Below are 53,895 nucleotides of genomic sequence, written 5' to 3'. Positions count from 1 at the left end.
ACCCCGAGCGCGGTCACCCCGGCGAGCAGCAGCCCGGCGTCCTGCGGGTGGAAACCCGCGTCCCGGAACATCTGGGCCAACCAGCCCATGATCGAGTACCCGCTCAGCGACTGCGCGCCGAAGTAGACCGCCATCGCCCAGCCCAGCCGGGTGCGTCCGGGTCGCACCACCCGCCGGGAGGTTCCGTCGCGCCGCACGGTGGTGCGGCTGCGCAGCGCCGCCGGCAGCCACGGGAGTACGGCCAGCGCCGCCAACCCGGCCCAGACCCCCAGCCCGGCCCGCCAACTACCGAAGGCGTGGGCCACCGGCACCGCAGCGGCGGCGGCCACCGTCGTGCCCACCGTCAGCGCCATCGTGTACGCCCCGGTGACCAGCCCGGTGCGGTGCGGGAAGTGCTGCTTGACCAGCATCGGCAGGAGGATGTTCGCCACCGCGATCCCGGCCAGCGCGAGCGCGCTGGTGATCAGGAAAACCAGGGCGGAACCGGTGAGTGCCCGGAGCACCTGCCCGACGGTGAGCGCGATCATCGCCGCCACCAGCAGCCTGGCCGGGGAGAACCGGCGGACCAGCCACGGGGTGGCCGCGCCGAGCGCGGCGAAGGCGATGGTGGGCAGGGTGGTGACGAAGCCGGCCATCGTCCCGGAGAGGGCCAGTCCGACGCGTACCTCGTCGAGCAGTGCGCCCAGGCTGGTGACGGCGGCGCGCAGGTTGAGCGCGACCAGCAGCATCCCGGCCAGCACCAGCCATCCGGCGTTGGCGCGGGAGGTGGCCGGAGCCGCGCCACCGGCCGGGTCAACCGCACCTGGCGACCCCGGGCCGGTCACCGCCTCCGCCGCACCGGCCGAGACGGCGACCGGGTTCGTGGGGACGGCGGGGACGCCAGGGGGTGACGGGGGCATGACCTCGAACCTACAATCATGGGATGAATTCCGGCGAGAGGTTGTAACCAGTGACACCCGCAGCCGATTCCATCTCCGTACCGCCCCGTGGCCGACGGGTCCGGGAGACGATCACCCAGCTCCGGCAGCGGATCATGGCCGGAGAGTGGCCGGTGGGTGGTCGGATCCCGACCGAGCCGCAACTGGTCGAGGCACTCGGCGTGGGACGCAACACGGTTCGCGAAGCGGTCCGGGCTCTCGCCCACGCCGGGGTGCTCGAATGCCGTCAGGGCTCCGGCACCTACGTGCTCTCCACCGACGAACTCGCCCCGGTGGTGGCCCGTCGACTCACCGACGACCGGATGACCGAGGTGATCGAGGTGCGCCGCGCCTTCGAGGTGGAGGCGGCGCGGCTCGCCGCGCGACGGCGTACCCCCGAGGATCTGGCCGCCCTCGACGACGCGCTCGCCGCCCGCGAGGCGGCCTGGCGCGGCGGCCGGGTCGACGAGTTCGTGGCGGCCGACGCCGCCCTGCACACCGCGGTGGTCGCGGCGGCGCACAACGCCATGCTCGCCGAGTTGTACGCCTCGGTCAGCACCGCCATGCGCAGCACCCTGACGCAGGCCATGGGCGACGCGCTGACCCCGGAACGACACGTCGACCACGCCCGGCTGGTGGCCGCGATCAGGGCCGGCGATCCGGAACTCGCCGCCCGGGAAGCCGGCGCTTTCCTGGAGCACCAGCCCGGGGCATAGGTTGTCCCCGACAAAGACGGGACACCTCGGGAGTGCGGATGCTCAAGGGCTTCAAAGACTTCATCATGCGCGGCAACGTCGTCGACCTCGCGGTCGGTATCGTCATCGGCGCCGCCTTCACCGGCCTGGTCACAACCTTCACCGACTCGTTCCTCCAGCCGATCATCAACCTGATCGGCACCGGCCCGGCCGGCGACGGGGCCCAGTTCAGTCTCGGAAAGGACAACCCCGTCACCTGGGGCGTCTTCCTCAACGCGTTGATCACCTTCCTGCTCACCGCCGCCGCGCTATACTTCCTGGTCGTCTACCCGATGAACAGGCTCGCGGAGCGCCGCAAGCGGGGCGAGGAGCCGCCGCCGGCCGCGCCGAGCGAGGAGGTCAAGCTGCTCACCGAGATCCGGGACGCGCTCGTCGCCGCCGGCCGGACCACCCCGGCCCAGCAGCGCGGGGCACTGGACGACGTCCTCGGCCGTCGGGACGAACCGCCCGCCGCGCGCTGAAACCGGCAACACCCAGGCAGGCTCCGGCGGGAATCCCGCAGGGGCCTGCTCCTATCGAACAGATGTTCGATAGAGTCCCGCCATGGAGCAGCGAAAGCACTGGTGGAACGGGAAATGGGGGCGACTGGCCCGGCGGGACGTCTTCCTCCGAACGGATGCCGACCGATGGTTCGTCGAGCAGCGGGCCGGCGGCGCCGAGGGCGTCTCCCGGTTCTACGAGTACGACACCGTCGACGAGGCCGAAGAGACCATCCGCGCACTGCTCCACGGCACCGACACCTGGCGCGAACTAACCCCCCGCCCCCACTCGCGTTGATCAAGAAGTTTTGGTCAGGAACCGGCGTGGATTCTGACCAAAACTTCTTGATCAACACGGGTCTGCGGGGCGGGAGGGTGGGTTTAGGGGGAGGGGAGGGTGGGAACCGCGCGGGGATGGAGCAGCAGGGCATCGATCAACGGACAACCCTCTCGCAGGTCACCACCGGCATGCGGGTGGTCGACTCGACCGGCCTCGACGTGGGCACCGTGGACCTCGTACAACGCGGCGACCCGAACGCGGTGACCGTGCAGGCGCCGACCACCGACCCCGGCAGCAGCCTCGACGAACTGATCGAATCCGCAGCCGTGCAGGAGCCGGACGTGCCGGCGGACCTGGCGGCCCGACTACTGCGTACCGGCTATCTGAAGGTCTCCACCGACCTGGTGCCCACCGGCGCCGTCTACGTCCTCGCCGACCAGATCTCCGCCGTCACCCCCACCACCGTGGCCCTGGACACCCCCGCCGCCGATCTGCCACCAGCAGACTGACCCCCGCCCGCCGGACTTGTCGACCATGGAGCCAAACCGGGTGTACGCCCAGCTCAACCGGCATGTCGACACACCCGATCAGGGACACCGGCAAACATTCCTCAACCCGACGCAGTAGTGCGTAGAGACGCGGGAAGGGAGTTCTTGGCAAGCTTGACCCATGACGCTGATCCTCCGCTCGGCCATCCTCAACGACATCGGTCTGGTCCGGACCAACAACGAGGACTCCGCTCTTGCCGGCGAGCGCCTCGTCGCGGTGGCCGACGGCATGGGTGGACTGCCCGCTGGTGAGGTGGCCAGTGAGATCGTCATCCGGATCCTCGACGAGCTGGTCCCACCGACCGCACCGGACGCCGCCGCCGAGGCGCTGCGCGCGGTGGTGAGCACCGCCAACCAGCGCATCCACGCCGCGATCGTCACCGACCCCGCCCGCGACGGCATGGGTACCACGCTGACCGCCGCCCTGCTGGCCGGGGACACGCTGGTGGTGGCGCAGGTCGGTGACTCCCGTTGCTACCTGCTCCGGGACGGCCAACTGCGCCAGCTGACCCGGGATGACACCTTCGTGCAGGCACTTGTCGACCAGGGCGCCCTCTCCCCCGAGCAGGCTCGCCACCACCCGCAGCGATCGCTGGTGACCCGGGCGGTGCAGGGCGCGGACGCGCCACCGACGATGGGGGCGGTGACCCTCGTCGCCGGTGACCGGCTGCTGCTGTGCAGCGACGGGCTCTCCGACTACGTGACCGACGACGCCATCGCCGCCACCTTGAGCATGCACGCCGACCGCCACCAGTGCGGCGAGCAGTTGGTGAAGCTGGCCCACCAGGCCGGCGCGCCGGACAACGTCACAGTGGTGATCTCCGACGTCGTCAACGGCTGAGACAGCCCGACACCAGCGACATCCACCGGGGGTCCGCCGGTGGTCAATCCTGCCCGCCGGTCGCCGCGCACGGTCCACGCGCCGCCGCACCAGGTAGTTGCGGGTCCGGCCACCCGCGCACGGTCCACGCGCCACACCAGGTAGTTGCGGGTCCGGCCACCCGCGCACGGTCCGCGCGCCCGCACTAGGTAGTTGCGCCATCTAGATAGCGGCACTAGGGTTCGGCGGGTGGATTACGACCGTCGGGGGCAGTGGCTGCGCGGGGTGCTCGACCTCTGCGTCCTCGCCCTGCTGCGTGACGGCGAGTCCTACGGCTACCAACTCGCCCAGTCACTCGACGCCGCGGGCGTCGGACCGATCCAGGGCGGCACGCTCTACCCGGTGCTGCTGCGGCTGCAACGCACCGGGCTGGTCACCGCGCAGTGGCGGCACGGGGGTTCCGGTCCCGCCCGCAAGTACTACCGCCTCACCGACGACGGGCGAGCGGCGCTGCGCCACGGCGGCAACGCCTGGTTGGCGTTCGTGGCCCCGGTGACCGGCATCGTCACGAAGGGGGTCGACGGGTGAACGCCGACGACTGGCTGCGGACGTTCGCGGCCGAGCTGCACCATCGCCGGGCGGGCCACGACGCCATCCGGCACGTGGTCGCCGAGGCGGCCACCCACCTGCGCGAGGGCGGCGGTGATCCGTGGCTGGTCTTCGGCTCGCCGCAGGCGTACGCCGCCGCCATCGTGGAGAGCATCGGCACCGTGCCCGGCCCGCGTCCCGGCCCCGTCCGGCTGCAAGCCCAGGGCATCACCAAGCGGTACGGCCGACACGTGGTGCTCAACGACGCGTCGCTGACCGTACGCGCCGGGCAGATCGCCGCCGTGATCGGCGCGAACGGCTGCGGCAAGAGCACCTTCCTGCGGATCTGCGCCGGGCTGATCTCCCCGGACGCGGGAAAGGTGACCGTCTCGGGCCCCGGCTGAGTTACTGCCCGCAGCAGGGCGGCACCGCCGACTTCCTGCTGCCCGACGAGCACTTCATGCTGGTGGGTGCCGGTCAGGGCATGTCCCGAGGACCCGCCCGGCAGGCCGGTCGGGCGGCGGCCCGACAGCTCGGCTGGGACGCCGAGAACGCCGCGCTCGCCAGAAACCTCTCCGGGGGTACGCGGCAGAAACTGAACCTGACCATGTCCACCCTGACGCAGTCGGACGTGCTCCTGCTCGACGAGCCGTACCAGGGCTTCGACCAGGGCAGCTACGTCAACCTGTGGGACCAGCTGACCCGGCTGCGCGACGAGGGACGGGCCATCGTCGTGGTGACCCACCTACTCAACCAGCTCGACCGGGTCGATGTCGTGCTCGACCTGACCCCCGTCCACCAGGGAGGCCGATCGTGAACCGGCTGGTCACCGTGGCCGAGATGACGCTGCGGGAGTTGGCGCGCCGTCGGGGCGTACTCCTGCTTCTGCTGTTGATGCCGTTGACCTTCTGGCTGATCCGGCGCGACTCCTACGTCGGGCAGTCCGTACGTGCGCTGCTGCTCGGCATCAGCTGGGCGGTCAGCACGGCGGCCCTCTTCGCCACCAGCGCGGCCCGTGAACTGGAGCCCCGGCTGCGGCTCGCCGGTTACCGGCCGCACCACCTCTACGTCGGTCGGATGCTCGGCCTGTGGGCGCTCGGAGTGGCGATCTCGGTGCCGTTCTTCCTGCTCACCGTCGTGGACGCGAACAACCTGCGGTACGGCGGGATCGCCGTGGCGATGCTCTGCTGCGTGGCGGTGGCCGCGCCGTTCGGCATGTTGATCGGTGCCCTGCTGCCCCGCGAACTGGAGGGCACGCTGCTGCTGCTCACCGTGGTGGCGGTACAGATGCTGCTCGACCCGGCGGACGCGGGAGCGAAGCTGACGCCGTTCTGGTCGAGCCGGGAGATCGCCACCTGGGCGGTGGACCACACCGACGACGGTTACCTGACCCGTGGTTCCGTGCACGGGGTGGTGGTCACCGTGCTGCTGATCGTGACGGTGGCGGCCGTCTTCGCCGTCCGGCTGCGCCAGCGGCGACATCTGCACCACATGCCGCTCACCTGATCCCCAGATGCTAGGGCCCGCCCCTCGTTGACACGGGCCCTAGCATCACGGGGTGCGCCTGAGATCCTTCAATGCCCTGATCGCGTTCGGCGTCGCCATCGCCACCCTCACCGCGTGCGGCCCGTCCGTGCCGAGCGCCGACCCACGCGACGCGCAGGCACCGGTGACCGGCGAGGACACCGCCGCCTCGCCGACCGAACCGGAGCAGGAACCGGGCGCGCAGGCCACCCCGGCGGCGCGGACCGGGCTGGGCAGCCCAAGCCCCAGCGCCACCCCGTCCGGTACGCCCCGGGGGTCCGGTACCGGCAACCCGTCCGGGCGGGTGAGCGTACCGGCGGCGGGGCGGGCGGTCGACACGTCGAAACCGACCCGTACCGTCGGCGACGGCACCGCCGCGAGCTGCACCTCCGCGGCCGTCGTCCGGGCGGTCGCGGCCGGCGGGATCATCACCTTCGACTGCGGCCCCGACCCGGTGACCATCCGGATGACCGCGACCGCAAAGGTACGCAACGCCAACGGTCCACAGGTGGTGCTCGACGGCGGCGGCAAGATCACGCTCAGCGGCCAAGGCAAGCGGCGCATCCTCTACATGAACACCTGCGACCCGTTGCAGGGCTGGACCACCTCGCACTGCGACAACCAGGACCACCCGCGTCTGACCGTGCAGAACCTCACCTTCGCCGACGGCGACGCCACCGGCCAAGGCACCGACGGTGGCGGCGGAGGTGCGATCTTCGTCCGGGGCGGTCGGTTCAAGGTGGTCAACTCACGCTTCGTCGACAACCGCTGCGACCGGAGCGGCCCGGACGTGGGCGGTGCCGCGATCCGGGTCCTCGACCAGCACGACGACCAGCCGGTGTACGTGGTCAACAGCACCTTCACCGGCGGCTCCTGCGCCAACGGCGGCGCGCTGAGCAGCATCGGTGTGTCCTGGGTGGTCCTCAACAGCGTGCTGCGGGACAACGAGGCGATCGGCACGGGCGCGAATCCGGCCCGCTCCGGCACGCCCGGCGGCGGCAGCGGTGGGGCGGTCTACTGCGACGGCAACACGTTCTCCGTACGCATCGCCGGCACGGTCATCGAGGGCAACGACGCCCGGGAGGGCGGCGGGGCGATCTTCTTCGTCAGCAACGACCGCACCGGCACCCTGCGCATCGAGAACTCGACCCTGCGCCGCAACCCCAGCCGTGGCTTCCAGACCCACCCCGGCATCTTCTACCTCGGCGCCGGCACACCAACCTTCACCACCTCCACCATCCGCTGACCCCGATCTTTGTTGATCAAGAAGTTTTCGTCACCCGCAGGGCGGTTTCTCGACCAAAAGCTCTTGGTCAACAGGCCGGGTCAGTGGGGGTTGCCCTGGCCGGTGGGGAAGGTGGGCGCGGTGGACAGGGCTGGGCTGGGTGCTTGGGCCCCGTCGGCCATGCCGCCGAACAGCTCGCGCAACGCGCTGACCGAGTCGACCGTCGGGCTCCAGCCAAGCTCGTTCTCGGCCCGCTCGCTGGACATCAGCGGCGCGTTGAGCGCCAACTCCACCCATCCGGCATCGACCGGTTGCAGCCGCGCCCGCCAGGTGAGCGCCGCCGCGACCCGCAGCACCGGTGCGGCCACCGGCACCGTCCAGCCGTGGAAGTGCCGGGCCACCAGCTCGGGAGTCAGCACCGGGTCCGCGGCGACATTGAACGCGCCGCGCGCATCACCCATGATCGCCCGGGCGTACGCGTCAGCCACGTCGTCGGCGTGCACCACCTGCATCCGTAGTCGCCGGTTGGTCGGCACCAACGGCAGCCGACCGAACCGCAGCAGCCGCACCGGTGCCAGCGGACCGAGGAAGTAGCGGACGATCTCGGTACCGGCCTCCCGCTGGAAGATCAGCCCGGGGCGCATCCGGACCAGCCGTAGCGCCGGATGGCTGCGCTCGATCCCGTCGAGCATCTCCTCCACCGTCGCCTTGTCCCGGCTGTACGACGACTCGGGCACCCCGGTCACCGGCCAGCGCTCACTGACCGGCGCGTCCTTCGGGCCGGGTGCGTAGGCACCGACCGACGAGGCGTACACCAGGGCCGGCACCCGGGCGCGCAGCACCGCGTCGACCACCGCCCGGCTGCCGCCGACATTGGTCCGGCGCAGCACATGCTGGTCGTGGCTAGGCTGGATCTGCCAGGCCAGATGCACCACCACATCGGCACCGGCGAAGACCCCGGAAAGCTCGTCGGTCGCGCCCGCCAAGCCGATGTCGCAGGAGTGCCACCGCACCCCGTCGTACGGCTCACCCGCTCCCCGAGGCGGCAACCGCCGCGCCACCCCGACGATCTCCACGTCACGCTCGCGCCGCATCCGGCGCAGCAGCGCCGAACCCACGTTCCCGCTCGCTCCCACGACCACGATCCGCATGTCCGGCCCGTACCCGGTCAGCCGCTTTCCAAGCGCGCCCGCCGCGCCGTCCTCGGCTCCCGCCGATCAGCGGGCGAGCAGCGCGCCGATCAGGCAGGCGAAAGCGGCGACCGAGCTGGCCGTCCGGACCAGGTTCCACCGCACCCACGGCGTCTCGAACCACCGGCGTACCCCCGCCAGATCATCGATCTCGTCCACGGCCCGGCGGCTTCCAAGGTCCACCCGCACCCCGGCCGGAGCCGCCACCAGCCATCGATGACACCGGCGGAAGCCGCGAGCCCGCTTCCGCCGGTGTCCGGTAACCTGATCGCGCGGGCCGCTAGCTCAATGGCAGAGCTGTGGACTTTTAATCCATAGGTTCAGGGTTCGAGTCCCTGGCGGCCCACTCCTCCGCAGGTCAGCGGCTCTGTGTGGGGTCGCACGAACCGCGATCTCGGCCCGCACAGCAGCGAAGAACAGCATCGGCCACGAGTGAGGCAACAGCGCCCCACCCGAGGTACAGTTTTCTGTACCTGCCCTGGAGGTCGTCATGCGGACCGTGAACTTCACCCAGCTACGCCAGAACCTGGCCGCCGAACTCGACAGCGTCATCAACGACGCCGAGGAAGTGGTGGTGACCCGCTCGGGCCACGAACCGGTGGTCATCGTCCCGCTTGCCGAGTACGAGGCGATGAAGGAGACCGAGTACCTCCTGCGCAACCCGGCCAACGCCGCAGCCCTGCGCCGCTCGATCGCGGAGCTTGAGCAGGGCGACGCGGCCGAGCGGGACCTGATCGACCCGGCCACCGTGCGAGACGTCGCGTGAGGTTGGTCTTCACCGCGACAGCCTGGAATCAGTACCTCAGCCACACCGACCGCAGACTGGTCAAGCGCATCAACGACCTGATCGCGGACGTGATGCGCAACGGATACGAGGGCATCGGCAAGCCGGAACCCCTTCGGGGAGAGCTGTCCGGCTTCTGGTCCCGCCGAATCGACCGCGAACACCGGCTGGTGTATCGAATCACCAAGGACGACGTCGAGATCATCGCCTGCCGATACCACTACGGCGACCGGTAGTCGGACCGGCGCGGAGCCAGCAGCGCCGACGGTCATCGGTCGAGCGCCTAGCCGAGCCGCTCGAGCGCGTCGCGGGTGGCCGCCGAGGACACCACCGTGTAGATCTCCATGGTGATGGCGAACTGCGCGTGCGGCTGATCATGCCGGGCTGGACGTGCGGCGGCTGCGGCGCTGACTGGCCCTGCCACACTCGGCGGCGGGAGCTGCGAGCGGAGTACGACCGCGCGCCGGTGTCGCTGGCCCTCTACCTGGCCGCCCAACTCGTCGACGCCGCCCAGGACCTGGCCCACGTCCCCGCCGGCCACCTGCACCACCGATTCCTCGGCTGGACCCGATGAGCATCATCCGGCCAGGCAACGAGAAGTTCCACTACAGCGATGGCTCCCATAAGTGGATCCCGCCGGACCCGGACTACGACCAGGCAGCCTGGGACGAGCAGGTCCGCCGGACACGGAACCTGATCCGGCCAGCTCGTCGGCAATCCATAGGTTCAGGGTTCGAGTCCCTGGCGGCCCACGTACTTCTCTGACCTGCGGTTCTTGGTACGTGCCGCAGTCGTCATGCGAACCGGTTGGTCGAGGTTCGAGTCTTTCTGGCCAGCAAGTGAGACTGCATGCATAATGAATGCATGGTTGCGCTCCAGATTCGAGACGTGCCGGAAGAGGTGCGAGACGCCCTGGCGGCCCAGGCCAAGGCGCGTGGGCAGTCACTCCAGGCGTACCTGCTGGAGTTGGTGGAGACCCAGGCTCGACGGCTGCGCAACACGGCGGCCCTTGATCGCTTCGCCGGCCGATCGGACGGTGCTCGCTCCCTGCCGGGGGAGAGTGCCGCCGAGTTGGATGACCAGCGGGAGCAGCGCGGACCGTGGGGAACCGCCGCGTGATCGTGGTGGATGCGTCGGTTCTGGCCGATGCCCTGGTCGACGACGGGCCGGTCGGCGACGCGGCGCGGGCGGAACTGACCGGAGATCCGCACTGGGCCGCGCCGAGCCATCTTCTGATCGAGGTCATGTCGGTGATCAGAGGCAAGGTCCTCGGTGGGAAGCTCGGCCTTGCTCGGGCACAGGAGGCGATCGACACCCTGCCTTCGTTGGTCATCGACGAGGTTGGTGTCGCGACACTGCTTGATCGGATGTGGCAGTTGCGGGGCAATGTCACGGCGTACGACGCGGCGTATGTCGCGGCGGCCGAGTTGCTGGCCTGTCCACTCGTGACCGGTGATGGTCGGCTCGCCAAGGCCAACGGCGTCCGCTGCGAGATCCGGCTGCTCGCGGCGTCTTGACGGTAGCCGCCCGAGGAGTATCGGCCTGAGGTCCTTGGGGCGGCGGCCAACCTGAGTGGTAGCGGGTCACCGGCGATCGTGGCGGTGTGGTTCGCATGGTGGCGCCTCCGGCCCACCATTCGCCACTTCTGACCTGCGGGAGCGCAGCCTCCCGTGATCCGAGTTCTGCCACCTGACCGCCCGGATGCTCTGGCGAGGCCTCCACCTGCTCGGCATCTCGCCCCCGAACGGACGTGGCACAGGCACGGAGTGGTTCAGTGTGCCGGCGGCCGGTAGCGGCGAAGCCAGAGCCAGATCGTCCACCCGATGAGATAGCCGAGATATCCGACCAGCAGGATCGGGGCCGCCCCGGACAACCGGTGGTCGGCACTGGTCGATGCCTGGACGGCCAGGACGAGGACGCCGACGAGAAAGAGCATCGTGACCGCTCCGAGGTGGTATATGTCCTCGGCGGAGCGGCGGCGCAGCTCGGCCACGTGCTCCGGTTGTTTCCAGTACGACGGATGCGGGACGTTGAGGAGGTCGATCGGGATCCGACCGACCAGGGCGGCAAGACCGACGAACATCGCCACCAGGCAGAGACCGAGCACCACGGCGACCAGGATCGCCGTGCCGCGTGAGCTGTACGAGTCCGCGCGCAGATCGGTCCCGAAGTGCAGCGCCACCCGCTCCGGCCAGACGAGTGCACCGTAACCGACCGCTGCGGCGTAGCACAGAGTAGCTACTACGAAGCCCTTTCGCTGCATGGCCAGCGAGGCTATCCGACCGTCCGAGAGGGGATCGTCGCCACCTGCTGACCGGAATCGAACCCGTGGCTGGAGCGTGGCCTGACGACTGGCCCGGGCTTGCTACCGCGTGAACGTCTGGCGGTAGGTGTCGGGCGGCACGCCGACCGTACGACGGAAGTGGCGGCGCAGGGTTGTCGCGGTGCCCATGCCGGAGGCGGCGGCGATGGCGTCGATGCTGTCGCTGGTGGTTTCGAGCAGCTCCTGCGCGCGGCGGATCCGCTGGGTCAGCAGCCACTGAAGCGGGGTGGTGCCGGTGATCGCGTGGAAGTACCGGGTCAGGTGGCGTGAGCTCAGGTTCGCCTGGCGGGCCATGTCCTCCACGGTGAGTGGCTGGTCCAGGTGCCGCATGACCCAGGGGATCACGTCGGCCAGGGGATGGTCGTCCTGGGCGGGCACCGGTGTGGTGACGAACTGTGCCTGGCCGCCGGCTCGGTGCGGCGGCACGACCAGGCGGCGGGCGGCGATGTTGGCGATCGCCGAGCCGTGGTCGCGGCGCACCAGGTGCAGGCACAGGTCCATTGCCGCGGCCTTGCCTGCCGAGGTGAGCACGTTGCCGTTGTCGACGTAGAGCACGTCCGGGTCGACGGTGACCCGGGGGTGGCGCGCGGCGAGCTGCTCGGTGTGCGCCCAGTGGGTGGTGGCACGCAGCCCGTCCAGCAGACCGGCGGCGGCGAGTACGAACGCGCCCGTGCACAGGGAGACCACCCGCGCACCGGCCTCGTGAGCGGCGCGTACCGCTTCGACGAGGTCGATCGGCGGGTCCTCGTCGACGTCTGCCAGGGCGGGGACGATCACCGTTTCGGCGTGGGCCAGCTGGTCGAGTCCGTGGTCCGGGTCCAGCCGGAACCTGCCGACGCGCACCGGCCGGGTGCCGCACACGGCCACGTCGTACCAGGGGACTCGCACGGCGTCGGGGGCGGAGGCGAAGACCTCGTAGGCCAGGGCCAGTTCGAAGTGCAGCATGCCGTCGGTGGCGGCGAGGGCGACGGAACGCGGGCGAAGGGCCATGTCGGAAATTGTGCGGGTCGCGTCGTTCCGGACACTGGCAGGGGTACGCCGTACCGAAGAGGATCTTCAGCAACGGGAACACTTCGGCGTGCGGGAGCAGGACATGGTGGCGGTTGGAAGCATCGCGGTCTACGGGGCGTACGGACACACCGGGCGGTTCGTGGTCGCCGAACTCCGGCGGCGCGGGCACGTACCGCTGCTGCTCGGACGCGACCGGGACAAGTTGCGGGCGCTGGCGCGGGACCAGCCGGATCTTGAGACGCGGCAGGCGTCGGTCGACGATCCGGCCTCGCTCGACCGGGCACTGGAGGGCGCCGTCGCGTTGATCAACACCGCCGGACCGTTCGCCTTGACCGCCGGCCCGGTGATCGAGGCCGCGCTGCGCGCCGGCATTCCGTACGTCGACGTGGCGGCCGAGATCGAGGCGAACGTCGACACGTTCGCGCACTTCGCCGCACGCGCCCGCGCCGCCGGCACGGTGGTCGTCCCGGCGATGGCCTTCTACGGCGGTCTCGGCGACCTGCTGGTCACCGCCGCGATGGGCGACTGGACCACTGCGGATGAGGTGCACGTCGCCTACGGGCTGAGCAGTTGGCACCCGACCGAGGGCACGCTCGCCGCGGGCGCCGTCTCGGCGCGGCGGCGCGGTGGCCGCCGGGTCCGTTTCACCGGCGGTCGGTTGCAGTACCACGACGACCCGCTGCCGACCCTGGAGTGGCCCTTCCCTACGCCGCTCGGCCCGCAGCGCGTCATCGGCGAGTTCACCATGGCCGACGTCGTCACCGTCCCCAGCCATTTGGCGGTGCCGGAGGTGCGTACCTACATGGCCGCCAAAGCCGCCTCGGACCTGCTCTCCGCCGATCCCACGGCGCTGACCGGGGTCGACGAGCGCGGCCGCTCCGCGCAGACGTTCGTCGTCGACGTTCTCGTCCGCTCAGGCGACGCGAAACGCCGCGTGACCGCGACCGGCCAGGACATCTACGCCACCAGCGCGCCGCTCGCGGTGGAGGCCGTCGACCGCGTCCTCACCGGACGGACCCGGGCGACCGGTGTCGTCTCCGCCGGTGCGGCCTTCGACGCCCGCGACTTCCTCGACGCCCTGTCCGCGCACCTCACGCTGCACGGACCGGCGGACACCCGCACGGCCTGCCTCTCCGATGACGGTCGGCCAGGGGCGCACGCTGGTTAGAGTGCCCGACGTGGATGAGGACCCTCGGGATATCGCGGCCACGGTCACCGAGTTGCACGATGTGACGAGGGTCCACGAACTCGCCGAGCGGCGTCTCGGTGCCGGCGATGCGCGCTTCGTCGCGGATCTCGGCATCGCGTTGTGGCGAAGGTACGCAGGGCAAGCCGTCTCACCGTGGCAGTACCGCAGCGTCTTCGATTCGGTGCTGCGGCTGTTGACGCTCACGCCGGGTGTCGTCGACCAGGCGGCCCGGTTGGTTTCCGTCGTGCAGGACCGCCACACGACCCGCTACGCCGCGTCCCTGCTCGCTTCGGCCCATAGCCCGGCTGACCTGGGCGTCGTGTTCGACGCGGGCCGGTCGGAGGAGCTGCGGGCCTGCGTGCTCCAGGAGTTGGTGCTGCGTGGTGCCGAAGTTCGCCACCGGTGGGCGACCTCCTCGCACTGGCGCTACCACCCGCTCGGCTGGCTGCCGCTGTCGTTGACTCCGATCGAAGGACGCCCCGTCCTGCCCGACTACCACCTCCACGGAAGCAGCCAGGAGTTGCCGGTCATCGCGGCCGAGGCGGTGCGCGGACACGGACCCGTACCCCACTGGCAGGAGACGACCACTCCCGACGAGGCGGCCTCGCTCGCCGCCGCCGTGGACAACTGGGCCGAGGAGTCCAACGGTCACATCGAGGCGCGAACGTTCGCCTTCGACGACGACCTCCCGGCAGCGGCGGTCGGGGACGCGCTGGTCCGCGTCGGTCTGCAATGCGCCCAGGGCATGACGACCGGACTCAAGGTCTGCTCCGCCTCCCAGGCGTGGCGGCAGTTGTTCTCCGCAGCCTCCACCGGTGGGGCCTACAACAGCGGCGAGTTCGGCGCGTACGGAAGGCTGCTCGCCTGGCGGTCGGTCGCGGCACTGGTCGGTGCCCCGCACGACGCACCAGCCGGTGACGTCGAGGCCATCGCGAACCGCTGCTCCTGGTACTCGTTCGCCCTCTCCACCCCGTGGTTCGACAGAGTCGCCTGGGATATCGGCCTGGCGGTCGTGACACCGGACCGGCGGCGTCTGGCGGTACTCGCGGCCACCGACACCGACTGACAACGTCCTGAGTGAAAGCGCTTCCACACCCGGCTGAGCTGGTCAGATCGATCGGGGCGGGTTGTCCGGGCCAAGCCCGCACGGCACCCTTGCCGGCATGTCGATGGAGTCGCTCGACTGGCAGGACGTCAACGGTAATCGCGTCGGATCTCCTGACAGCGGTCTGCTCAGCGCACCGGCCCGTACGGACTGGTTCGCCGACCCGGCCGGCGGCGAACCGACCGGGTCAGCGCCACTCGCGCTGACTCGATGCGTCGGCGATTTCCAGCTCAGCGCCCTGGTCGAGGCCACGCTGACGGAAACCTACGACGCGGTTGCGCTGTTCGTCCATGGTGGAGCGACGAGCTGGGCGAAGCTGGCCATGGAACGATCACCGGCCGGTACGGACACGATCGTCACGGTGGTGACCCGTGGGGTGTCCGACGACGCCAACGGGGTCGCCGTGGCGTGTCCGGGGCGCTCGTGGCTGCGGATCTCCCGCATGGGGGTGGTGTACGCGTTCCACCACTCCGACGACGGCGCGCGTTGGAAGTTGGCCCGGCTGTTCACGCTCGGGCCGATAGCCAGCCACCGGGTCGGCTTCAGCGTGCAGTCGCCGATGGGCGACGGATTCGATGCCCGCGTACGGCACGTCAGGATCACCCCCACCACGCTGCTCGACGCCCGCAACGGATGCTGATCCGACCACCGGCCGCCGCCGTGAGCCGCCGCCATCCGTGCGGCCCGGCACCACGCGCGGCGGGCCGTCATTCATCCGCGGCGGATCGGCAGCGCGCCTGTTCCAGTCCGTCGAAGAGCAGGTCGAGGGTGAACTCGAACTCGGTCTGACTGTCACACCAGCCCAGGGTGGGGTCGGTGGCGGCGTGCATCTCGGCGGCGACCATCGCGCCGAGGTGGGGCAGCTGCTCGGCCAGCACGGCCAGTTCCGCCTCTGCGGCGTCGGCCTCCTCGCCGGTGGCGGGCTTGAGGACCTCCTGGGCGAAGCCGAGTGCCAGGCTGCCGAACGCGTGCAGCGCCCGGTGGGCGATCCGGTACGAGAAGCCGCCGTCGACCAGGGTGGCGAGGATGCCCTCGTAGTAGCCGTAGACCCCGGGGGGAATGGTCGGGCGGGAGCTGAGCAGTGCGGGTGCCCACGGGTGCCGCAGCATGACCGTACGTGCGGCGAGGAAACGCAGTCGGAGCCGGGTACGCCAGTCTCCGCCGGCCGCGTCCGTCTCGGCCTGGTCGGCGGCTGCGGTGATCTCGGCGATGACGGCGTCGACGAGGCCGTCCAGCAGCCCTTCCTTGCCGGGCAGATGGTGGTAGAGCGACATCGCCTCGACGCCTAGATCGGCGGCGAGCCGACGCATCGTCAGCGCCGCCATCCCCTCCGCGTCCACCAGCGCTGTCGCGGCGGCCAGGGCCCGGTCACGGCTCAGCGGCTCCCGCCGCTTCCTCGCTGCCACGTGACCCCCACCTCTCCTTGACCTTACAACGTACGGTTGGCCTTACGACGTAAGGCTCGTCTGCCCGGTCCGCCCCGGGAACTGCCGCAACCGAAGGAGCCACCATGCATCCGCTGATTCGCACCGCCCGTACGACCGGACTGTTCTACCTCGGCCTCGGTGTCGCCGGCATGCTGGGGTTCCTCACCATCCGCCCGATGATCTTCGACGCCGGTGACGCCGACGCGACCCTCGCCAACCTGGTCGCCAACGAGTCGTTGGCGCGGGCGGGGGTGGCCCTCGAACTGCTCGTCGTGCTCACCCAGTCACTCGCCGCCGTCTGGTTCTACCGGCTGTTCCGTACCGTCGACAGCACCGCCGCCGGAAGTATCGCCGCCTTCGGCATCGTCAACGCCGTCGCGATCCTCGGCAGCGCCGCCCTGCTCGCGACCGCCGTCGGGGTGGCCACCGACGGGACCGGCGACGCCGCCGGCACCGTCCAATTGCTGTATCTCGTCAGCGAGAACCTGTGGGGAGTCGGCGGGATCTTCTTCGGCCTCTGGCTGGTGCCGATGGGCTGGTGCGTGCTGCGTTCGGGCTGGCTACCCCGCCCGCTCGGCTGGATCCTCGTCGCCGGTGGGGTGGGCTACGTGCTCATGACGTTCGTCAACTACCTCGCCCCCGGTGCTGGAGCCGCCGCCGACCTGCTGGTGATCCCCGCGACCGTGGGCGAGTTCTGGATCCTCGGTTACCTGATCATCTTTGGCGTTCGGAACCGGTGAGCCCGGCGGCGTGCCGGGGTCAGCGGTGGGCGGGGCGGCGACCGGGCGGCGACGGCGGTTCGGGACCGAAGTCGGGTAGCGCGGGCATGGGACGGACCGTCGGTTGCCCGGCGGTCACCCGCAGGCGCTCACCGTGGTGCCACAGCTCGATCGCGGTGTCCGCGTCGGCGTCCGGCAGCGCGTACCGGGCCTCCTCGGCGGTCAACGTGACGTGCAGCCGGTGACCGTGCCAAAGCAGGCTGAACGCGAGGCGGTCGATCCGGTCGGGCAGCCGTGGGTCGAACGACAGCAGTTCCCGGTCGTCACGCAACCCGCCGAAGCCCTGCACCAGCGTCAGCCAGGCCCCGCCCAGGGAGGCCAGGTGCAGCCCGTCGCCCGTCTTGTCGCCGAGATCCTTCAGGTCCTGGAGCACCGACTCGGCGAACAGGTCGTACGCCAGGTCGAGGTGGCCCAGTTCGGCGGCGAGCACCCCCTGCGGGGCGGCGGACAGCGACGAGTCCCGGACCGTCCGCGCCTCGTAGTAGGCGAAGTTGGCGGCCTTCTCCTCGGCGGTGAACTCGCCTGGGCAGCGCAGCATCGCCAGCACCAGATCGGCCTGCTTGACCACCTGGTGCCGGTACAGCTCCAGATAGGGGAAGTGCAGCAGCAGCGGGTAGTCGTCGTCGCTGGTGTTGGCGAAGTCCCATTCCGGCAGGTCGGTGAATCCGGCGGCCTGCTGGTGCACCCCGCGCTTCGAGTCGTACGGGATGGTCATCGCCTCGGCGGCGGCCCGCCAACCGGCCACCTCGGCCGGATCCACGCCCAGCCGACCGGCTGCCTCCGGGTGCCGCTGCACGGCGTCGGCCGCGCCGCGCAGGTTCCGTCGTGCCATCAGGTTGGTGAACAGGTTGTCGTCGACCAGCGCCGTGTACTCGTCCGGACCGGTCACCCCGACGATGTGGAAGCTGCCGTCGTCGGTGAAGTGCCCGAAGCCGTGCCACAGCCGGGCGGTGGCCACCAGCAGGTCCAGCCCGGCACCGACCAGGAAGTCCTCGTCGCCGGTGGCCGCGACGTAGCGCAGGACCGCGTCGGCGATGTCGGCGTTGACGTGCAGCCCGGCGGTGCCGGCCGGCCAGTAGCCGGAGCACTCCCTGCCGCCGATGGTCCGCCAGGGGAAGGTGGCACCGGTGAGCCGCAGCTCCGCCGCACGGTCGAACGCCTGCGGCAGGTGCGCGTGCCGCCACCGCAGCGCCGACCGGGCCACGTCCGGCGCCACGTAGGTCAGCACCGGCAGCACATACCCCTCGGTGTCCCAGAGGACGTGCCCGTCGTAGCCGTTGCCGGTCAGCCCTTTGGCGGGGATGGCCCGGTCGCTGTCCGAACGCCCGGCCTGGATCAGGTGGAACATCGCGAACCGGGTGGCCAGCTGCAACTCCTCAGCGCCGTCGAGCACCACGTCGGCGGTGCGCCAGGCGCCGTCGAACGCGGCCCGCTGTTCGGCGAGCAGGGCGTCCAAGCCGTCGGTACGCGCGGCGTCCGCGTCGCCGGACACCTGGTCGGCCAGTTCCTCGACCGAGGAGTCCGCGACCGGCCTCCACTCGTACGCCGCGAACTTGGTCAGTCGGGCCCGCTCACCGGGGCGCAGCGCCCCGGTGAGGGTGAGCCGGATCCGGTCTGCGGTGGCGTCCACCCCGGTGGCGACGTGCTCCGGCAGGGCCGTCCGGTGCGCGACCGCGACGGCGACCCGCTGCCCGCTGCGTTGGGTACGGTGCACCAGCAGCGCGTCGGAGTCGTCGGCACGGTGCAGTTCGGCGGTCAGCGGCTCCTGGATCAGCGAGGCGGCCCGAGGGTCGTCGCCGCGTTCCGGGATCCGTTCGTTGGCCAGCAGGTCCGCGCAGATCCGGACGTCGACCGGCCCGTCCAGGGGCTCCACCGTCCAGTCGACGGCGGCGACCCGGCGGCGGCGCAGCGACACCAGCCGCCGGCTGCGTACCCGCACCCCGTCACCGGCCGGCGAGATCCATTCGGTGTGCCGTTCGATCACTCCGGCGCGCAGGTCCAGCACCTGCTCGTGGGCGAGCACCGTGCCGGTGCGCAGGTCCAGCGGCTCGTCACCGACCCAGAGCCGGATCAGTGTGGCGTTCGGCGCGCTGATCGCGGTGTCACTGAGCTGCGGGAAGGCGTACCCGTCCTCGGGGTAGTTCAGCTGTCGGCATTCGTGCAGCCCACTGAGGTAGCTGCCCGGCATGTCGACCGGATCGCCTTCGTCGAGGGTGCCGCGCCAACCCAGCCAGCCGTTGCTCAATGCGAAGACCGACTCGGTCTCACCGAGCCGGTCCAGGTCGTCCCGGGTACGTCGGATCCGCCACCGCTCGTCGGGCTGCGGCTCGTCGGCCTCCGGGGGCGACGGGTCGGTGTTGGGCTGCACAGCGCCTCCAGGCGTTTCCGTTGGTCCTGCAGGGCTGACAGTTCCCCAGCGGCTGGCTCGCCACACCAGCAGCGGCTCACCACCACACCAGCAGTAACGCGCCGAGCCCGCCGAGGACCAGGTAGGGCCCGAACGGCAGGTGGCTCGACCAGTGGGCCCGTCGGCTGACCAGCAGGGCCAGGGCGACCAGCCCGGACAGGGTCAGCGCGAGGAGCAGCCCGAGCACCGGCACGCTCCAGCCGTACCAGCCCAGGAGCGCGCCCGCGCTCAGTGCCAGCTTGGCGTCGCCGATGCCGAAGCCCCGGTTGCCGAGCAACAGGGTGGTGGTTCCGAAGAAGAGCGCCAACCCGAGCCCGGCGGCGATGGCGCGCAGCCACGGGGCGGCCCCGGCACCGGTCAGCGCGGCCAGCCCGAGCAGCAGCCAGGTACCGGCGGCGGCCGGCAGGGTGAGCCGGTCCGGCAGCCGGTGGACCGCGAGGTCGATGAAGACCAACGGCACCGCGAAGGCCAGCCACCATGTGGCGGCGGCCAGTTCGACGACGGGTGGGCGGGCCAGCAGCAGCGCGGTCACCGTGGCCAGGGCGGTCAGTTCGACGACGACCGGCGCGGCACCGACCCGTGCACCGCAGCCCCCGCAGCGGGCGGTGGGGCCGAGCGCCGGCCAGGGACGGCTGGGGCTGATCGGCGCGCCGCAGGCGTCGCAGCCGACCCGGCGATCGGTTCCCGGGGGTACGGCGTGTCGGGCGACGGCGTACCGCAGCAGTGGGGTGATCGCGAGCACGGCTGCGGCGTGCGGCCACGGTCGGGGGGCGCGCCTCGGCGGAGAAACGGTCGACGCGACGGTCCGGTCCGGCGGTGCCGGTGCGGCGGGTCGCCGGGTCACGCCATCCACCCCCTCACGGAGGGTAGTGTGACCGGTCGGTTCGGGTGGCGAACCGACCGGTCAGCGGGCCTTGTCGGGGCGCCGTTCGAGGGTCGACGAGCATGATCGACACCGGAAGATGCAATTCCCACGGGATGCAATTGACGCCCAATTGGCACCGTTATTGCCGGGGACGGATCGGACCGATTGCCATTTCCCACCCCATTGCGACCGGTCGGCTGTGAGCCCGATCGAGGGCGGGATCGACCACCCCGCCGACCCCACCGGCCCGCCCCACACATCGAGCCGACAAACGCCGGCAACCTTCCGGAAACCACGCCGCGCCACCACCGATCATCACTAAGAGTGTTCACATGAATTGCCTCTGTTGCATCGGCTGACGTCAGCCTATGCTCGCCCCTTGGATGTGACACAACCCACGTCCACTACCGACAAGCAGCCAGGCCAGTGCATTCATAGGAGATCCACAAAAGTCAATGCGGCTGCGTACGGGGGACAGACCGGAGTGATCCTTCCGGTCGCGCTGCCGCACGCCCGGCGAAAGCGTCCGCCGGTCGGCACCGAGGAGGGCACGAGGTGCGAGCACGGCAAGTGAGCCGCTGGACGGCCAGCCTGATCGCGGTGGCCACGGTCGGCACCAGCACCGCCTGCGGCGGCACCCAGACGACGTCCACCGCCGCGACACCCGAACGGAACACGCCTGCCGGTGCCGAGCGCGCCGCCGAGCAGGCGGCTGCGGAGAAGGCGGCGCTGGCGGCCTACTCCGGCTATCTCGCCGCCTCCCGCGCGGCAAGCCGCCGCAGTGACCCGCAGGAGCCGCAACTGGCCCGGTTCCTCGCCGACCCGCTGCTGACCAACGTCCGGTTCAACCTGCGGCAGGCCCGCCAGCACGGCGCGGTCGCTGCCGGCACGTTGCGCTCGGAAGGTCCCACAGTCGTCTCGATGGACCTGGACGCCGATCCCCCCACTGTGGAGATCCAGGACTGCGTCGACGCCAGCAACTACCGGCTGGTCTACGTCGCCGACGACAAGGTCGTACCGGGCACCCGTGGCTCCCGTCACCTGGCCACCGCCACCGCCACCCGCTATCCCGACGGCCGCTGGCGGATCAGCGCCGGCGCGGCTCACCAGGACCAGCCGTGCTGACCCGGCGGACCAACGGTCGCGGCCCACGCCGACCCGTCGACGCGTTTCCCGGCCGACCCGAGTCGGTATCGGTCGGCCGTCGACGCCGACCGGCCACCACCCGGATCGTCGATCTCCGCCGGGCGCTGCTCGGCGGGGCGCTGGCGGTGCTGCTGGCGGCCGTCGGCGCGGTACCGGCGACCGCCGACCCCGGTGCCGATTGCCCACCGGCCCAACCCAACTGCAACGTCTGGGACGACGACCCGGGTACGCCCGGCGGCGGCGGTAACGGAGGCGACAACGGCGGTGGCGACAACGGCGGCGGAGGCGGGGGCGTCTGCCAGTGGCAGGGTCGCACCGTCCCCTGCTACGACGAGTTGTTCGGCTGGTTCAACAGCGGTGACGGCTGCTACTACAAGCTCGTCGAGTCCCCGGCCACGGAACCTCCGCCGGGCCAGCAGTGGTACCTGCGGAACTGCATCGGCACGCTGGGCCAGGGCACGCTCGTGTCGCTGGACGAGCCGCCGCCGGGCTTCGGCGCCCCGCCGGACCCGGATGAGCTGGCCCGCCGGGCGTTCGCCTCGATCACCCTGCTCGCGCCCCGCGCGGCGGTCGCACCACGCAAGCGCGTCGGCCCGGGTCTGGTCGGCCTCCCGGTCTGGATGTGGGCCGAACGGGGCGCCAACCAGTTCGGCCCGTTGCGCGCCTCCGCCTCGGATCGCGGCCTGACCGTGACGATCTGGGCCGAGGTGGAGCGGGTGGTCTGGGACATGGGCAACGGTGACAAGGTCACCTGCACCGGCCCCGGCACCGGGTACGACCCTCAGGGTCGGTACGCCGGGCGACGCTCCCCCGACTGCGGCTACCACAGCGGCTACGACCGGGCCGACACGTACACGGTCCGAGCGACCACGCACTGGTCGGTGACGTGGACCAGCAACAGAAATGACAGCGGAAGCATCGACGGTGTCACCCGCACCACGGACCCCGTCGAGATCGAGATCAACGAGCTTCAGGTGGTGACGCGGTGAGCGAGCACGTCCTGCGCGTTCCGCAGTCGCGAGCGAAAGGTGGGCACCGATGAGCGTGGCGACCCGGAACGAGATCCCTCCGGTGGATGCGCCGGTCGCCCCACCCCGGGTGGTCCGCCAACGTCGGGTTCGACCGGGGCTGCTCGGCCTCGCCGTCCTGCTGATCGCCCTCGGCGGGCTGGGCTCCGCGTTCGCGGTGACCTCGGTCCGGGCGACCGGCAGCTACCTGGCGGTGGCCCGCGCGGTCGAGGTGGGCAGCGTGGTACGCGCCGACGACCTGATGTCGGTGCAGGTGGCCGGCGGTCAGGGACTCGAACCGGTGCCCGCCTCCCGGCTCGCCGACGTGATCGGGATGCGCGCCGCCGTCTCACTTGCCCCGGGCTCCCTGCTGACGATGAGCCAACTCACCGACGAACCGCTGCTCGGCCCCGGGCAGCAGCAGTTCGCCCTCGGGCTACGGGCCGCCCAGGTGCCCGCGCCGAAGCTGCGCCCCGGTGACCAGGTGCTGCTGGTCAGCACCCCGGACAACGACAGCGGCAAGGGTTCGTCGGCCGCCACCCGATTCACCGCCACCGTCACCGATGCCGTCTCCACCGACGGGCGGGACGAGGTCGTGGTCTACCTGGCGCTCGCCGTCCGGGACGTGCCGGCAGTGGTGGCGCTGGCCGCCCAGGATCGGATCGCGGTCGTGCTGACCAAGGCGGCCTGAGTATGGCGATCATCGCGCTGGTCTCGGCCAAGGGTTCGCCAGGGGTGACCACCACCGCGCTGGCCTGCGCGTTGAGCTGGCACCGGCGGCTGATCCTCGCCGAGTGCGACCCGGCCGGCGGCTCCATCCTCGCCGGATACCTCGGTGGAGCGCTCGACGGGCCACGCGGCATCGGCGAGTTGGCCGTCGGCGAACTGCGCGACGGCACCATGGAGACCTCGTTCTGGTCACAGTTGGTCGACCTCGACGCACCCCGTCGAGAGCGGCTCCTGCTGCCGGGAGTGGTCGACCCGGCTCAGGCGGGCAGCGTCACCCCGCTCTGGCAGCGCTTCGCCGACTTCTTCACCAGCCTCGAACGCGGCGATCCGCCGTACGACGTGATCGTCGACTGTGGCCGGCTGCACGTCCTGGGCCCGCCCTGGCCGCTGCTGCGCGCCGCCTCGGTGGTGCTGGTGGTGACCCGGGCGCAACTGCCCGACCTGTCCGGCACCCGGGCCATGGTCCAGGCCATCGAGCGGGACTTCACCGAACACCGGGTCACGCCGGGCACGCTGCGGCTGCTGCTGGTCGGCGGCGGGCACGGCAAGAGTGAGGTCAGCAAGGCCCTCCGGCTTCCGGTGATCGCCCGGCTGCCGCACGACCCGCGTACCGCGGCGGTGTTGAGCCTCGGCGGGACGGTGCGCGCCAACCGGCCGCTGCTGCGCGCGGCCCGCGAGTTGGAGGTGCCGATCGGCGCGCTGCTGGAACGTCGGCGGGCCCGGCTGGCGTGGCCCGTCTCCCAGGGGGTGCCGGATGCGATTTGAGCCGGTCTCGTCGGACCCGCGTCGGCAACCACCCGGCGCCACCTCCATCGCCCCGCCGCTGCCGCCCGTCAACGGCTGGCACCCCCCGCCCGCGCAGCCGCCGGTCCCGGTCACCGCGCCACCAGCGGCCCCGCCGCCCCGGCCACGGCTGGACTTCCAGGTGGTACGCGAGCTGCGCCGTCAGCTCAGTGAGCGGCTCACCCGGTGGCAACGCGGCCGGGAGTTCACCGTCGCCGAGGAGGACACCGAGCGGGCCCGGCTCGCCGTCGAACTGGTCGCCGAGTACGCCGACTCGGTGCGTCGCGCCGGCACGCCGATGGCCGCCGGTGAGGAACGCCTGCTGCTCGACCAGGTGACCGCCGAACTGGCCGGTCTCGGTCGGCTCCAGACGCTGCTGGTCGACGACACCATCGAGGAGGTGCACATCCTCGGCTGCGACCAGGTGCGCATCACCCGGCACGGCGGCGGCGTCGACTGGGCCGACCCCATCGCCGACAGCGACGACGAGTTGGTGGAGATCCTTCAGGCGGCGGCCCGCCGGGCCGGTGCCACGGAACGCTCCCTGTCGACCTCGAAACCCACCCTGGACCTGCAACTGCCCGACGGCAGTCGACTGGCCGCGGTGTTCCTGGTCAGCCACCGTCCGTACGCGGTGATCCGCAAGCACAACACCCTCGACGTCAGCCTGGACGACCTGGCCGGCGGGCGGGGCGATCTCGACGAGATGATCGACCCACTGCTGCGGGACTTCCTCCGGGCGTCGATGCGGGCCGGGTTGAACATCATGGTCGCCGGGCTGGCCGGTGCCGGTAAGACCACGGTGATCCGGGCCATGATGAACGAGATCCCACCGGACGAGCCGTACGTCCTGCTGGAGGAGAGCCGGGAACTGCTCCCGGCGCGACGCGGCGAGCGGCATCGCGCGGTGATGAGCTTCGAGGCCCGGGAGGGGCACGGGGAACGCGGGCCGGACGGTCGGCCCGCCGGTGAGGTGAGCATCGCCGACCTGATCCCGGTCTCGCTGCGGATGGGTGTGCTGCGGATCATCGTCGGCGAGGTGCGGTCCCGGGAGATCGTGCCGATGCTCCAGGCGATGACCACCAGCCGGGGATCCATGTGCACCATCCACGCGCGTACGCCCGCCGGGGTGAGCGAGCGGATCATCGAGCTGGCGCTGTCGCACGGCCGGGAGATGACCGTCGACCAGGCCCGCCGGATGGCCGGCAACGCGCTCGACCTGATCGTCTACGTCAACGTCGACGACGAGACCGGCATCGGCGGGCGCAAACACCGCTTCGTCTCACACGTCGAGGAGGTCGTGGGGGTCGGTGAGGGCAGCCGGATCACCACCACGCAGGTCTTCGGTCCCGGCCCGGACGGTCGGGCGGTCCCGAAGCACCTGCCGGAACGGGTCCGGGACCAGCTGTTGCGGGTCGGCTACGACGCCCGGCTGCTGAGCCGTTGGATCGAGGCCGGTCAGGGCGCCTGGCGTCGCCCCCGGCAGACCCGACTCGGGCGGCGGTGAGCCGTGGGTACCAACGTCGAGCTGATCGCCCTGGTCTCGGGTGCGGCCTGTGTGGCCGGTCTGGTGCTGGCGGTCGTCGCGCTGGTCGGCACCCGTCGGCCACCCGGCCGGGCACCTGGGGCGGGCCCGGGGATCGAGCGGCTCTGGCGCGGCTCCGGCACCACCGCCCGCGAGCAGCGGGCACACCAGACACTGCTGGTGAGTGCGGTGATCGCGGGCGCGCTGGCCTTCCTGCTGACCGGCTTGCCGGTGGTCGGCCTGCTGGTCGCGGTGGCGGTACCGGGCACCCCGTGGCTGTTCTCGGTCGGCCGGGCCGAGCAGCGGGCCATCGCCCGGATCGAGGCGGTCGGCGAGTGGACCCGCCGACTCAAGGACGTCTCCGCCACCGGACAGGGACTCCAGCAGGCGATCATCGGCACGGTCACCACCGCGCCCGAGGAGATCCAGGAGGAGGTACGCCTGCTCGCCGCCCGGCTCCAGGCCGGCTGGCTGGCCCGCTCCGCGCTGCTGGCCTTCGCCGACGAGATCGGCGACCCGGTCTGCGACCAGGTGGTGGCGGCGCTCATCCTGCACCTCACTGACCGGGGTGAGCGTCTCGGCGATGTGCTCGGCTCGATCGCCTCGGCCGCCGCGGCCGAGGTGGCGACCCGCCGGGAAATCGAGGCCAAGCGCACCCAGCCCCGGTTCGCGGTCCGCTTCCTCACCGGGATGACGCTGGCCACCCTCGCGTACGGACTGCTCAACCGCGAATACGTCCAGCCCTACGACACCCCGTTCGGGCAGTTGGTGATGGCGGTGCTCGGTGCCGCCTTCGTGGGGCTGCTGGCCTGGGTGCGCTCGATGAGCCAACCGCCCCGACCGGCCCGTTTCCTGCCCGCGCCGGACCCGAGCGAGGTGGTGGCGTGAACCTGATCCTCACCTTGGCGGTGGTGGCCGGTGCCAGCTTCGGGTTGGGCGTGTTCCTGGTGGTCCGCGAGCTGGTGCCGGCGACCCCCGCGCTCGGCCCGGCGCTGCGCCGGCTGCACCAGCCGACGGGGGCCGCCCACACCGGTCCCGCCGACCGGCGGCTGGACTGGCTCACCGGGTTGGCGCGCTGGCTGCGCCCGCCACACCGGCAACTGGCCCTGCTCGACCGCACCCCCGAGCAGTACGCCCTCTCCCTGCTGTTGTCCGCCCTGATCGGGCTCTCCGCTCCGGCGCTGCTCAGCGTCACCCTGCTCAGCGTCGGCGTCTCGCTGCCGCTGGCCGTACCGGTGGTGGGCAGCCTCGGTCTGGCGCTGCTCTGCGCGCTGGTGGCGCACCGTTCGGTGCTGACCAAGGCCGACGCCGCGCGGGACGAGTTCCGCCAGGCGGTCTGCACCTACCTCGACCTGGTGGCGTTGCAGCTGTCCGCGGCGCACGGCCCGGTGCAGTCGCTGGAGCGGGCCGCCGCGATCTGCCAGGGCTGGGTCTTCGACCGCATCTCCGAGGCGCTGCGGATGGCCCAGATGCAGATGCACTCGCCCTGGGACGAGCTACGCGATCTCGCCGACCAGATCGGCATCCCCGAGCTGGGCGATGTCGGCGCGATCATGCGCTCCTCCGGCAGCGAGGGCGCGCAGGTGCACGAGACCCTCCGCAGTCGGGCCGACTCGCTGCGAGACCAGATCCGCACCGACAACCTGGCTCGGGCCGAGGGGGTGACGAGCCGGCTCGACATCCCTGGCGCGCTGCTGGTCTTCGTCCTGCTCGGCTTCGCCATCTATCCGTTCCTGGCCCGCCTCTAGGCCGACCCGAGTAAAGGAGCCCCGAATGACCGTCCTCACCTACGTACACGTCGCGCTACGGGCGCGGCTGGCCGAGCTGCGCGGTGACCGTGGCGACAGCCCGGTGCCGACAGCTGTGATCATCTTCGGCCTGGTGGCCGTGGCGATGGCGGTGACCGCCGCCGCCCTCGGCGCGGCCAACGACTGGATGAGCAACATCCCGAGCCACCAGAACCCGACGGCCCCCTGATCAATGCGCCGTACCCTCTCCACCGGCTGGTGCCGGGTGGTCGCCGCCACCCGGCACCGTCGGTTGCCCGGCGACGGCGAGCGGGGCGGCAACCCGGTGGAGTTGGCGGTGGCGCTACCGGCGGTCCTGCTGATGCTGTTCGCCTCGATCCAGGTCGCCGCCGTCTTCGTCGCCCGGTCGACCGCGCTCAACGCGGCGCAGAGCGGGGTCAACGCGGCGCGGCTCCTCGACGCCCCGGCGGGGGCCGGTGAGGAACGCGCCGCCCGGTTCCTCCGGACCGCCGGGGACTGGCTGGTCGACTGGGACGAGCCGGGGCCGAGTTGCGCCGTCACGGACACCGACGTGACCTGCACGGTGACCGGCCGGGCCCTCTCAGTGGTGCCGGGGGTGCGCTTCTCCGTCAGGCAGACGGCACACGGGACAGCCGAACGATGGACCGAGCCGTGATGAGCCGGGGCTCCGTGTCGATCGAGGTGGCGGTGCTGGCACCGGCATTCGTGGCGATGATGGTGCTGGGCGGGGTCGCCGGGCGTACCGCGGTGGCCAGCGCGGCGTTGGAAGCCGCCGCGCACGATGCGGCGCGGGCCGCGTCGATCTCCCGCGACGCCTCCACCGCGCGTGCGGCGGCCCGGGAAGCGGCCCGGCAGCAACTCGACTGGCGGGGCGTGGCCTGCACCAGCGCCCCACAGGTGACCTTCCGCGGCTCGGTCGACGGTCGCTCGACCACCTTCAATCAGGCGTTCGGCAGCGCCATCGGGCAGGAGGCGTCGGTCACCGTCGAGGTCGCCTGCACCGTCTCCTACGCCGACATCCGACTTCCGGCACTGCGGATGCCGAACGGGCAGCGGATCACCGCCTCGTTCACCTCGCCGCTGGACCGTTACCGGAGCCGGCGATGACGGCCGCACGCGGTGACGCCGGCCGGGTGAGCATCTTCCTCGCCGTGGCCCTGCTCGGGGTACTCGGCATCATCGGCATGGCGTTCGACGGCGCCGGCCAGCTCCGGACGCTCCAACGCGCCGAGAACCTGGCCGCCGAGGCGGCCCGCGCCGGAGGCCAGGCGATCGACCGGGCGACCGCCATCGAGGGCGGCCCGAAGCGGATAGACCAGGCCCAGGCCCGCATCGCCGTCCGGGACTACCTGACCGCCGCCGGGGCCGACAACTACACGGTGGTCTTTCCCGTGGTCGACGGCGAAACCCTGATCCGGGTACGCGTCCAGGTCACCTACGACCGGGCGATGCTCGGCCTGTTCGGCTTCTCCAACACCGTCACCGTCTCCGGTGAGGCGACCGCACGGGCGCTGACCGGGGCTCCCTAGGAAGGAAGGTAGCCATGGCCGCATCGGGTGGCACCGCCGCACGGCGGGTCGGTCGGGCGCTGACCGGGTTCGGTGCGCTGGTCGTACTGGTCGGCCTGCTGGTCGGCGGGCCGATCGCCCTGCTGGCCTTCGCCGGCAACCCCCTCCCCGACCACGTACCCACACTCGCGGAGATCGGCAGCACGCTGACCAGCCGCGACGACGGGCAACTCTTCCTGCGGGCACTGGCGATCGTCGGTTGGTTCGGCTGGGCCACCTTCGCCCTCTCCGTGCTCGTGGAGTTGGGCGCGCAGGCGCTGGATCGGCCCGCTCCCCGGTTGCCCGGCATGGGTCGGCAGCAGCGGGCCGCCGCAGCGTTGGTGGGATCGGTCGCGCTGATCCTCGCCGCCAGCCCGGCCGCCACGGCCGCCACCACCGGATACGCCGCCCCCGCGTACGCGCCGTCGGCGAGCGGGCCGGCGGTGGTCGCCATGGCCGCACCCTCGACGACCGGGCCGACGACGACGGCCGTACGGGCGACGGACGACACCTCCAGCCACGCACCGGTGTACCGGGTCGCCAAGGGCGACTACCTGGGCGGGGTCGCCGACCGGTATCTCGACGACTTCGACGACTACCACCGTCTCGCCGCGCTCAACAAGCTGCGCGACCCGGACCGGATCCGTCCCGGTCAGCTGATCAAACTGCCCGGTGACGCACGCGACCAGGGTTCCCGGCCACACGCCACCGGGCGGTTGGTCGCGCCGAAGCCCCGGCCCGCACCCGGCCCGGAGCGCACCGAGCAGACCCGTCCGGCGCCGGAGCGGCCGGACAGCTCGACCCAACAGCCCGGCGAGGCGGTGGAGCTGCCCGGCGGCTCGACGCAACAACCTGACGGCGCGACGGACCGAGCCGGTAAGGCCACGCCCGCTCCGGTGCCGACCGAGCAGCGGCAGCCGGAACCGTCACGAGATGAGACGTCGGAGGACCACTCCCCGGTGGTGACGGTGGGCGCGGCTCGGGCCGGTGAACCCGACGGGGTGAACCGTCCGCTCGCCGTCTCCGCGGTACTGGCCGTGGCCAGCATCGTCGGCGCGCAGATCGGGGCGGTGCTGGGCCTGCGCCGTCGGCCCGCCACTTCCCGGCACCACCCGAGCGGCCACGTTCCCCGGGAGTTGCCCGTGGGTCGACACCGCCGGGACTGACCCCGGCACGGGCTCGGCGTCCGCGCGTGCCCGCAACGGGGCGGCCGGGGCCCGCGACGAGGCGGGTCGAGCGGGCGGGCGACCGCCCGTCAGGGCAGCCGGGCCTCCAGGCGACCGTCTACGATCCGGGTCGGTAGGACCTGCTGGTCGTTCGGGGACGGGCCGTGCACCACCTCGCCCCCGTTGAGGCGGAAGGTGCTGCCGTGCCACGGGCACACCACGCACGCGTGCCCGTCGACCTCGCGTACCTCGCCCTCGCCGAGCGGGCCGCTCTGGTGCGGGCAGCGCTCCAGCATGACGGTCACGTCGTCGCCGTGCCGGTAGAGGATCACCGATACATCGTCGACCTTGCGGGTGACGAGTTGCCGCTGCGGCAGGCTGGTCATCTCCGCGACCGGGTGCCAGCCATCGCTGATCAGATGCAGGTCGGAGACGCTGACGTTCACCTGGGCACCCTGCTTGTACGCCAGGTGCCCGCCGAGGTACGCCCCGGCACCGGCGGCGCTGAGCCCGAGCCACCCGAGGGTACGCCCGAGCCCGTGCCGACCGGACAGGCGCGCGGCCAGCGAGGCGCCGTACAGCGCCAACCCGACGGAGTTCGACGCGGCGTGCACCAGGCCGACCCGGCGCTGGTCGCGGGAGAGCCCCGCCCAGTCGTTGAGCCCGGCGACCGCCGCCGGCAGCGCGCTCAGCGTGCCGACCGCGGTCAGGGTGGTGGCCGCCCTCCGCTGGCCGGGCATCAGGTCCAGCACGGCCGCGCTGATCCACGCGCCGACCGGCACCTGCACCAGCGCCGGATGCAGTGGATGGGCCAGCCAGACGCCGTGCAGCAGGTCACGCACCCGTTGCGGGCGCAGCACCCCCTGCACTCTCTGCTGCAACCGGTCACCGAACCGGTCGAGGCCGGAGGCTTGCTCGATTTTCGTCAACAACGCTCGCACGGGTAACGACTTCCCGCCGTACGCCGACGCAAACCGGTCGTCGGGGACGAACCGCCATCGGACCGGGGATTCAGCTCATCGTCCCAGGTTGCTCAGCGCGTCGGAGATCGCCCGGTGGAAGGTCGGGTACGCGTAGATCATGTGTCGGAGCTGGGTCAGCGGGACGGCCGCGTGCACGGCCACCGCCAGGCCGGACAGCACCTCACCGCCGGCTGGACCGACCGAGGTGGCACCGATCAACACCCCCTGGTCGGCGTCGGCGACGAGCTTGACGAAACCGACCTCGTCGGTGCGGTGGATCCAGCCCCGGGCCGACGACGGCAGCCGGGTGAAGCCGACCTGCACGTTGACGCCGCGCTCACGGGCCTGCTGCTCGGTGAGGCCGACCGCGCCGATCTCCGGATCGGTGAAGGTGACCCGGGGCAGCGCCCGGTAGTCGGCGCGGGGCACCGACCCGGCCGAGCCGCCCGCGCCGGTGCCGGCCAGCGAACTGGCCGCGCCGGCCGCACCGCCGACCACGCTGGCCATCCCGCTCGGGTCCGCGCCGCTGTCCGCGCGCCGGAAGTGGTCGAGCAGGTCGGCGACCACGATGGACGCCTGGTACATGGCGACGTGGGTGAAGGCACCCTCGCCGGTGACGTCACCGACCGCCCAGATCCCGTCGGTGACGTGCAGCCGGTCGTCCACCCGCAGGTACCGCCCGCTGGTGTCGACGCCGATTGAGTCCAGCCCCAACTCCTCGAGGTGGGCGCGGCGACCGGTCACCACCAGCAGTCGTTCGGCGGTGAACTCCTCACCCTCGGAGCCGTGCAGGGTGAAAACCGCGTCGTCGTACTCCACCCGAGCGGCCTTGACCCCGGTGTGGATCTCCACCCCGTCCGCCCGCAGTGCGGTCGCCGCCGCCTCGGACGACTCCGGCTCCTCGACGGCCAGCACCCGATCGAGCGCCTCGACCACGGTGACGCGTACGCCGAAGCGGGCGAACACCTGGGCCAACTCCAGCCCGATCGCCCCACCGCCCAGCACCAGCAACGAGGCAGGCAACCGCTCGACCTCGATGGCCGCCCGGTTGGTCCAGTACGGGGTCTGCGCCAATCCCTCCACCGGCGGCACCGAGGGACGCGTGCCGGTGCCCAGCACGATGCCGTGGCGTGCCTGGAAGACCTGGTCACCGACCCGGACCCGGCCGGGGCCGTCGATCCGGCCGCTGCCCCGGACGAAGCGCCCGCCCTTGTCGGTGAACCGCTGCACCGCCACCCGATCGTCCCAGTTGTCGGTGGCCTCCGCGCGGATCCGCTGCGCCACCGGCGTCCAGTCCGCAGTGAGCTGCACGGTGCCCGCGAGACCGTCGACCCGACGGGCCTCGGCGAGCGCGTTCGCCGCCCGGATCATCATCTTGCTCGGGACACAGCCCCAGTACGGGCACTCCCCACCGACCAGGTCCCGTTCGATGCCGACCACGGTGAGTCCGGCCTCCGCGAGCCGACCGGCCACCTCCTCCCCACCGACACCGAGCCCGAGCACCACCACGTCCACCAGTTCCGGCTCCGCCATGTCGCCCAGCATCGCGCACCGGCCTGTCGTCGGCCAGCGGGTCGCGCGGATGCCGGCTCACCGCAACGGCGGTCCGGGCACCTCGACCGGGGTGCCGGCCGGGGTCAGCAGGGCGCGGGTGGCCACCGCGAGCCGACGCCGCTGCGGCACCGTGGCCCGGCGGGCGAAGACGTCGTAGCCCTGGGCGGCCACCTCGTCGAGGATGCCGCCGTAGAGCAGGTAGGCCGTGCGGATGCAGGCCTGTGAGGCACCGTCGAGCAGGACCACACCCGGCGCGGCGGCGACGTAGTGCGCCTGGGCACGAGCCACCTCGTACCGGATCAACTCCCGAACCGGTTCGGTGGCCCGCCCGGCGGCGTGGCAGGCCAACAGGTCGTCCCGCGTCACGCCGAAGGCGGCCAGGTCCTCGTCGGGCAGGTACGTCCGGCCGCGAACCAGGTCCTCACCGACGTCCCGGATGAAGTTGGTCAGCTGGAACGCGAAGCCGAGCTGCCGGGCGGGCTCGCGGGCCGCCGCCGGATCGGAGCTGCCCAGGATCGGCAGCATCATCGTGCCGATGACCGCCGCCGACCCCTCCATGTAGTCCAGCAGGTGCTCGTAGGTGCGGTAGGAGGTGACGGTCAGGTCCATCGCCATGCTCTTGAGGAACGAGGCGAAGTCCTCCCGGTCGAGGTTGAAGACGGCGATGGTGTGCAGCACCGCCGGGAGCAACGGATCGGTCACCGGCGCACCGTGCAGCCCGGCGACGAACCGACCCGCCCAGTCGTCCAGTCGGGCCGCACGCGCGGCCGGTGGCAGGGCGTCGGTCTGATCGACGATCTCGTCGGCGTAGCGCGTGAATCCATATAAAGCGTGCACATGCCGCCGTTTCCAAGCGGGCAGCAGCCGGGTGGCGAGATAGTAAGTACGGCCATGACGTCTGTGCAGTTCGCGGCATCTGTCGTAGGCATCGGCGAGATCCAAGTCCACCGGCCCCTCCTCTAAATCGACGCACCAATCGACGCAACCTGTACCCTAGGGTACGCTCGGCGGCATGGCCAGCGATGAACCAACGGGTAACCTCCTCCGGGTGGTGAATGAGCAGCCGATCGGTGGAGTCGACCCGATCGCTGCCGTCCTGGCCGCCTACACGCGGGACCTCGTCACCGCCGTCGACACCACCCTGGCCGAGTTCCTCGATGCCGAGGTCGACGCACTCACCGCTATCGACCCGGCGATGGGCGGTTTCGCCGCCACCGCCCGCGACTGCGTCCTCTCGGGCGGCAAGCGGGTCCGGCCCACGTTCGCCTACTGGGGGTGGCGCGGCGCGGTCGGCGGCAACACGCCGGTCACCCCGGTGCTGCCCGCACTGGCCACCCTGGAGTTGCTGCACACCTTCGCGCTGGTGCACGACGACGTGATGGACGCCTCCGCTACCCGACGCGGCCGACCGACCGCGCACGTCGCGGTGGCCGCCCAGCACGCGGCGGCGGGTCGCAGCGGCGACTCGGGGCGCTTCGGTGAGGCGGTCGCGGTCCTCATCGGCGATCTCTGCATGGTCTGGGCCGACCAACTCATGGCCCTCGCCGACCTGCCGGCGGACCGGCTGCTCCAGGTCCGGCGTGGCTACGACCGGATGCGGGTGGAGACGGTCGCCGGGCAGTACCTCGACGTGCTCGGCGAGACCGACCCGGAGAGCTGGTCGGTGGACCGCGCGCTCCGGGTGGCCCGGTACAAGACCGCCAGCTACACCGTGCAGCGACCGCTGCTCTTCGGGGCCAGCCTGGCCGGCGTCGACCCGGACGGCCCGCTGGCCACCGCGTACACCCGCTACGGCCTCGCCGTCGGCGAGGCTTTCCAGCTCTGCGACGACCTGCTCGGGGTCTTCGGTGACCCGACCACCACCGGCAAACCGGCTGGGGACGACCTGCGCACCGGCAAGCCGACGGCGCTGCTCGTACTGGCCCGGGAGTTGGCCACGCCGGCCCAGTTGCGGGCCCTCGACGACACCGACCGGCACGCCGCCGAGCCGGAGATCGCCCGCCTCGCCGAGGTCGTGGTGGACACCGGGGCGGTGCGACGGATCGAGCGGATGATCGACGAACGGGTCGAGGAGGCGCTGGCCGCGCTCGACACGGTCGCCGTCGACGAGACCGCCCGCACCGCACTGGTCGGCCTCGCGATCGCCGCCACCCACCGGCGGGCATGATGGGCTTCCTGCATAGAGAGGTGGTCGCCGGTGCGGACCGTTGACGGGCGTACTGATCAGGTAGTGGTTGTCGGTGCCGGTCTCGGCGGGCTGGCCTGCGCGCTGCACCTGGCCGGCAGCGGACGCCAGGTGACCGTGCTGGAACGCGAGCCGGTGCCGGGCGGGCGGGCCGGTCGGCTCAGCGTCGACGGCTACGAGTTCGACACCGGACCCACGGTGCTCACCATGCCCGACCTGATCGCCGAGGCGCTGGCCGCGGTCGGCGAGGAGCTGACCGACTGGCTCGATCTGATGCCGCTCGATCCGGCCTACCGTGCCTACTACCCGGACGGCTCCACGCTCGATGTGCTCACCGACACGGCTGCGATGGCGGCGGAGATCTCCCGGGTCTGCGGGCCTCGGGAGGCCGACGGCTACCTGCGGTTCGTCGACTTCGCCCGGAACCTGTGGCGCCTGGAACGGGCCGATTTCATCGAGCGCAATCTCGACGCCCCGACCGACCTACTCACCGGCAACCTGCTCAAACTGGTCGCCACGGGCGCCTTCCGGCGGCTGCAAACCAAGATCGACCAGTTCTTCCGCGACCCGCGTACCCGGCGGATCTTCTCCTTCCAGGCGATGTACGCCGGGCTCGCCCCGCACGACGCGCTGGCCATCTACGCGGTCATCGCGTACCTCGACTCGGTGGCCGGGGTCTTCTTCCCGCGCGGCGGCATCCACGCGGTCTCCCGAGGACTGGCCGGTGCCGCCGAGAAGCACGGCGTGAAGATCCGGTACGGCACCACGGTCGACCGGGTGGAAACCGCGAACGGCCGGGCGACCGGAGTGGTGACCGCCGACGGGGAGTTCGTACCCGCCGACGCCGTGGTCCTCAATCCGGACCTTCCGGTGGCCTACCGCGACCTGCTGCCGCCAGCCCGGCAGCGCCGGCTCACCTACTCACCCTCGTGTGTCGTGCTGCACGTCGGCTCGACCCAGGGATACCGACGCATCGCCCATCACAACATCCACTTCGGGCGGGCCTGGCAGGGCACCTTCGACGAGGTCATCCGCCAGGGAAACCTGATGTCCGACCCATCCCTGCTGGTCACCAACCCGAGCCGGACGGATCCGGCGGTGGCGCCGACCGATCGGCACACCTACTACGTGCTGGCTCCGGTGCCGAACCTCGAACGGGCGCCGTTCGACTGGCGCGGCGACCTCACCGCCCGGTACACCGATCAGCTCATCACCACCCTGGAGGAGCGCGGCTACGTCGGCTTCGGCGCGGGCGTCGAGGTGCTGCGGGCGATCACCCCGGCGGACTGGGCCGAGCAGGGCATGGCGGCCGGTACGCCGTTCGCCTCCGCACACACCCTGTTCCAGACCGGCCCGTTCCGGCCGTCCAATCTGCACCGTTCGCTGTCCAACGTGGTCTTCGTCGGCTCGGGCACCCAACCCGGCGTCGGCGTACCGATGGTGCTCATCTCTGGCAAGCTTGCCGCGGCCCGGATCACCGGGAAGCAGCAGTGAGCTCGACCAGCGAAGCGGTGCCGAGCCCTGCGGTCAGGAACGGAGGAGCGCGTTGATGCCGCAGTCCCGGGAGAGCCACCTCGTCGAGTTGGTCGACGACAGCGGCCGGCCGGTCGGGGAGGCCACGGTGGCCGCCGCCCACCAGCCGCCTGGTCAACTGCACCGGGCGTTCTCCGTCCTACTCGTCGCGCCCGACGGCCGGGTGCTGCTTCAGCGCCGCGCCGCGACGAAGACCCGCTTCCCGTTGCGCTGGGCGAACTCCTGCTGCGGCCACCCCCAGCCGGGCGAGACCCTGGCCGAGGCCGCCAACCGGCGACTGACGGAGGAGTTGGGTGCCGACCCGGTGCCGCTGCGCGAGATCGGCGTCTACGTCTACCGTGCCGAGGACCCGGCCACCGGGCGGGTCGAGGTGGAGTACGACCACGTCCTGTGCGGCGAGTTCCACACCGACGGGTCACTACGCCCGGAGCCGACCGAGGTGGCGGAGCTGCGCTGGGTCGAGCCGGACCAACTGGCCGCCGCGCTGCACCACGATCCCGACGCCTACGCCCCGTGGCTGAGTGGCGTACTGGATCGACTCCTGCAACTGCCCGGGCAGCCGGACGACGACGCGCCGGAGCGGCCAGGTGGCCGATGAGGCGCTGAGCGCGGGCATCGTCGCCCGCCGCCTGGGGGTCGCGGTGACCACGCTACGTACCTGGCACCAGCGGTACGGCCTCGGGCCCAGCCACCATGTTCCGGGCCATCACCGGCGCTACACACCGGCCGACCTGGCCCGGCTAGAGGTGATGCGACGACTCACCGCCGAAGGGGTAAGCCCCGCCGAGGCGGCCCGATGGGCCCGGCAGGCACCCGACAGCCTCGCCTCCGTCGGCACCGCCGACCCGCGCCGGGCACGCGACGGCGGCGGTACGACCATCCCCGTCGGGCGTGCCGGACCGGCGGCCCGGGGGCTGGCCCGTGCCGCGATGCGGCTGGACGCCGACGCCATCAGCGAGGCGGTCGCCCAGGCCCTCGCCGCCGACGGCGTGGTGACGACCTGGGATCGGCTGCTGCGTCCGCTGCTCGTGGGTATCGGCGAGCGGCACGCCGCCACCGGCGCGCTGGTCGAGGTCGAGCATCTGGTGACCCGCTGCGTATCGACGGCGTTGGGCTCGGTGGCATCCGCCAACCCTGCCTGCGGGCCGCCACGCGTGCTGCTCTCCTGCGCCGACGAGGAGCAGCACAGCCTGCCGCTGGAGGCCCTGGCCGCAGCGCTGGCCGAGGCCGGCGTCGGCTACCGGATGCTCGGTGCCCGGGTGCCGGTGGCGGCACTGCTCGCCGCGATCGCCCGGACCGGACCGGCCGCGGTCGTGCTCTGGTCGCACACTCCGGCCACCGCCGATCCGGCCCAACTCACCGCTCTGCTGACCACGCCGAGCCGACCGCTGCTGGTGCTCGCGGCCGGTCCGGGCTGGCAGGCCCGGACCCTGCCGGTCGGGGTAGTCAGCCCGGCCGACCTGACGGAGGCACTATCCCTCACCGTCGCCCTGCTCGACTCGCTGGACCGCCCGGCCGCCTCCTGACCGCTCGTCGGGGACCGGCAGCCTCACCCATCGACGCCGGACCCCGCATCGGCACGGAGGGCGCTCACGTCCTGACCCGCCGTCCATCGACTCAAATCGGGTGAACTAGCGTCGGGGGGTCCGCGTACCCCGAACCCCTCTCGGGAGCGAACGATGCGCCACCCCGCTCTGCTGGCTTTCCTGGTCGTCCTGCTCGTCGCCGGTTGCGGCGGCGACAGCGGCGGCACCCCGGAGGCCACCGCACCCACCAGTCCGCCGCCCTCGGCCGCCCTTCCGCCGGAGGCGTCCCCGTCCCCGTCGCCGACCCGCACCGTGCCGCCGAAGCCACGGCTACGACCGCTGCCGAAGAAGCTGCCGGCCGGCCTGGTCCGCACCACCGGCTCCGAGAAGGTGGCCCTCACCTTCGACGACGGGCCGAGCCCGGCCTGGACGCCGAAGGTGCTCGACCAGTTGAAGGCGGCCAAGGTGAAGGCCACCTTCTGCGTGGTCGGCTCACAGGTCCGTAAGCATCCGGCCCTGCTCCGGCGGATCGTCCGGGAGGGGCACCAGCTCTGCAACCACAGCTGGAACCACGATCTCGACCTGGCCCGACGGCCGGTTGCCGAGATCCGCGCCGACCTGGCCCGCACGAACAAGGAGATCCGGCGGGCGGTGCCGGACGCGGAGGTGCCGTTCTACCGACAGCCCGGCGGCCGGTGGACCGCCGAGGTGGTGAAGGTCGCCAAGCAGCTCGACATGCGCTCACTGCACTGGACCGTCGACCCGCAGGACTGGGCCAAGCCGACCGCGGCCACCATCGCGAAGCGGGTGAAGCGGGCCGCCCGTCCCGGTGCGGTGGTCCTGCTGCACGACGGCGGCGGCGACCGGGCGGCGACCCTCGCGGCCTGCGCCAAATTGATCAAAGGGCTGAAGCGCGACCACGGCGTCGCGAAGATCGCCTAGAGACGGCTTCCAGCTGCGGGTTTCCGGCGCGTTGTGGCTGCCGCCATACCGGTTTGGCCGACCGGTGCGCCATCACGTATGCTTTCGAAGCCTCCGGCGGGGCCGGATGGGAGCAAGACCGTTCAGCGTTGCGAGTATGCAATGATGGCGGGGCCGCCCTCATCGTCTAGCGGCCCAGGACGCCGCCCTTTCAAGGCGGTAGCACGGGTTCGAATCCCGTTGGGGGCACGGTTCGGCTCAGGTCGAATGCAACACCAGCAAGGTCCTGTGGAGCAGTTGGAGTGCTCGCCGCCCTGTCAAGGCGGAGGTCGCGGGTTCAAGTCCCGTCAGGACCGCAAGCGCTGACGCCGCGCCATCGCGCGGCGTTCTGCGTATCGGGCATGTGACCCGTCCCAGCGGTGATCCCGCCGGTTGGGTAGCATGGTCCGAGCACCACGGCCAGGTAGCTCAGTTGGTACGAGCGTCCGACTGAAAATCGGAAGGTCGGCGGTTCGACCCCGCCCCTGGCCACATAGCCTTTCGCCGGGCTATTGCAACGCCGATCAGCGGAAACGCCGGTCGGCGTTTTGCTTTGTGCCCAGAGATCCCGCCTGTCCGGTGCAACCCTCGTTGACCCCGAGATCCCTCTGACGACCGACTCTTGTTGCGCGGGGATTGCACGGACAGACCTTGCTACTCACGCAAGCGTCCATGGTCCCGACGCTGCCCAAGTCCCTCACCCGTCGTCCACGAGGGAAGCCAGTAGTGATGCTGAAACTACTCTCCGTAGCTGACGCTCGCGCTGGCTCGAACTCTCGCTCGCGCTCTGTAGTTACAAACCCAGCCTCCAAATGTAAGTTTTCGCCTCGAGGCTTTAGATGTGACCTCGAGTGCTGGGTAGACTTGCTAGAGGTACGACGGCGGGAGTATCAGGACCACCTGCTGCGGACCAGCATGACCGGCAAGTTCGATCCGTGGATCCGGTTCTTCTCCGAGGCAGTACGAGCACAGGCCGTCCTGGCTGTTGACCGCATCGACGCTCTGCTCGACTGGAAGCAGCACGCGCTTGACCGCCTCAGAGAGGCGAATGTTCGCGGCGTCGCAGCCAGGATCGTCGAGGATCTGATCGGTTACCCCATGCTCACCCCGACCACTGCAGCCCAGATGTACAGCGTCTCCTACCCAGCTGTGAACACTGCCATCCGTCGGCTAGAGCACCTCGGAATCCTCCAAGAGCGGACGGGGCGTCGTTACGCTCGCGTCTTCGCCGCCAAGGACGTACTCCGAATCATCGATGCTCGATAGCCCGCCAGGCAGTCGAGTGAACCCGGCACGCCACCCGCCATCCTGACTCTGCAGGCTGGAGCGGCCTGGTCGCCGCCTTCGAGCTCTCGACCAGTGAGAGGGTTTCGCACCGGCGTCGGAGCAAGAAGTATGGCTTCATGCCGCTGAACATCTGGTGGTCTGATCGTCCTGCCGAGAGGTTCTGGATGGAGATCACCGACCGGGACCTACTCGGAGACGACCTCACAGCCCCCCGCTTCGACGGCAGTGGCAAGGAGAACTGGTCCTACGCCCTGGTTTCGGAGACTCGAACAGGCGACGTCGTCTTTCACTACCACTTGCCGCACGGGAGTCCTCCTGCTGCTCGTTCTTCGCCTTCACCGTCTCCCGACCCGACCCGACGTCACTGACCATGGACGTCCGCGTACCGGCCGGGTACGTCGACGTGCTCGACGGCCTCGCCGACCGGGCCGCCGTCGTGCGGCGGCGACGGGGATGATCAGGTCCTAGCCGTCCTGCTGCCGGTGCGGTGGTGTCACACCGCTCTGGATCGCCTCCCACACGCTGCGGCCCGCCTGGAGCAGCGTCTCGCCCGCCCGCTCGGCGAACTGTCGCCCGGACGTCGGACCGTGGTCAGGCGGCTCGTGCTCCGGCGGCGCAGTCCCGTCGTCCGGCTCCCGGCCCTGGTCCCGGTCGTCGGGCCCGCCTCCGGTCGTCCGGTCGCTGACCGCGCCGATGGCACCCACCTGCTGCCCCAGGTCGTCGGTCGCACCGCCGGGCGGTCCACCCACCGGTCCCGCCCGTTCGGCTGCCCGACCCGACGGCTCGGCCTCCGGCGCACCGACCGGCCCCCCGGGCCGGGCGAGCGGACCACCCGGCGTAGCGGCGGGCCGGGCGAGCGGACCATCGGCCGGGGCGGCGGTCGGCGGCAGCGGCCCGGTCCGTCGCAGGGCGGGGTCCGGGCGCCCCACCGCCTGACCGGCGGCAGGTCCGACAGCGGCAGCCAGCTGCTCACCCGCGCCGGCCGCCGTTTCCGCCGCGCGGTCCACCTCCTCCAATGCGACGCTCGCGGAACGGGCGAGCGCGTCGATGACCTGCGGATTCCGGTCGATCGTGGTGAGCGCGCGGTCGAGGATCGTCACCAGCTTCTCCAGGCGTACCTTCAGCAGGGCCTGCGCCTCCACGCCCTCGATGTCGAGTTCGACCCCCTCGACGTGTACGCGGATACCGGCGTCGAGCTGGAGCAGTCCGGCGAGCCGGGCACGCAGCGACAGGTCGGCGTCCAACTGGTCCACGGAGAGCTGGATCGACCTGACCGAGACGTTGGGCACGTCGAGCAGTACGTCCGGCTCGGGCTCGCCACCACCGACTGGACCGGGCGACCGCCCGGCTTCGCTGTCTGTCATGTTCCCGCTCCACCTCACCGTCGCATCACCCGGCGACGTTCCCGCCGCGCATACCCGCTCTGCGGACGGCCATCCCGGTGCGCCGCGCCGCCACCAACCCGAACTAGATCGACATCCGTGAGTACTGCGATCACCAGGCGGGACGTACATCCGAGAAAGCTGCGCATCCGGGCATGAGCCGGTATGGTCCGGGCCCATGGGACAGGGGATGGCCGAACCTGCCAACATCCAGCAGGATCTTGAGCGGTTCGCACTCCGCAGCACCCTGTTCGTTCCCGTCTCGGCCGAACGTGCGTACGACGTCTTCACCGGCCGGATCGCCGACTGGTGGGTCATGGAGTACACCTGGTCCGGCCCCGCCCTCCTGGCTGAGTTGGGCATGGAGCCCCGCCCCGGCGGGATGCTCTACGAGATCGGCCCCTACGGATTCCGCAACGACTGGGGGCGGGTACTCACCTGGGATCCGCCGCGCCGCCTGGTGTTCACCTGGCAGATCGGTGCGGATCGCGCACCGGTGCCCGATCCGGCGCGGGCCAGCGAGGTCGAGGTGCTCTTCACGCCCACCGAATCCGGCACCCTCGTCGAGGTGGCGCACCGGCACTTCGACCGGCACGGCACGGCCGCCGAGGGATACCGGCGAGCCCTGACCGCCGGCTGGCACGAGTTGCTCTCCCGCTACGCGGCGACACTGATCCACTCACCGGCATGAGCGCCACACCGGGCACCGCGACCGACCCGTGCGGTCAGGCCGCCCGGTGCCGCAGCGTCGCCACGGTCGAGCCGGCCAAGGTGAGCAGACACTCGGGCAGCAGCCCGTCGGCAGCCGCCGCGCCGAACAGCGCCCGGCCGGTGTCGAGGTCGTCGTTGGCGTACGCGCTGACGAAGCGGGCCACCCACCGGGCGTCGTACCTGGCCTGGTCGATGCCGGGAAAGTCGAGCGCGCAGACGCCGGGCGGCACCGGATCGCCGACCATCGTCGCGGCCAGGCACCACGCCACGTCGTACGCGCCGGCCAGGCCGTCCCGGTCGACCACTTCGTCGAAGGTACCCACCACGGCGTCGGTGTCCCCGGCGAGAGCCGAGTTGAGGATGGCGGTGGCATCCTCGAACATTTGCTGTGGCGAGTCGGTCACGGAACGCACAGTACGGGTACCGGTCAAGGAACCCACGGTGATTACTCTCCGCTCATGGTGGAGGCGACCTGCGGATAGGCCAGGCTCCACGGTCCCGCCGCCGGTCACGGCACGCTAGTCTGCGCAGCGGACCTTCGCCCGAGGAAGGACGACCATGCACATGTCGCGCGGCTCGCGTACGGCCATCCTGGCTGTCTGCGCCACGGTCCTGCTCGCCACCAGCGCCTGCGGGGATGACCAGCCCGAAGAGGCGACCACCCAACAGGTGCGCCTCTACGGCACGGACGGCAACATGCTCAACTCGTACCCGGAAGAGTTGAAGGATCGTGCCAACCTGGTCGACGGGATGAAGGGCACCACGCCGCTCACACCGCTGCCGGACAACTTCAAGAACCGGCTACGGTCCGTGGACCCTGAGCTGACCGACTACCTCTACGCCGCCGAGGCGTACGACGCGGTGGTGATCAGCGCGCTCGCCGCACAGCTCGCCGGGTCGACCGAACCCACGGCCATCGCCAAGCAGATCGTGGGCGTCACCAACGGCGGCACCAGCTGCACCTCGGTGAACCAGTGTCTGCGGCTGGCCCGGCAGGGCACCGACATCGAGTACCGCAGCGTGTCGATCACCCGGGCCGGCTTCACGGACGCGGGCGAACCGGCCACCGCCAGTTACGCCACCCTGCACTTCGACGGTCAGCAGCTCAACGACGCCAAGACGGAGTTCGTCGGCGCCGGTGACGAGTCGGCGGCCAGCAAGAAGTCCCCGCCGAAGCCCAAGAAGCAGACCGGCGTTTCCAGCGCGGAGACCGGCGCACCCCTGGTCCTCGGTGGCCTGTTGCCCAAGACCGGTGACCTGGCGCTGGCCAACCCGCCGCTCGCGGCCGGTGCGGCGCTGGCGCTCAAGGAGGTCAACGCCGCTGGCGGGGTGCTCGGCGAGGACGTGGTGTGGATCGACGGTGACGACGGCACCAACCCGGCCGTGGCCAAGGCGACGGTGGCCAGCCACGTCGAGGCGGGCGTACACGTGATCATCGGTGCCGGCGGTTCGGGTATCTCCGCGGCCGTGCTGCCGGACGTGGTGGAGGCCGGGCTGATCCTGTTCTCGCCGTCGAACACGGCGGCCAGCCTGACCGACGCCGACGACAAGGGTCTCTACTTCCGCACCGCGCCGCCGGACAGCCTCCAGGGGCGGGCGCTGGCCGACGTCATCCTCCGGGACGGCCCGCAGAAGATCGCGCTCGTGGCGCGTCAGGACTCCTACGGCGAGGGTCTCCGGGAGGTCGTCCGGGCCGAGCTGGAGCGGGCCGGATTCGGCGGCGACAAGGTCAAGCTGCTCGGCTACGAGCCGGTCGAGGACGCCGAGGCCACTCCGATCAACTTCGCCGAGGGCGCCAAGCAGATCAAGGAGTTCGGTGCCGACGCGGTGCTGATCATCGGCTTCAGCGAGTCCGCCGCGGTGATCCGGGCGCTCGCCGACGCAGAGGTGCCGCTGGCGGCGCTGGCCGCCTCCTGAGCCACCCCTGACGCGGACGGCCGCACCGTGTGACGGTGCGGCCGTCGCTGCTGTGCGGGGTAGCTCAGCGCCCGCGTCGCCGTTCCAGGAACTCGGTCATCCGGCGCTGCTTCTCCTCGTCGGTGAAGAGGACCGCCTGACTGACCAGGTCCAGCTGCGGATGCGCGCTGGCCGGAGCGTCGACGGCGAGCTTGGTGAGCCGCAGCGCCAAGGCCGACCCCTTGGCCATCTCGTCGATCAGGGCGTGGGCCGTCGGCAGCAGTTCCTCCGGTGCGGCCACCACCCGGTTGACCAGCCCGATCCGCAGCGCCTCCGCCGCGTCCACCCGCCGGCCGGTGAACAGCAGTTCCTTGGCCAGGGTCTCGCCGACCAGCGCGGGCAGCCGGTGCGTGGCGCCAGCGCCGGCCAGGATGCCGAGCCGCACCTCCGGCTGGCCGAAGACCGCCCGCTCCGAGCAGACCCGAAGATCACAGGCGTACGCCAGTTCGGCACCGCCGCCCAGCGCCGGGCCGTCGATCGCCGCCACGGTGGGCATCGGCAGCGCCCGGATCCGGGCGAAGGCGGCCGAGTTGATCGCGGCCAGTGCGTCCAGCCGCCCGCGTTCCCGCAGTTGGGCGATGTCGGCCCCACCGGCGAAGATCCCGTCGGTGCCACCGGTCAGCAACAGCATCCGGGGGCGGGCCTCCAACTCGGCGCAGACCTCGTGCAGGGCCGCGATCAGGTCCGCGTCGATGGCGTTGCGTTTCTCCGGCCGATCCAGCGTGACCACCAGCCGGTCCGGCTGTTCCTCGACCCGCAGCCCGCTCATCGGGTCACCGCCGACGCAGAGCCCTCGGTCGGCGTGTCGCCAGCGGGCACGACCGGTTCGGTGCCGCCGGAGCGCACCCCGTCGGTCCAGCGGTAGAAGCCGTGCCCGGACTTCTTCCCCAGCCGCCCGGCGGCGACCAGTTCCGTCAGCAGCGGCGGCGGAGCGAAGCGATCGCCGTACGCGGCCTGCAACGTACGCGCGATGTCCAGGCGCACGTCCAGCCCGACCAGGTCGGTCAACTCCAACGGGCCGATGGGGTGCCGGTAGCCGAGCACCATCGCCTTGTCGATGTCGGCGGGGCTGGCGACCCCGTCGGCGACCATCCGGATCGCCTCCAGGCCGAGGGTCACGCCGAGCCGCGACGTGGCGAAACCGGGCATGTCGCGTACCACGACGGGATCCTTGCCCAGCCGACCGGCGAGCGTGACGGCCGCGTCCGTGGTCTGCGCGGCGGTGGCCGGCCCGACCACGATCTCCAGCAGGGCCATCGCCCAGACCGGGTTGAAGAAGTGCAGCCCACAGAACCGTTCCGGCCGGGTCAGTCCGGCCGCGAGGTCGGCGATCGGGATGCTGGAGGTGTTGCTGCCCAGCAGCGCCGGACGCAGCGCCTCCGCCTCGGCGAGCACGGCCCGCTTGAGGTCGGCCCGTTCCGGTACCGCCTCCACGACGACGTCCGGTTCCGGTGCGACCTCGGCCAGCCCGGCCCGTAGCGTGATCCGGGCCTGGTTTGCTGCGGCCTGCTCCGCGGTGAGCTTGCCGCGTTGCGCGGCCCGCTCCCAGAGATCGGCGAGCCGCCGCAGGGCCGCGTCACCGCGCGCCCGGTCGACCTCGACCAGCTCCACGTCGTGACCGCTGCCGGCGGCCACGTACGCGATGCCGAGTCCCATCGTGCCGGCACCTACCACCACGAACCGTTCAGTCATCGCGACACCACCGCACAGTGAGAATGGGCCCTTCGCTGACGCCGCTGGCACACGGGGTAGCCGCTACGCCGGGTGCCAGCCCGTACGCTCGCTCAGTCATGCTGCGACCCTATGCAGCACCGACCCTGGTCTCATGCGTGGGGGCGGACGGGATCGGGTAAGACGCCGACAGCCAAGGGAAGGACGAGCAGATGAGCCAGGCACCGGAGACCGCGAGCGGCGCGGGCGCCCAGGAGATAGTCGAGACGCGTGGCGACGAGCGCGTCGAACTGCTGCGTGCCGACACCAACAACGACGGCCGCACCGACGTGTGGGTGGTCGACACGGACGGGGACGGCAAGGCCGACCTGTTCCAGTTCGACACCGACGGGGACGGCAAGGTGGACGTGACGATGGTCGACATCCACCAGGACGGCCAGCCGAACGGGGTGGTCGACGGCGACGGAGGGCTCCCCCCGGAGGAGCTTCCGCCAACCATCCGAGTCTGAGCAGTAAGGAAGGGCCCCCTGTTATCGCCTCCGGTATAGCAGGGGGCCCCTGTTAACCGCCCGAGCCGCGTTAACCGCCGAGCAGCCTTAACGCCCAGCTGGCTCAGGCGGTCATCCGCAAGGTGGCGAGATAGTACGGGGCGTCGCGGTCGTCCACGTCGACCAACCGCCACGGGGAACCGTGCACCAGTTCGGCGAGTTCCTCCGGCGAGCAGACCAGGTAGTCGAACCAGGGGGTACCCAGTTCGCGGTAGCGCAGCCGCAGCCGCAGTTGCCCGCCCAGGCGGCCCCGTTGCCGGTTGTGCTCGTGGTATGTGGTGTGCACCGGGTCCCGGGTGCCGTACGGATTGGTGCCGTGGGCGATCACCTGCGCGCCGGGGCGGGCCAGCTCCGCCAGCGCGGCGAGGAACGCCGGGGCCCGTTCCCGTCCCTCGATCAGCCCCAGGTTGTTGCCGAGCAGCAGGAAGGTGTCGTAGCGCCGCCCGCTGGTGGCGTGCTCGTCGACGGTGGCGTGCACCAGGTCGCGTACGCCCCGGCGGCGGCACACCTGCAACGCGCCGACCGACGTGTCCAGCCCGGTGACCGGTACGCCCCGTTCCTGGAGCAGCAGCGCGATCCGTCCGGCCCCGACCCCGACATCCAGTGTCGCGCCGCGTACCCGGTCCACCGCCCGATGATCGTGCGGCTGCCAGTGCTCCGGCCCGTCGAGGTAGTGAGCGGCCGGTGCGCCGTTGACCAGCCCGTCGTCGCGCTCGATGATCTCGATGACCGGGCGGGGCAGGCGCCCACCGGCCAGCGGCCGGGGACCGATCCCGGTCGCCACCGCCAGCGCGTCGCGCAGCAGTTCCCCGAAGACGTCACCGATCCGTGGCTCTGCCGTCACGTCCTTCACGCTATCCGGCCACTCAGCTGGCCGCACCGCCCGTATCCTGTCGGCGTGACCATGTTGGACCGCCTATCAGCGGAGAAGTACATCCTCCTGACGACGTTCCGCAAGGACGGTCGCGCGGTGCCGACCCCGGTCTGGGCGGTTCGTGACGGTGACGCCCTGGCGGTGTGGTCGGCGGCCGACGCCGGCAAGGTGAAGCGGATCCGCCGCAGCGGGAACGTCACGGTGGCCCCCTGCGACGTACGCGGCAGGCCGCACGGCGAGGCGGTGCCCGCCCGCGCGACCCTCTACGATCCCGGCGCGACCAACCGCATCCGTGGCCTGATCAAGCAGAAGTACCGGGTGATCGGTCGGCTGACCCTGCTCGGCAGTCGGCTGCGCCGGGGCGAGGGCGGCACGGTGGGCATCCGGGTTGAGTTGACCGATTGAGAACGCCCGGTCCGGGCATGACAAAGGGCGGCGGATTTCTCCGCCGCCCTTTGTTTGAAGCTCTGCTATCCGACGTGGTCAGTCCCCCTGGCGCTGCTGCGGGATCTGCCCCTGCAGTAGCGCCCTGACCTCAGACTCGCGGTATCGGCGGTGGCCGCCGAGCGTCCGGATGGCGCTCAACTTGCCTGCCTTTGCCCAACGGGTCACCGTCTTCGGGTCGACACGGAACATCGACGCCACCTCGGCCGGTGTGAGTAGCGGCTCTGGTTCGTGCGTTCGCGATGCCATCGGTCACTCCTCCACATGTATAGACATCGGCCGGGGTCCCGCCGGCCGACGCGTCTCCCATGGTCCGGCTAGTCCCCGATGTCCGACATGGGCCGAACGGCCGAACGTCCGTAGACGGACGGATGAACCATGCCCGATTTATACGACTTTTCTATCCCAGACAGTAACTTATTCGGACTCATGATCACGGTTCGTGATGCGTCAACTACGAGTTCATCTCGTGTTGAGCATGAGGATTCAGGACACTCATGTCCCAGGCGTCAGTTACAACGCTCCAGGAGCTGTACCGCACGCCAGCGGGCAACGAGCTTGTCGTACGCCGCTGACGCCTCCTCCGCCTCACCGCGGGACAACCCGGCCAGTCCGGCCGCGACCAGTTCCGGCGAGTCGTCCTCGGCCAGTGTCTCGTCCGAGAGCAAGTCGACCAGCCCGCCGTAGTCCAGCTCCACCACCGAACGCGGGTGGAACTCCTCAAGCCACCGGGCGGCCTCCTCGACCGCCTCGGTGATCGGCGCGTCGCCGACCGACTTGCGCAGCACCGCCAGCGCCCGCGACGAGCGACGGCGAGCCTTGGAGATCTCCGTCCGGAAACGCAGCGAGCGCCGGTCCGGCGCGGTCACGTGGTTGCGCTCGTCCGCCTCGAAGAGCACGAACCAGCGCAACGGCACGCCCCAGGTCGCGATCTGCTCGTGCACCCGGGGAACCCCGTGCTCCAGCACCCGGGCGCCACTACGCCAGTCCTCCACCACCGCCTTGGCCTGCCCGGCGAGCACCGGCGGCACGAAGGCGTCGGCCAACACCGGGGGTACGCCGTCCCGCGCGCTCAGCGCCGCCTCAGCCACCCGGATGCGCAGGTTCCACGGGCACACCAGCAGGGTTTCGTCGGTCTCCAGCACGTACGCCTCGTCCGGCAAGTCAGGCAGCCGGGTCCAGCCGGCGCCCAACGCCTCGATGACGGAGTTCCGCTGCCGGCCGGGCCCCTCGACCGGCGCGATCGCCCGCCCCTGTTCGACGTAACGCCGCCAGTAGGTCTGGCGATCTCGGTCGAAGGCGGTCAGCGGCTCGTACACGCGCAGGTATGAAGCGAAGAGCGACGGCACGGCGCGATCCTCCCACGAGCGGCAAGCCGAGCGGTGCTCGGCGTCGCCGAGCCACGCGGCGCGGCGCGTGATCAAGCTGGGCGAAGCCCGCCGACGGACCCTCGACCGACGACCCTCGCGGGGGCGGAACGGACCGCCCGCAGGGCGGGACGGCGACTACTCGGGAGAGCGGCGCGACGGGCTCCAATACTAGGCTCGCAACACCGGCAGCATCCCCGCCGACGTTGACCAGGTCCGCGCCCCACAAGGGTGCCCACCGACACAGGAGCCAGTCATGGGCGTATTCGCCACCACGGACGACCCGGAGTCCACGGGTCACGAACAGGTCGTGTTCTGCCAGGACAAGCAGACCGGTCTGAAGGCGATCATAGGCATCTACTCCACCGCGCTGGGCCCCGCGCTCGGCGGTACCCGTTTCTACCCGTACGACAGCGAGGAGGCCGCCCTCGCCGACGTGCTCGACCTGTCCCGCGGCATGGCGTACAAGAACGCCCTCGCTGGCCTGGACCTGGGCGGCGGTAAGGCGGTCATCTGGGGCGACCCCGAGCAGATCAAGAGCGAGGCGCTGCTGCGCGCCTACGGCCGCTTCGTGGAGTCGCTCGGCGGGCGCTACTACACCGCCTGCGACGTCGGCACCTACGTGCCGGACATGGACGTGATCGCTCGGGAGACCCGGTACGTCACCGGCCGCAGTGTCGAGCACGGCGGGGCGGGTGACTCCTCCATCCTCACCGCCTGGGGCGTGTTCCAGGGGATGCGGGCGGCGGCCGAGCATGTCTGGGGCGTACCGACCCTGCACGGCCGCCGGGTCGGCGTCGCCGGGCTGGGCAAGGTCGGCAAGTACCTCGTCGGCCACCTGTTGGAGGACGGGGCCGAGGTGGTCGCCACCGACGTCAACCCCCGGGCGCTGGAGTGGGCGCGCACCACCCACCCGCAGATCCACCTCGTCGACGACGTCACCGCGCTGGTCTCCGCCGACATCGACGTGTACGCGCCGTGCGCCCTCGGCGGCGCGCTGGACGACGACACGGTGGTGACTCTGCGGGCCAAGGTGGTGGCCGGGGCGGCCAACAACCAGCTCGCCCACTCCGGCGTGGAGAAGCTGCTCGCCGACCGGGGCATCCTCTACGCCCCCGACTACGTGGTGAACGCCGGCGGCGTGATCCAGGTCGCGGACGAGATCGAGGGCTTCGACTTCGAGCGGGCCAAGCTGCGCGCCACCCGGATCTACGACACCACGCGCGAGATCCTCCGGCTCGCCGACACCGACGGCGTACCACCGGCCGTGGCAGCGGACCGGCTGGCCGAACGGCGGATGGCCGAGATCGGCCGACTGCGCACGATTCACCTTCGCTGACGACGCGCCTCGGGGGCGGGCCGATAGTCCCGCCCCCGGCGACAGCCGGTGCGGTGATACGGCGTTTTGTGGCGCTTCGCCCTATGTCACGACCGTTCTCCGTGTCGCCCCTTACCCGGTACAATGGGTGACGACCCGACGACCGCAACGCGCGGTCATGGTCATAGGTAACCCGAGGTGCCGAACGATGGCATCCCCATGTACCGTAAGAGCCACGAGAGATGCCTGACGTCATCGGGGCCCGCCTTCGGGCTGCCCCGCATTCTGTGCGAGGGGGTCGAGCCATGGGGCGCGGCCGTGCTAAGGCCAAGCAGACAAAGGTGGCGCGGGAGTTGAAGTACCACTCCCCGAACACCGACCTCGCCGCCTTGCAGCGAGAACTCGGCGGCGGCGGCAAGTCGGACCGCAACTTCGACGACGACTACAAAGAGTACGTCGACGACGACGAGGACCACTCCGACGACGACCCGGACAACTGGGTCCGCCCGACCCGCTGACCCCCGGTCACATCTGAGCACGCGGTGACATCCGCGTGCTCACGTATGTGCCCGCTACGCAGCGGTGTCGCAGCACCTGGCGAGTCGAGGGCCCACCATGGCCGGACGATGCTCCGGCGGTGTGGCGGGCCCTCGACACCGACTGGTCAGCGGGGACGGTTGTTCCAGTTGTAGAACGTCGGGATGTTCTCGAAGTGGTTCCAGGCGCAGACCGCGGTGGCCCCGTCGCCACCCGCCACCTCCGCCCGGAGCTGACGCGCCACCTCGGCCTCGTGGAGCAGGGCGTTGAGCCCGGCAGCGGCCTCCCGCACCCGGTCGGCGACCCGTTCGGGGCCGTCTCCCGTCACGATCTCAGGCTCCCGACGACTGGTGATCTCGGGCATGCTCCAACACTCCCTCCAGTAGGCGGATCTTGCTGTTGCGGCAGTGCTCGGTCTCCGTACCGTCAAAGCGCCCCAGCTCGAAGTAGCGGTTGGCCGCGTGGCCGCCGCCACAGAAACCGAAATACGGGCAGGAGGCGCGACACGCCTCCACGCCGTCGATGAACTCGCCGACCCAGCCGGTGCCCTGCGCGTTCGCCAGGATGGTGTGCAGCGGGGTAGTGAGCACGTTTCCGCTGGAGAAGTCGCCGTACCGGGGATCGGTGAAGCCGGCCAGCTCGGGTGAGAGCACCACGACCGAGCCGTCGTAGGCCACCGTCGGTATCGGGTCGAGCCGATCGGGCAGCAGGTCGCCCGCCGTGCCGTCCAGCACCGCTGCGGCGTACCGCAACGACCATTCCACCTCCCGCAGGTGGATCCGGGGATTCCGCCGCCAGGCCGCGACCAGCTCGGCCCAGAACCCGGTCACCACCGGGGCGTCGTGGGCGTTGTCCCGGGTGTTGACTCCCTCGGTCTCCTCGATGTTGACACCGAGCACCTCACACCCGAGGTCGAGGAAGTAGTCGTACAACTCGGTGGCCCGGCCCGGTGACGGGTCGCCGACCACCGCGAGGGCTGAGAACGGCAGCCCGTGCCGACGCAACGCGGTCACCCCCCGGACGATCCGGTCGTACGCCGGTTGGCCCGCCCGGGTGACCCGCTCGCCGTTGCGTTCCCGTGGCCCGTCCACGCTCACGCTCACCCGCATCCGGTGCCGGGCGAAGAACTCACACCAGGCGTCGTCGATCAGGGTGGCGTTGGTTTGGACGTGGTGCTCCACCTCGGGCCCGAAGGGTGCCATCAACGCCGCCAGCCGCTCCCGACCGGCGGCCAGCGGCTCCCCACCGTGCCAGACCACGGAGAACCGGTCGCTGACCGCCCAGCGGTTCACCGACGCGGCCACCGCCTCGGCCACCGCGACCGGCATCTGTCGGTCCGCCGCCCGAAACGGCAGATAGCAGTACGCGCAGTCGAGGTTGCAGAGGGTGGTGGGCTGCATCACGACGTACGACGGGACGGTGGCCAGGCCGCGCATCCCGTCCAATGACCGTCCCCGCGCAGCCATCGCCCTCCTCCGTGCGGTCTTGGGCTGCCAGGCGCGACCCGGCACGGGCGCGCCCCACAGCTTTCGAGGGTGCCCTTCAGGCTAGGCGGCAACGGCCACTCGGGTGAAGCCCTGATCAGGTAATCGGACAATCACGGCAAAGTGATCAGCCTCGGGTGTGCTGGCCGACCATCTGCACCTCGCCCGTGCCCTCGATGACCTCGCCGGCCTGCCAGGCGTCGACGCCCCGGCCGGTGAGCGTGGCCAGCGCGCGGTCGGCGTCCTCCGCCGACACGATCGCGAACATGCCGACGCCCATGTTGAACGTCGCCTCCATCTCCGGGTCCTCGATCCGGCCCTTGGACTGGATCAGGTCGAAGATGGGCTGCGGCTTCCACGTCGACCGGTTGACCACGGCATCCACGTGTTCCGGCAGGATCCGCACCAGGTTGCCGGGGATGCCGCCACCGGTGACGTGGGCGAAGGCGCGCACGTCGGCCTCGGCGATCAGCTTGAGGCAGTCCTGTGCGTAGATCTTGGTTGGGGTGAGCAGCTCCTCGCCGAGGGTGCGCTGCCGACCGAAGTCGTCGATCACCACGTCCAGTCGCATCCGCCCCGCGCCGAGCAGCACGTGGCGGACCAGGGAGTACCCGTTCGAGTGCAGGCCGGAGGAACGCATCGCGATCACCACGTCGCCGACCTCGACCCGCCCGGAGCTGAGGATCTCGCTCTCCTCCACCACGCCGACGCCGGTGGCGGAGATGTCGTACTCGTCGGGACGCAGCACGCCCGGGTGCTCGGCGGTCTCCCCGCCCAGCAACGCGCAGCCCGCGTACCGGCAGCCGTCGGCGATGCCGGCGCCGATCTCGGCGACCTTGTCCGGCACCACCTCGCCGGTGGCGATGTAGTCCAGCAGGAACAGCGGCTCCGCCCCGCAGGCCACCAGGTCGTCGACGACCATCGCGACCAGGTCGATGCCGACCGTGTCGTGGATGTCCATCTGCTGGGCGATCACCAGCTTGGTGCCGACGCCGTCGGTGGAGGAGGCCAGGATCGGGTTCTTGTACTTCGAGGTGTCCAGCCGGAACAGGCCGGCGAAGCCACCGAGGTCACCCATCACCTCCGGCCTGCGGGTCTGCTTCACCTTCGACTTGAGCAGCTCCACGGCACGGTCGCCCGCCTCGATGGACACTCCGGCGTCCGCGTACGAGACCGAGCGTTTGCGCGCCGGGCGGCCGGAACCGGCCGTCCAGGGCTGACGGTCCCCGCCAGCGCCGCTCGGGCTGCTTCCTGCGCCGCTGCGCTCGGACACGTGCGTCACGGTTCTCCCCTTAGTGGTTCTCGGCTGTCGCGTCGACGGTGACCGACGCCGCAGCCGGGTGGTGCTACGGGCGGTGTGTGGTCGCCGACGGTGTGAGGTCGCCGAAACTGCTGTCGAGTGGCGGGACGAGTTGCTCGGCCGGTTCGATGTCGTCGGCCGTACCGTTGGCGACCCGGCGGCCGATTCCTTCGAGCACGTGCTTGCCGATCGAGTTGCCGACGGGCAGCTCGATCGGATACTCCCCGTCGAAACAGGCCCGGCAGAGCCGGGTCTTCGGCTGCTCGGTCGCGGCGATCAGACCGGGCAGCGAGACGTAGCCCAGCGTGTCCGCCCCGATGGAGCGCCGGATGCCGTCGTTGTCGAGGCCGTTGGCGAGCAGTTCGGCACGGGTGGCGAAGTCGATGCCGTAGAAGCAGGGCCAGGAGA

General features: G+C 71.1%; 65 protein-coding genes and 4 tRNA genes (2 of these 69 running past the window's edge). 47 read left to right on the top strand and 22 right to left on the bottom strand.

All coding sequences use genetic code 11. The annotated features are described in order from the left end of the window. Positions 1-899, bottom strand: partial view of an MFS transporter gene (locus tag FF096_RS11585; RefSeq protein WP_155217260.1) — the 5' portion only. It extends 412 nt beyond the left edge of the window; 899 of the gene's 1,311 nt are visible here — the first part of the coding sequence; the start codon lies at positions 897-899; the stop codon falls past the left edge of the window. A gap of 50 nt (positions 900-949) precedes the next feature. Here FF096_RS11585 and FF096_RS11580 point away from each other — a divergent pair, with 50 nt between their 5' ends. The 10 genes from FF096_RS11580 (at position 950) to FF096_RS11540 (ending at position 7,157) form a co-directional block, all read left to right on the top strand. Then, positions 950-1,633 carry an FCD domain-containing protein gene (locus FF096_RS11580; protein WP_309223107.1) on the top strand — a complete coding sequence of 228 codons (684 nt, stop codon included), beginning with the start codon at positions 950-952 and terminating at the stop codon, positions 1,631-1,633. A gap of 38 nt (positions 1,634-1,671) precedes the next feature. After that, complete coding sequence (gene mscL, locus FF096_RS11575) at positions 1,672-2,133, top strand: large conductance mechanosensitive channel protein MscL (RefSeq protein WP_155217258.1); 462 nt, start codon at positions 1,672-1,674, stop codon at positions 2,131-2,133. A gap of 82 nt (positions 2,134-2,215) precedes the next feature. Beyond that, a complete protein-coding gene (locus FF096_RS11570; RefSeq protein ID WP_155217256.1) occupies positions 2,216-2,449 on the top strand; it encodes a hypothetical protein in 234 nt (77 codons plus the stop codon). Positions 2,450-2,565: 116 nt separating this feature from the next. Then, entirely contained in the window at positions 2,566-2,940 is a 375-nt protein-coding gene (locus tag FF096_RS11565; RefSeq protein ID WP_155217254.1) for a hypothetical protein, read from the top strand. Between the two features lie 160 nt (positions 2,941-3,100). Further along, positions 3,101-3,820: a PP2C family serine/threonine-protein phosphatase gene (locus FF096_RS11560; RefSeq protein ID WP_155217252.1), complete on the top strand. Its 720-nt coding sequence runs from the start codon at positions 3,101-3,103 to the stop codon at positions 3,818-3,820. A 228-nt stretch (positions 3,821-4,048) separates the two neighbouring features. Further along, positions 4,049-4,387, top strand: coding sequence for a PadR family transcriptional regulator (locus FF096_RS11555; RefSeq protein ID WP_309223106.1), 339 nt, complete (start codon positions 4,049-4,051; stop codon positions 4,385-4,387). Beyond that, positions 4,384-4,791 (top strand): ATP-binding cassette domain-containing protein, encoded by a 408-nt coding sequence (locus tag FF096_RS27270; RefSeq protein ID WP_309223105.1) that lies wholly within the window; start codon positions 4,384-4,386, stop codon positions 4,789-4,791. Before FF096_RS11555 ends, FF096_RS27270 begins: the two co-directional genes overlap by 4 nt. A gap of 56 nt (positions 4,792-4,847) precedes the next feature. Then, a complete protein-coding gene (locus FF096_RS11550) occupies positions 4,848-5,204 on the top strand; it encodes an ATP-binding cassette domain-containing protein (RefSeq protein WP_255456626.1) in 357 nt (118 codons plus the stop codon). Continuing rightward, positions 5,201-5,893, top strand: coding sequence for a hypothetical protein (locus FF096_RS11545; RefSeq protein ID WP_309223104.1), 693 nt, complete (start codon positions 5,201-5,203; stop codon positions 5,891-5,893). Before FF096_RS11550 ends, FF096_RS11545 begins: the two co-directional genes overlap by 4 nt. A gap of 52 nt (positions 5,894-5,945) precedes the next feature. Further along, positions 5,946-7,157 carry a hypothetical protein gene (locus tag FF096_RS11540; RefSeq protein ID WP_309223103.1) on the top strand — a complete coding sequence of 404 codons (1,212 nt, stop codon included), beginning with the start codon at positions 5,946-5,948 and terminating at the stop codon, positions 7,155-7,157. Between the two features lie 80 nt (positions 7,158-7,237). On the opposite strand, the gene FF096_RS11535 is transcribed toward FF096_RS11540, so the two are convergent. Both FF096_RS11535 and FF096_RS27050 read right to left on the bottom strand, forming a co-directional pair. Then, positions 7,238-8,287: an NAD-dependent epimerase/dehydratase family protein gene (locus FF096_RS11535; protein ID WP_155217250.1), complete on the bottom strand. Its 1,050-nt coding sequence runs from the start codon at positions 8,285-8,287 to the stop codon at positions 7,238-7,240. Positions 8,288-8,353: 66 nt separating this feature from the next. Then, on the bottom strand, positions 8,354-8,485 hold the full coding sequence (locus tag FF096_RS27050) for a hypothetical protein (RefSeq protein WP_255456625.1): 132 nt from the start codon (positions 8,483-8,485) through the stop codon (positions 8,354-8,356). A 115-nt stretch (positions 8,486-8,600) separates the two neighbouring features. Between FF096_RS27050 and FF096_RS11525 the strand changes: the two genes are divergently transcribed. The 6 genes from FF096_RS11525 to FF096_RS11495 all read left to right on the top strand — a co-directional run bounded on the left by FF096_RS11525 (position 8,601) and on the right by FF096_RS11495 (position 10,627). Further along, a tRNA-Lys gene (locus tag FF096_RS11525) sits at positions 8,601-8,672 on the top strand. A 144-nt stretch (positions 8,673-8,816) separates the two neighbouring features. Further along, the gene (locus FF096_RS11520) at positions 8,817-9,092 is read left to right on the top strand and encodes a type II toxin-antitoxin system Phd/YefM family antitoxin (protein WP_102657755.1); all 276 of its coding nucleotides are present in this window, start codon (positions 8,817-8,819) and stop codon (positions 9,090-9,092) included. Next, a complete protein-coding gene (locus FF096_RS11515) occupies positions 9,089-9,346 on the top strand; it encodes a Txe/YoeB family addiction module toxin (protein ID WP_309223102.1) in 258 nt (85 codons plus the stop codon). The genes FF096_RS11520 and FF096_RS11515 overlap by 4 nt, the downstream gene beginning before the upstream one ends. A 140-nt stretch (positions 9,347-9,486) precedes the next feature. Beyond that, positions 9,487-9,684 carry a flavin reductase gene (locus tag FF096_RS11505; RefSeq protein WP_155217246.1) on the top strand — a complete coding sequence of 66 codons (198 nt, stop codon included), beginning with the start codon at positions 9,487-9,489 and terminating at the stop codon, positions 9,682-9,684. Between the two features lie 290 nt (positions 9,685-9,974). After that, entirely contained in the window at positions 9,975-10,229 is a 255-nt protein-coding gene (locus FF096_RS11500) for a hypothetical protein (protein WP_155217244.1), read from the top strand. Continuing rightward, a complete protein-coding gene (locus FF096_RS11495; RefSeq protein ID WP_309223101.1) occupies positions 10,211-10,627 on the top strand; it encodes a type II toxin-antitoxin system VapC family toxin in 417 nt (138 codons plus the stop codon). Before FF096_RS11500 ends, FF096_RS11495 begins: the two co-directional genes overlap by 19 nt. 254 nt (positions 10,628-10,881) lie before the next feature. On the opposite strand, the gene FF096_RS11490 is transcribed toward FF096_RS11495, so the two are convergent. Beyond that, positions 10,882-11,373, bottom strand: a complete 492-nt coding sequence (locus tag FF096_RS11490; RefSeq protein ID WP_155217242.1) for a DUF1648 domain-containing protein — start codon at positions 11,371-11,373, stop codon at positions 10,882-10,884. Between the two features lie 102 nt (positions 11,374-11,475). After that, on the bottom strand, positions 11,476-12,423 hold the full coding sequence (locus FF096_RS11485) for a helix-turn-helix domain-containing protein (protein WP_155217240.1): 948 nt from the start codon (positions 12,421-12,423) through the stop codon (positions 11,476-11,478). Here FF096_RS11485 and FF096_RS11480 point away from each other — a divergent pair. The 3 genes from FF096_RS11480 to FF096_RS11470 all read left to right on the top strand — a co-directional run bounded on the left by FF096_RS11480 (position 12,422) and on the right by FF096_RS11470 (position 15,378). Beyond that, positions 12,422-13,612, top strand: coding sequence for a trans-acting enoyl reductase family protein (locus FF096_RS11480; RefSeq protein WP_230462518.1), 1,191 nt, complete (start codon positions 12,422-12,424; stop codon positions 13,610-13,612). The genes FF096_RS11485 and FF096_RS11480 overlap by 2 nt on opposite strands. A gap of 10 nt (positions 13,613-13,622) precedes the next feature. Beyond that, the gene (locus FF096_RS11475; protein ID WP_309223100.1) at positions 13,623-14,699 is read left to right on the top strand and encodes a DUF6183 family protein; all 1,077 of its coding nucleotides are present in this window, start codon (positions 13,623-13,625) and stop codon (positions 14,697-14,699) included. A 97-nt stretch (positions 14,700-14,796) separates the two neighbouring features. Then, positions 14,797-15,378, top strand: a complete 582-nt coding sequence (locus FF096_RS11470; RefSeq protein ID WP_155217238.1) for a DUF1349 domain-containing protein — start codon at positions 14,797-14,799, stop codon at positions 15,376-15,378. A 67-nt stretch (positions 15,379-15,445) separates the two neighbouring features. Here FF096_RS11470 and FF096_RS11465 read toward each other — a convergent pair whose 3' ends face one another. Further along, positions 15,446-16,144, bottom strand: a complete 699-nt coding sequence (locus FF096_RS11465; RefSeq protein WP_309223099.1) for a TetR/AcrR family transcriptional regulator C-terminal domain-containing protein — start codon at positions 16,142-16,144, stop codon at positions 15,446-15,448. Between the two features lie 104 nt (positions 16,145-16,248). Between FF096_RS11465 and FF096_RS11460 the strand changes: the two genes are divergently transcribed. Further along, positions 16,249-16,905, top strand: a complete 657-nt coding sequence (locus FF096_RS11460; protein WP_155217236.1) for a DUF4386 domain-containing protein — start codon at positions 16,249-16,251, stop codon at positions 16,903-16,905. Between the two features lie 19 nt (positions 16,906-16,924). Here the strand turns inward: FF096_RS11460 and FF096_RS11455 are convergent, their stop codons facing one another. Next, positions 16,925-19,312 carry a glycosyl hydrolase family 65 protein gene (locus FF096_RS11455; RefSeq protein ID WP_309223098.1) on the bottom strand — a complete coding sequence of 796 codons (2,388 nt, stop codon included), beginning with the start codon at positions 19,310-19,312 and terminating at the stop codon, positions 16,925-16,927. A gap of 76 nt (positions 19,313-19,388) precedes the next feature. Further along, positions 19,389-20,093, bottom strand: coding sequence for an A24 family peptidase (locus FF096_RS11450; protein ID WP_309223185.1), 705 nt, complete (start codon positions 20,091-20,093; stop codon positions 19,389-19,391). 678 nt (positions 20,094-20,771) lie between these two features. On the opposite strand from FF096_RS11450, the gene FF096_RS11445 reads away from it, so the two are divergent. From FF096_RS11445 to FF096_RS11390, 12 genes are all read left to right on the top strand, one after another. Further along, on the top strand, positions 20,772-21,341 hold the full coding sequence (locus FF096_RS11445) for a hypothetical protein (RefSeq protein WP_309223097.1): 570 nt from the start codon (positions 20,772-20,774) through the stop codon (positions 21,339-21,341). Between the two features lie 104 nt (positions 21,342-21,445). Next, positions 21,446-22,351: a hypothetical protein gene (locus FF096_RS11440; protein WP_375335329.1), complete on the top strand. Its 906-nt coding sequence runs from the start codon at positions 21,446-21,448 to the stop codon at positions 22,349-22,351. 49 nt (positions 22,352-22,400) lie between these two features. Continuing rightward, positions 22,401-23,060, top strand: a complete 660-nt coding sequence (locus tag FF096_RS11435) for an SAF domain-containing protein (RefSeq protein ID WP_155217234.1) — start codon at positions 22,401-22,403, stop codon at positions 23,058-23,060. Positions 23,061-23,062: 2 nt separating this feature from the next. Then, positions 23,063-23,863, top strand: a complete 801-nt coding sequence (locus tag FF096_RS11430; RefSeq protein ID WP_155217232.1) for a ParA family protein — start codon at positions 23,063-23,065, stop codon at positions 23,861-23,863. Further along, positions 23,853-25,388: a CpaF family protein gene (locus FF096_RS11425; RefSeq protein WP_155217230.1), complete on the top strand. Its 1,536-nt coding sequence runs from the start codon at positions 23,853-23,855 to the stop codon at positions 25,386-25,388. The genes FF096_RS11430 and FF096_RS11425 overlap by 11 nt, the downstream gene beginning before the upstream one ends. Positions 25,389-25,391: 3 nt before the next feature. Then, entirely contained in the window at positions 25,392-26,294 is a 903-nt protein-coding gene (locus FF096_RS11420; protein ID WP_309223096.1) for a type II secretion system F family protein, read from the top strand. Then, complete coding sequence (locus tag FF096_RS11415; protein WP_309223095.1) at positions 26,291-27,154, top strand: type II secretion system F family protein; 864 nt, start codon at positions 26,291-26,293, stop codon at positions 27,152-27,154. Before FF096_RS11420 ends, FF096_RS11415 begins: the two co-directional genes overlap by 4 nt. A 25-nt stretch (positions 27,155-27,179) precedes the next feature. Further along, positions 27,180-27,383, top strand: a complete 204-nt coding sequence (locus FF096_RS11410; RefSeq protein ID WP_155217228.1) for a hypothetical protein — start codon at positions 27,180-27,182, stop codon at positions 27,381-27,383. A 3-nt stretch (positions 27,384-27,386) separates the two neighbouring features. After that, positions 27,387-27,830, top strand: a complete 444-nt coding sequence (locus tag FF096_RS11405; RefSeq protein ID WP_155217226.1) for a TadE family protein — start codon at positions 27,387-27,389, stop codon at positions 27,828-27,830. Further along, entirely contained in the window at positions 27,815-28,282 is a 468-nt protein-coding gene (locus FF096_RS11400; protein WP_155217224.1) for a TadE/TadG family type IV pilus assembly protein, read from the top strand. Before FF096_RS11405 ends, FF096_RS11400 begins: the two co-directional genes overlap by 16 nt. Next, positions 28,279-28,704, top strand: a complete 426-nt coding sequence (locus tag FF096_RS11395; RefSeq protein WP_155217222.1) for a pilus assembly protein TadG-related protein — start codon at positions 28,279-28,281, stop codon at positions 28,702-28,704. The genes FF096_RS11400 and FF096_RS11395 overlap by 4 nt, the downstream gene beginning before the upstream one ends. Before the next feature lie 14 nt (positions 28,705-28,718). Continuing rightward, positions 28,719-29,888, top strand: a complete 1,170-nt coding sequence (locus FF096_RS11390) for a LysM peptidoglycan-binding domain-containing protein (RefSeq protein ID WP_155217220.1) — start codon at positions 28,719-28,721, stop codon at positions 29,886-29,888. A gap of 89 nt (positions 29,889-29,977) precedes the next feature. Here the strand turns inward: FF096_RS11390 and FF096_RS11385 are convergent, their stop codons facing one another. From FF096_RS11385 to FF096_RS11375, 3 genes are all read right to left on the bottom strand, one after another. Next, positions 29,978-30,829 carry a Rieske (2Fe-2S) protein gene (locus FF096_RS11385; protein ID WP_309223094.1) on the bottom strand — a complete coding sequence of 284 codons (852 nt, stop codon included), beginning with the start codon at positions 30,827-30,829 and terminating at the stop codon, positions 29,978-29,980. A gap of 75 nt (positions 30,830-30,904) precedes the next feature. After that, positions 30,905-32,383, bottom strand: a complete 1,479-nt coding sequence (locus tag FF096_RS11380) for an NAD(P)/FAD-dependent oxidoreductase (RefSeq protein ID WP_155217216.1) — start codon at positions 32,381-32,383, stop codon at positions 30,905-30,907. A 57-nt stretch (positions 32,384-32,440) separates the two neighbouring features. Beyond that, a complete protein-coding gene (locus FF096_RS11375; protein ID WP_309223093.1) occupies positions 32,441-33,352 on the bottom strand; it encodes a phytoene/squalene synthase family protein in 912 nt (303 codons plus the stop codon). A 64-nt stretch (positions 33,353-33,416) separates the two neighbouring features. Here FF096_RS11375 and FF096_RS11370 point away from each other — a divergent pair, with 64 nt between their 5' ends. The 9 genes from FF096_RS11370 (at position 33,417) to FF096_RS11330 (ending at position 39,874) form a co-directional block, all read left to right on the top strand. Continuing rightward, positions 33,417-34,571 carry a polyprenyl synthetase family protein gene (locus FF096_RS11370; protein WP_155217214.1) on the top strand — a complete coding sequence of 385 codons (1,155 nt, stop codon included), beginning with the start codon at positions 33,417-33,419 and terminating at the stop codon, positions 34,569-34,571. 30 nt (positions 34,572-34,601) lie between these two features. Continuing rightward, positions 34,602-36,083, top strand: coding sequence for a phytoene desaturase family protein (gene crtI / locus FF096_RS11365; RefSeq protein WP_309223092.1), 1,482 nt, complete (start codon positions 34,602-34,604; stop codon positions 36,081-36,083). 55 nt (positions 36,084-36,138) lie between these two features. Next, positions 36,139-36,720 (top strand): isopentenyl-diphosphate Delta-isomerase, encoded by a 582-nt coding sequence (gene idi, locus FF096_RS11360; protein WP_155217212.1) that lies wholly within the window; start codon positions 36,139-36,141, stop codon positions 36,718-36,720. After that, complete coding sequence (locus FF096_RS11355; RefSeq protein ID WP_309223091.1) at positions 36,710-37,648, top strand: MerR family transcriptional regulator; 939 nt, start codon at positions 36,710-36,712, stop codon at positions 37,646-37,648. Before idi ends, FF096_RS11355 begins: the two co-directional genes overlap by 11 nt. A gap of 153 nt (positions 37,649-37,801) precedes the next feature. Further along, positions 37,802-38,590 (top strand): polysaccharide deacetylase family protein, encoded by a 789-nt coding sequence (locus FF096_RS11350; protein ID WP_155217210.1) that lies wholly within the window; start codon positions 37,802-37,804, stop codon positions 38,588-38,590. Positions 38,591-38,745: 155 nt separating this feature from the next. Then, a tRNA-Glu gene (locus FF096_RS11345) sits at positions 38,746-38,818 on the top strand. A gap of 33 nt (positions 38,819-38,851) precedes the next feature. Then, a tRNA-Asp gene (locus FF096_RS11340) sits at positions 38,852-38,925 on the top strand. A gap of 101 nt (positions 38,926-39,026) precedes the next feature. Next, positions 39,027-39,100 (top strand) — tRNA-Phe (locus FF096_RS11335). 423 nt (positions 39,101-39,523) lie between these two features. Further along, complete coding sequence (locus FF096_RS11330) at positions 39,524-39,874, top strand: hypothetical protein (protein ID WP_155217208.1); 351 nt, start codon at positions 39,524-39,526, stop codon at positions 39,872-39,874. A 485-nt stretch (positions 39,875-40,359) separates the two neighbouring features. On the opposite strand, the gene FF096_RS11325 is transcribed toward FF096_RS11330, so the two are convergent. Continuing rightward, positions 40,360-41,259 (bottom strand): hypothetical protein, encoded by a 900-nt coding sequence (locus tag FF096_RS11325; protein ID WP_155217206.1) that lies wholly within the window; start codon positions 41,257-41,259, stop codon positions 40,360-40,362. Positions 41,260-41,455: 196 nt separating this feature from the next. Between FF096_RS11325 and FF096_RS11320 the strand changes: the two genes are divergently transcribed. Then, positions 41,456-41,968, top strand: a complete 513-nt coding sequence (locus FF096_RS11320) for an SRPBCC family protein (protein WP_155217204.1) — start codon at positions 41,456-41,458, stop codon at positions 41,966-41,968. 34 nt (positions 41,969-42,002) lie between these two features. Here FF096_RS11320 and FF096_RS11315 read toward each other — a convergent pair whose 3' ends face one another. Then, the gene (locus FF096_RS11315) at positions 42,003-42,392 is read right to left on the bottom strand and encodes a hypothetical protein (RefSeq protein ID WP_309223090.1); all 390 of its coding nucleotides are present in this window, start codon (positions 42,390-42,392) and stop codon (positions 42,003-42,005) included. 154 nt (positions 42,393-42,546) lie between these two features. Between FF096_RS11315 and FF096_RS11310 the strand changes: the two genes are divergently transcribed. Beyond that, the gene (locus tag FF096_RS11310; RefSeq protein WP_155217202.1) at positions 42,547-43,905 is read left to right on the top strand and encodes an ABC transporter substrate-binding protein; all 1,359 of its coding nucleotides are present in this window, start codon (positions 42,547-42,549) and stop codon (positions 43,903-43,905) included. Positions 43,906-43,969: 64 nt separating this feature from the next. On the opposite strand, the gene FF096_RS11305 is transcribed toward FF096_RS11310, so the two are convergent. Both FF096_RS11305 and FF096_RS11300 read right to left on the bottom strand, forming a co-directional pair. Then, positions 43,970-44,713 (bottom strand): enoyl-CoA hydratase/isomerase family protein, encoded by a 744-nt coding sequence (locus tag FF096_RS11305; RefSeq protein WP_155217200.1) that lies wholly within the window; start codon positions 44,711-44,713, stop codon positions 43,970-43,972. Continuing rightward, positions 44,710-45,636, bottom strand: coding sequence for a 3-hydroxyacyl-CoA dehydrogenase family protein (locus FF096_RS11300; protein WP_155217198.1), 927 nt, complete (start codon positions 45,634-45,636; stop codon positions 44,710-44,712). Before FF096_RS11300 ends, FF096_RS11305 begins: the two co-directional genes overlap by 4 nt. 191 nt (positions 45,637-45,827) lie before the next feature. Here FF096_RS11300 and FF096_RS11295 point away from each other — a divergent pair, with 191 nt between their 5' ends. Next, positions 45,828-46,124 (top strand): hypothetical protein, encoded by a 297-nt coding sequence (locus FF096_RS11295; protein ID WP_155217196.1) that lies wholly within the window; start codon positions 45,828-45,830, stop codon positions 46,122-46,124. Positions 46,125-46,227: 103 nt separating this feature from the next. On the opposite strand, the gene FF096_RS11290 is transcribed toward FF096_RS11295, so the two are convergent. Next, positions 46,228-47,007: a methyltransferase domain-containing protein gene (locus FF096_RS11290; RefSeq protein ID WP_309223089.1), complete on the bottom strand. Its 780-nt coding sequence runs from the start codon at positions 47,005-47,007 to the stop codon at positions 46,228-46,230. A gap of 54 nt (positions 47,008-47,061) precedes the next feature. Here FF096_RS11290 and FF096_RS11285 point away from each other — a divergent pair, with 54 nt between their 5' ends. Beyond that, positions 47,062-47,442 (top strand): PPOX class F420-dependent oxidoreductase, encoded by a 381-nt coding sequence (locus FF096_RS11285; protein WP_309223088.1) that lies wholly within the window; start codon positions 47,062-47,064, stop codon positions 47,440-47,442. Positions 47,443-47,520: 78 nt separating this feature from the next. Here the strand turns inward: FF096_RS11285 and FF096_RS11280 are convergent, their stop codons facing one another. Both FF096_RS11280 and FF096_RS11275 read right to left on the bottom strand, forming a co-directional pair. After that, positions 47,521-47,730 carry a BldC family transcriptional regulator gene (locus tag FF096_RS11280; RefSeq protein ID WP_007073996.1) on the bottom strand — a complete coding sequence of 70 codons (210 nt, stop codon included), beginning with the start codon at positions 47,728-47,730 and terminating at the stop codon, positions 47,521-47,523. 260 nt (positions 47,731-47,990) lie between these two features. Further along, positions 47,991-48,830, bottom strand: coding sequence for a hypothetical protein (locus tag FF096_RS11275; protein WP_309223087.1), 840 nt, complete (start codon positions 48,828-48,830; stop codon positions 47,991-47,993). A 274-nt stretch (positions 48,831-49,104) separates the two neighbouring features. Between FF096_RS11275 and FF096_RS11270 the strand changes: the two genes are divergently transcribed. Both FF096_RS11270 and FF096_RS11265 read left to right on the top strand, forming a co-directional pair. Continuing rightward, entirely contained in the window at positions 49,105-50,187 is a 1,083-nt protein-coding gene (locus FF096_RS11270; RefSeq protein WP_155217194.1) for a Glu/Leu/Phe/Val dehydrogenase dimerization domain-containing protein, read from the top strand. 284 nt (positions 50,188-50,471) lie between these two features. Continuing rightward, entirely contained in the window at positions 50,472-50,684 is a 213-nt protein-coding gene (locus FF096_RS11265) for a DUF3073 domain-containing protein (RefSeq protein WP_155217192.1), read from the top strand. Positions 50,685-50,830: 146 nt separating this feature from the next. Here the strand turns inward: FF096_RS11265 and amcA are convergent, their stop codons facing one another. The 4 genes from amcA to purF form a co-directional block, all read right to left on the bottom strand. Beyond that, positions 50,831-51,067 carry a multiple cyclophane-containing RiPP AmcA gene (gene amcA / locus FF096_RS11260; RefSeq protein ID WP_155217190.1) on the bottom strand — a complete coding sequence of 79 codons (237 nt, stop codon included), beginning with the start codon at positions 51,065-51,067 and terminating at the stop codon, positions 50,831-50,833. Beyond that, on the bottom strand, positions 51,036-52,139 hold the full coding sequence (amcB, locus tag FF096_RS11255) for a cyclophane-forming radical SAM peptide maturase AmcB (protein ID WP_305070131.1): 1,104 nt from the start codon (positions 52,137-52,139) through the stop codon (positions 51,036-51,038). Before amcB ends, amcA begins: the two co-directional genes overlap by 32 nt. A 175-nt stretch (positions 52,140-52,314) precedes the next feature. After that, positions 52,315-53,469 (bottom strand): phosphoribosylformylglycinamidine cyclo-ligase, encoded by a 1,155-nt coding sequence (purM, locus tag FF096_RS11250; protein ID WP_309223086.1) that lies wholly within the window; start codon positions 53,467-53,469, stop codon positions 52,315-52,317. A 64-nt stretch (positions 53,470-53,533) separates the two neighbouring features. Continuing rightward, positions 53,534-53,895, bottom strand: partial view of an amidophosphoribosyltransferase gene (purF, locus tag FF096_RS11245; protein ID WP_309223085.1) — the 3' portion only. 1,201 nt of this gene lie beyond the right edge of the window; 362 of the gene's 1,563 nt are visible here — the last part of the coding sequence; its start codon lies off the right edge, out of view; it ends in the stop codon at positions 53,534-53,536.

Source organism: Micromonospora sp. CP22, assembly GCF_009712475.1.
Lineage (GTDB): Bacteria > Actinomycetota > Actinomycetes > Mycobacteriales > Micromonosporaceae > Micromonospora.
The sequence above is the reverse complement of the archived record's forward strand: the minus strand, read 5'-3'. Positions and strand labels throughout refer to the sequence as shown.

What these genes read in the sequence shown, in the direction of transcription:
- mscL (WP_155217258.1), top strand. Translation starts at nt 1,672, where the DNA reads ATGCTCAAGGGCTTCAAAGACTTCATCATGCGCGGCAACGTCGTCGAC.
- FF096_RS11570 (WP_155217256.1), top strand. Translation starts at nt 2,216, where the DNA reads ATGGAGCAGCGAAAGCACTGGTGGAACGGGAAATGGGGGCGACTGGCC.
- FF096_RS11565 (WP_155217254.1), top strand. Translation starts at nt 2,566, where the DNA reads ATGGAGCAGCAGGGCATCGATCAACGGACAACCCTCTCGCAGGTCACC.
- FF096_RS11560 (WP_155217252.1), top strand. Translation starts at nt 3,101, where the DNA reads ATGACGCTGATCCTCCGCTCGGCCATCCTCAACGACATCGGTCTGGTC.
- FF096_RS11550 (WP_255456626.1), top strand. Translation starts at nt 4,848, where the DNA reads ATGCTGGTGGGTGCCGGTCAGGGCATGTCCCGAGGACCCGCCCGGCAG.
- FF096_RS11535 (WP_155217250.1), bottom strand. Translation starts at nt 8,287, where the DNA reads ATGCGGATCGTGGTCGTGGGAGCGAGCGGGAACGTGGGTTCGGCGCTG.
- FF096_RS11520 (WP_102657755.1), top strand. Translation starts at nt 8,817, where the DNA reads ATGCGGACCGTGAACTTCACCCAGCTACGCCAGAACCTGGCCGCCGAA.
- FF096_RS11505 (WP_155217246.1), top strand. Translation starts at nt 9,487, where the DNA reads ATGCCGGGCTGGACGTGCGGCGGCTGCGGCGCTGACTGGCCCTGCCAC.
- FF096_RS11500 (WP_155217244.1), top strand. Translation starts at nt 9,975, where the DNA reads ATGGTTGCGCTCCAGATTCGAGACGTGCCGGAAGAGGTGCGAGACGCC.
- FF096_RS11490 (WP_155217242.1), bottom strand. Translation starts at nt 11,373, where the DNA reads ATGCAGCGAAAGGGCTTCGTAGTAGCTACTCTGTGCTACGCCGCAGCG.
- FF096_RS11480 (WP_230462518.1), top strand. Translation starts at nt 12,422, where the DNA reads ATGTCGGAAATTGTGCGGGTCGCGTCGTTCCGGACACTGGCAGGGGTA.
- FF096_RS11485 (WP_155217240.1), bottom strand. Translation starts at nt 12,423, where the DNA reads ATGGCCCTTCGCCCGCGTTCCGTCGCCCTCGCCGCCACCGACGGCATG.
- FF096_RS11470 (WP_155217238.1), top strand. Translation starts at nt 14,797, where the DNA reads ATGTCGATGGAGTCGCTCGACTGGCAGGACGTCAACGGTAATCGCGTC.
- FF096_RS11460 (WP_155217236.1), top strand. Translation starts at nt 16,249, where the DNA reads ATGCATCCGCTGATTCGCACCGCCCGTACGACCGGACTGTTCTACCTC.
- FF096_RS11435 (WP_155217234.1), top strand. Translation starts at nt 22,401, where the DNA reads ATGAGCGTGGCGACCCGGAACGAGATCCCTCCGGTGGATGCGCCGGTC.
- FF096_RS11430 (WP_155217232.1), top strand. Translation starts at nt 23,063, where the DNA reads ATGGCGATCATCGCGCTGGTCTCGGCCAAGGGTTCGCCAGGGGTGACC.
- FF096_RS11425 (WP_155217230.1), top strand. Translation starts at nt 23,853, where the DNA reads ATGCGATTTGAGCCGGTCTCGTCGGACCCGCGTCGGCAACCACCCGGC.
- FF096_RS11410 (WP_155217228.1), top strand. Translation starts at nt 27,180, where the DNA reads ATGACCGTCCTCACCTACGTACACGTCGCGCTACGGGCGCGGCTGGCC.
- FF096_RS11405 (WP_155217226.1), top strand. Translation starts at nt 27,387, where the DNA reads ATGCGCCGTACCCTCTCCACCGGCTGGTGCCGGGTGGTCGCCGCCACC.
- FF096_RS11400 (WP_155217224.1), top strand. Translation starts at nt 27,815, where the DNA reads ATGGACCGAGCCGTGATGAGCCGGGGCTCCGTGTCGATCGAGGTGGCG.
- FF096_RS11395 (WP_155217222.1), top strand. Translation starts at nt 28,279, where the DNA reads ATGACGGCCGCACGCGGTGACGCCGGCCGGGTGAGCATCTTCCTCGCC.
- FF096_RS11390 (WP_155217220.1), top strand. Translation starts at nt 28,719, where the DNA reads ATGGCCGCATCGGGTGGCACCGCCGCACGGCGGGTCGGTCGGGCGCTG.
- FF096_RS11380 (WP_155217216.1), bottom strand. Translation starts at nt 32,383, where the DNA reads ATGGCGGAGCCGGAACTGGTGGACGTGGTGGTGCTCGGGCTCGGTGTC.
- FF096_RS11370 (WP_155217214.1), top strand. Translation starts at nt 33,417, where the DNA reads ATGGCCAGCGATGAACCAACGGGTAACCTCCTCCGGGTGGTGAATGAG.
- idi (WP_155217212.1), top strand. Translation starts at nt 36,139, where the DNA reads ATGCCGCAGTCCCGGGAGAGCCACCTCGTCGAGTTGGTCGACGACAGC.
- FF096_RS11350 (WP_155217210.1), top strand. Translation starts at nt 37,802, where the DNA reads ATGCGCCACCCCGCTCTGCTGGCTTTCCTGGTCGTCCTGCTCGTCGCC.
- FF096_RS11330 (WP_155217208.1), top strand. Translation starts at nt 39,524, where the DNA reads ATGACCGGCAAGTTCGATCCGTGGATCCGGTTCTTCTCCGAGGCAGTA.
- FF096_RS11325 (WP_155217206.1), bottom strand. Translation starts at nt 41,259, where the DNA reads ATGACAGACAGCGAAGCCGGGCGGTCGCCCGGTCCAGTCGGTGGTGGC.
- FF096_RS11320 (WP_155217204.1), top strand. Translation starts at nt 41,456, where the DNA reads ATGGGACAGGGGATGGCCGAACCTGCCAACATCCAGCAGGATCTTGAG.
- FF096_RS11310 (WP_155217202.1), top strand. Translation starts at nt 42,547, where the DNA reads ATGCACATGTCGCGCGGCTCGCGTACGGCCATCCTGGCTGTCTGCGCC.
- FF096_RS11305 (WP_155217200.1), bottom strand. Translation starts at nt 44,713, where the DNA reads ATGAGCGGGCTGCGGGTCGAGGAACAGCCGGACCGGCTGGTGGTCACG.
- FF096_RS11300 (WP_155217198.1), bottom strand. Translation starts at nt 45,636, where the DNA reads ATGACTGAACGGTTCGTGGTGGTAGGTGCCGGCACGATGGGACTCGGC.
- FF096_RS11295 (WP_155217196.1), top strand. Translation starts at nt 45,828, where the DNA reads ATGAGCCAGGCACCGGAGACCGCGAGCGGCGCGGGCGCCCAGGAGATA.
- FF096_RS11280 (WP_007073996.1), bottom strand. Translation starts at nt 47,730, where the DNA reads ATGGCATCGCGAACGCACGAACCAGAGCCGCTACTCACACCGGCCGAG.
- FF096_RS11270 (WP_155217194.1), top strand. Translation starts at nt 49,105, where the DNA reads ATGGGCGTATTCGCCACCACGGACGACCCGGAGTCCACGGGTCACGAA.
- FF096_RS11265 (WP_155217192.1), top strand. Translation starts at nt 50,472, where the DNA reads ATGGGGCGCGGCCGTGCTAAGGCCAAGCAGACAAAGGTGGCGCGGGAG.
- amcA (WP_155217190.1), bottom strand. Translation starts at nt 51,067, where the DNA reads ATGCCCGAGATCACCAGTCGTCGGGAGCCTGAGATCGTGACGGGAGAC.
- amcB (WP_305070131.1), bottom strand. Translation starts at nt 52,139, where the DNA reads ATGCGCGGCCTGGCCACCGTCCCGTCGTACGTCGTGATGCAGCCCACC.